Consider the following 57,671-nt stretch of genomic DNA (forward strand, 5'->3'; position numbering starts at 1 on the left):
GAAAACATCAAACAATACATTGATTATTACAACAACGAACGCATTAAGCTAAAACTAAAAGGCCTGAGTCCGACACAATATCGAAATCAGGCCTTGGTCGCCGCTTAGAAATGAGTCCAACTTAATGGGGTCACTTCATTCACTGAAATGGCTTTTTGTATTCTATTGACCCATCATTGTTCCGTCTTGCAACAAGTTGACGGGTTTTCGAACGTGATAGTAATCTATAGCTTCTCCTTAGAAGAAGCTAATTTTACCTTCAATACCAACAACACGCGGTTCGTTAACGATACCAGTAAGGTTGTTAAAGTCGATAGCGCCTTTCACGTTATCTTCGTCGGTCAAGTTTCTAACAAATAACGCAACTGTGTAATTATGAGCAAAGTTTTCATATCCTACACGCAAGCCTGCTTCAAAGTTGTTATCCGTTTGGAATTCGACTGACTCATAGAGGTACAAGTTTGTTTTACCTTGGAAAGCCCAATCAGTATAAGCAAACATTTCACCGTCATCACCAACTGGAAAACTATAACGAGCCGTAAGGTTCAATATGGTTTCAGGAGCTTGTGGGAAAGGGTTACCGTCAATTAGAGCACGGTTGTCGCTAGTCATTTGGTCGGTAACGGTACAGTTAGGACCGAAGTCGACGCTTGCACCACAAGGGAACAATGACAAACTATTATCTTCAATTTTAGTTTTATTGAAGCTATAGCCTGCGGTTAGCAACAAATTGTCATTCACAACATAAGTTGCGTCAACTTCAAAACCGTACGCTGTGCCTTGGTCTGCGTTGATTAACGCAATATTGTTAGCACCACCACCAATGGCTGAGAACTGCATGTCATCCACAGTGTAATAGAACAATGCTGCATTTAAACGTAAGCTGTTCTCAAGCAAATCAGATTTGAAACCAAACTCAACACTGTTGATAGTTTCTGCTTCGGCAACTGAAGGAGAGCCTTCAAATGCAACATCGCGGCCCTGAATACTTTGAGCTCTAAAACCGTTAGCATAACGAGCAAACAAAGAGGTATTTTCATCCAACTTATAGTTTGCACTTAGTTCGTAACCAACTTGACCATCATCAACGTTGATTGGATCATAATCTTGAACACTTGCGGCACCAATTACTAACGCAAAGCCATCAACGTTTTGGTCACCAACACGCAATGATTTTTCATCGTCTGTGTAACGTAAGCCACCAGTAATTGTCAATTTATCAGATACGTCATAAGTTCCTTGTCCGAATACAGCCCATGTTTGGTTGTCATGGAAAACTGTCGTCGCACCAAAGAAACCATCGATACTGGTTACATTGAATGAAGAGTCGTAATAAAACGCACCGACTTGCCAATTAAACGCATCTTTATAGTTACTGGCTAATCTAAATTCTTGAGTGAATTGTTCTAAATCATCCATATTATCTTGAGTAACTGCGGTAAATGGAATGAAGCCTGGATTACTTGTAGCGCCAGAGCCTGATCCACCGTCGATATCACCTAAGCTGTTACCTTCCGCTTCTTCATTTGCCGTGATTGAAGTGAATGTCAAATCACCAAAGTCATAATCAACTTTTACTGAATAACCAAAGTTTTCGTATGCTTGAGGGTTATTATCAAACCCGTTGCCTAATAGATTCGCATCATAATAGACAGTTTCGCGATCATAGTTTTCATTTAGCTTATTAGAACCTTTCGTAAATATGTTTGCGCGAAAGATTGACGCTGTGCCTTCTAAGTCGCGACCGTGAACGTTTAAAAGTACATCAAGGTCGTCAGTTGGAGTAAACAATAATTGTCCGCGCCAAGCAAGTTCGTCATATCCACCAATGGCATCGTCTTCACCAGAAAATGCGTTGTCGATATAATCATCACGTTGTTGTGACAGGAATGAGAAACGACCCGCTAGGTTGTCACTAAGACCACCACCCACAGCGCCTTCAATATTTACCGTACCGTAAGTAGCTAAGCTAACTTTACCGTAGGCATCAAAATCTTCAGTTGGCTTTACGCTATCAAATTTAATGATACCTGCAGTCGTGTTGCGACCAAACAATGTGCCTTGTGGACCACGAATCACTTCTACTTGTTGAACATCAAATAATGGGAAACTTTTAAGGATAACGTTTTCTTTTACGACATCATCCATAATGATAGAAACAGGTTGAGATGCTGCCAAATCGAAATCAGTATTACCTAGACCACGAATATAAAAACGAGGAGCAACACGACCATTTGAAGATTCAGCATATAAACCAGGAACTCTAACTGCCAATGCTAGAATGTCATCACCACCTGAAAAGATACTTTCAAACTTTTCTCCGCTTAAGGTTGCGATAGAGATTGGTACATCTTGTATTGATTGCACTCGTTTCTGTGCCGTCACTGTTATTTTCTCTAAACCGGCTTCCTTTTCTGCGGTTTCTTGCGCTATTGCTGTGTTAGCTTGCAATGCTGTTGCTACACATAACGCGATAGTAGCTAGTTTGTAACTTTTCATTCGATGTCACCTAAAATGAGTTTTTAAAAACTTAAGATTGTTAAAACGAAATAAGCTTATTGTTGCTATTGTCTCGAACTATCTTGAGTAAGTGCTGTTAAGTAATACATTTCTAGCCAGTATGGCTAAGAGATTGTTAAGTTTCGAACCCTAGCTTTAAATAGCTAACAGTAAAAAACGCGCGTGAGTTTAACAGAAACAGCGCCAGATCACACTATACTTATCAACATTGGTGACTAAGATCGCTTGCTATATTCAAGTCATTGTTAATCGAGTATTGATAAAATCAATTGGCAAGCTGATATCTATTCATGATGTTATGTAATTAATATAAACTTAAAAATTACGCTATTAATTGAGGCTTTAGATAATGACCGACAAATTGATCCCTGATTTGGAAATGAATTTTCAACTTTATGATGTCCTTCAGGCGGATAAACTGTGCGCTCACAGTAGGTTTGAAGAGCATAACAAGGACACTTTTTCGGCGACTCTCAGTACTGCAGAGAAAATTGCGACGAATTTGTTCTTACCTCACAATCACATCGCGGATAAAAACGAACCCACTTTTGACGGTCAAAAAGTGAGTATGATCCCAGAAGTTCAATTGGCTTATGATGCATTTTGCGAAGCAGGGTTTATCGCAGGACGCTTTAGCTTTGAAGATGGAGGCATGCAATTACCTGAAGTCATTATGACGGCGGCTTCAGCTTACTTTATGGCTGCGAACCCAAGTACAACAGCATATCCATTCCTAACGTCAGCAGCTGCTAATGTTATCTGTAATTTTGCCTCTGCAGAATTAAAAGAACTGTTCATGCCGAGAATGTTAACAGGTGAATTTACGGGAACGATGGCCTTAACTGAACCTCATGCTGGTTCTTCACTTGCTGATATTACAACATCCGCCGTTAAGCAAGGAGATGGAAGCTACAGAATTAAAGGTAGCAAAATATATATTTCTGGTGGAGAGCATGAATTATCTAGAAACATAGTTCACTTAGTATTGGCTAAAATTCCGGGTGGGCCTTCGGGAGTAAAGGGAATTTCACTTTTTGCTGTGCCTAAATTCCGTTTGGATGAAAAAGGTGAACTCGGTAATCGAAATGACGTTCAATTAGCTGGTTTGCTGCACAAGCTAGGCTATCGAGGAACTACGTCAACCGCGCTTACCTTCGGGGAAAATGGTGATTGCCATGGTTACTTGATAGGTGAGGAGCATCATGGCTTACGCTATATGTTTATGATGATGAATGAAGCGCGTATAGGTGTTGGTTTTGGAGCGGCAATGATTGGTTATCGCGGTTATCAATATTCTCTAGATTACGCCAAAGACCGAACCCAGGGACGCCATAGCGATCATTCTGAGCCTGATAAGCCCGCGCCCATCATTTTGCATGGTGATGTAAAACGAATGCTTTTGGCGCAAAAAGCCTATACCGAGGGTGGTATGGCCTTGTGCTTATATGGATCGCATTTAATCGACAGAATAAATACGTGTGGCGACGAAACAGAGAAGCAGGGAATGCAAGAATTACTCGACTTACTTACCCCCGTATTCAAAGCATGGCCCTCCGAATTTGGACCTAAAGCGAACGATCTAGGTATACAAGTTTTGGGCGGTTCTGGATATACACGAGAATACTATTCTGAGCAGTTTTGGCGTGATAACCGTTTGAATCCAATTCATGAAGGAACTAACGGTATTCAAGCTTTAGATCTCTCTTTTAGAAAGCTTTGGCAAAAAAATGGTCTTGGTTTGAAAACGCTTCAAAGTGAGATTCAACGTGACTTATCACAAATAGTCACAGCGAAAACAGGCCTCATGGCAAAAGAGTTAGGGCAATATCTTGAGGAATTACACAAAATTATATTGCATGTCTCAAGCGCATTAGAAAACGGCAAACATGATGCTTTATTAGCGAATGCTCAAGCACTGATGAACGTGTTTGCTCAAATCGTCGTTAGCTGGATTTGGATCCGCCAAGCTAGCGTCGCTGAACAAAAGTTGAACGACACAAATCTAAATGAACAAGAAGCCAATTTTTATAAAGGTAAGGTTCAAGCGGCTCAGTACTTTATTAGTTGGGAACTGCCTACGATAGAACGTGATTTAAAAATACTACAACAAGATAACAAGGTTTGTAGCGACATGAACCCAAATTGGTTCTAAGGATAATGAATATGAAGAATAAACAATGGTTACTAGCTAAACGCCCATTCGGTGAGCCAACAGCAGATACTTGGGAATTGGTCGAAAATACGGTTCCGGACATTAAAGAAGGTGAACTACTTGTTAAGGTCCTATACATTTCACTCGATCCAGCAATGCGTGGGTGGTTAAACGACGCTAAATCTTATATCGAACCCGTTCAAATAGGTGCAGTAATGCGCGCAGGTACTGTGGGTAAGGTCATTTCAAGTAAGAATGAGAGGTTTGCCGAAGGTGATTATGTATGCGGTTACGAGGGTGTTCAAGAGTACGGAGTCACCGATGGCAAAATGTTGCACACGGTAGACCCTAAGTTAGCGCCTCTATCTTACTACTTAGGTGTTCTGGGAATGCCCGGGATGACTGGCTACTTTGGATTGCTGAAAACAGGTGAACCAAAAGCAGGTGAAACTGTTGTTGTCAGTGGTGCTGCAGGCGCAGTGGGTGGCCTTGTAGGTCAAATAGCACGCATCAAAGGCTGTCGTGTTGTAGGGATCGCCGGCGGCGCTGAAAAGTGCAAATTCCTAGTTGATGAATTAGGCTTCGATGCCGCCATCGACTATAAATCACAGAACATAAAAAAAGCACTAAAAGAGGCATGCCCTAAAGGTGTTGATGTCTTCTTTGATAATGTGGGCGGCGAGATACTGGATGATGTTTTAACTCAAATAAACATGAAGGCTCGGATTGTTATTTGCGGTGCTATTAGTCAATACAACAATACGACACCAGTTAAAGGGCCATCTAATTACCTGTCACTACTAGTTAACCGCGCGAAAATGGAAGGAATCGTTGTATTTGATAATGTGGCTGAATACCCCACTGCAATGAAGGACATCGCGGGCTGGATTCAATCTGGCGAAATGAAAGTAAAAGACCACGTTGTTGAAGGCATCGAAACATTCCCAGACACATTAATGATGCTTTTCAAAGGTGAAAACTTCGGTAAGCTTGTACTCAAAGTAGGTGATGAATAATGAACCCAGCTGCAAATGTAGAAAACAAACGTATATTGGTTACCGGCGGCGCATCTGGCATAGGTGCTGAAGTGGCATTGCTTTTGGCAAGTAGGGGCGCGAACGTTCTAATCGCTGATTTATCAGAAGAGAATGGTGTAAAAATACAAGAAGAAGCTGCTAGTAAAGGTAGCGATATTCAATTTTCAAAAGTTGACGTTGCCGATGCTGACTCGGTTCGAGCTTTATTTGCGCATGCAATGCAAACCTTAGGTGGTTTGGATGTGGTGATTAATAATGCAGGCATCGATCATAAACCTGCGCCAATGCACGAACTAAGTGACGACGACTTCGATAGGAACATTGCGGTAAACTTAAAAGGTGTTTGGCACTGTATGCGAGCAGCAATCGCATGCTTAGCGCCAAACGGTGGCGGACATGTTATTAACGTTGCTTCAGTGGCAGGTTTACGTTCATCGCCCATGATATCTGCTTATTCGGCGTCTAAGCACGGCGTTATTGGTCTAACTAAATCGGCTGCGGTAGAATATGCCCGTGCAAATATTCGTTTTAACGCTGTTTGCCCGAGTTTTGTCGACACACCTATGGTTCAAAATACTTTAGCGAAGCTAGATGAACGTGGTCAAAAAGCCATAGTTAACGCCAACCCGATGAAGCGTCTAGGCAAGCCTGAGGAAATAGCGGGTGCAATGGCATGGTTATGCAGTGACGAAAGCAGCTTTATGACTGGGCAAACAATGGTACTAGATGGTGGGATGCTAGCGTAAGTCAGCCATTGAATAAAAAGACACATAGAAAAGGACATAAAATGAAAGATTTATTCGATTTAAGTGGAAAGGTCGCCGTGATCACTGGTGCAAGTCGAGGTATTGGTGAATCAATTGCGAGGCTTTTGGCAGCAAAAGGTGCCCACGTTATTGTCTCAAGCCGAAAGATTGATGGCTGTGAAGCGGTGGCGGCCAGTATTCGCGAGAGTGGCGGTAAAGCCTCTGCCTTTGCTTGTCATGTTGGTGAAATGGACCAAATCTCAAGTTTGTTTGCACATGTTAAGACAGAATTTGGCAAGATTGATATCTTGGTAAACAACGCTGCAGCAAACCCATATTTTGGACATATACTTGATACTGACTTAAGTGCTTACCAGAAAACGGTTGATGTGAACATTCGAGGTTATTTTTTCATGTCTATTGAAGCAGGCAAGATGATGCGTGAGCAGGGGGGCGGTGTCATTCTCAATACTGCTTCAGTCAATGGTGTGACGCCTGGCGACATGCAAGGAATATATTCAATTACTAAAGCGGCAGTTATCAGTATGACTAAATCCTTTGCTAAAGAGTGTGGCAAATTAAATATACGTGTGAATGCACTGCTACCGGGCTTAACAGATACAAAATTTGCTTCAGCACTAACAACAAACGATTCAATTTTAAAGCACGCGCTGAAAGTCATACCTTTAGGTCGTGTAGCCGATCCTGATGAAATGGCTGGCACAGTGTTGTATCTAGTATCAGATGCTTCAAGCTATACGACTGGCGCATGCATTAACGTGGATGGCGGGATGTTAGCCTAATGCAAATTTGGGTTGACGCCGATGCATGTCCACTTGTTATAAAGGAGGTCTTGATAAAGGCCTCTCAGCGAACTTTAGTGCCACTTACCTTTGTTGCTAATCAATATATTTCAGTACCTCCAAATGCGCATATTACTTCTTTACAGGTAAGTGCGGGCTTCGATGTTGCCGACGATGAAATTGTAAAACGTTGTCAGCCTAACGATTTAGTCATAACAGGCGACATTCCATTGGCCGCAGAGATAATTGCCAAGGATGGTTTAGCGGTAAATTTTAGAGGTGAGGCTTACGACAAAGCAACAATCAAAGCCACGCTGACTATGCGCGATTTTATGGATCAAATTCGCGCAAGTGGTGAGCGCACGGGTGGACCGAAAGCATTTTCGGCGAAAGATAAGATGAATTTCGCTAATCAAATTGATCGGATTCTTTCGGCAAGATGATAAATTTGAAAATTACTTAAATGCGTTCAATTAAGTTAATAAAAACAGTATTTTAGTTATGCGTAACTCTCGTGGCGCTCTACATATATAGATTTCTTTAGTTTTTACTTCGTGAAATATGTAAAAGCTTTTTTGTAGAGTCTTCCTATAAGGTTCTTCAACCAAAGACAAAAAAGTCGGCCAATGCATTGCAAGGACCGACTTTTGATATGATACAACACGAGCATTCTATAATGTTTTAAAGAATACTAGCCTCTTAAAGAACACCTGCTATCGCTGCTGCTAATACTTCAACGTTCTTCGTGTTAATGCCAGCAATATTGACTCGGCTTGAATCTACAAAGTAAACGCTGCTTTCATCGCGTAATTTCATGACCTGCTCAGGTGCGATACACAAATATGAGAACATACCTTTTTGTTGATTAATGAATCCAAAGTCTTTTGAAGCACCTTGTAATTTTAAATTGTCGACCAATAGTTTACGCAACTGGATCATGCGCTCACGCATCTCTGTTACTTCATTCTGCCACATCGTGTTTAAGTTCTCGTTCGCCAAGATGATATCCACCAAGGCACCACCATAAGAGGGAGGCATAGAGTAAATTCCACGTGCTACGTATTGAATTTGAGATTGTACAATATCTCTGTTAGCTGAATTCTGCGTAATCAAAGCGGCTAAACCAACGCGCTCACGGTACAAACCGAAGTTTTTGCTGCACGAGGCTGCGATGATCATTTCGGGTACTGATTCTGCCATTAAGCGAATACCATACGCATCTTCGTCTAAGCCATCGCCAAAACCTTGATAAGCAACATCGATGAAAGGCAAGAAGCCAACTTCATTGGCCAATTTAGCCACTGCTTGCCACTGTTCTTTCGTTAAATCCGCACCAGTAGGGTTGTGACAGCAGCCATGTAGTAAAACGACATCGCCTTTTTTGACTTGAGACAAGCAAGTCATCATTTCGTCGAATTTAATGCTCGCGGTTTCCTTATCGAAATAAGGGTAGGTTGCTAATTCCAAACCAGCGCTGCCGATTAGTGGAATATGGTTCGCCCACGTTGGGTCACTTACCCACACTTTGGTATCTGCGTTACATCGTTTTAGCAATTCGGCCAGAATTCTTAAAGCGCCGCAACCACCTGGAGCCTGAACCGCAGCAACGCGATTTGCTAACAATACCGGATTTGCTTTACCTAAAATAAGTTCAAGCATGCCATCTATATATCCTTGAACACCTTGCGGGGTTATATAAACCTTTGAGGTTTCCGTTTCCATTAAGTGTTTTTGTGCTTCAACGACAGCGTTTAAAATCGGTGTATTACCTTGCTCATCCTTATATACGCCAACACCTAAATCGATCTTTGCAGGATTGGTATCTTTTTTGAAGGCAGTGGATAAACCGAGAATTGGATCTGGGGCTAAAGCAGGCAAATGTTCAAACACGAGTTTTCCTTAAATGTGAAATAAATGACGTTATGATTTTAGGCCTTGTATTATGCCAGTTTTATCTTAATTTTCGAGCTAAATAAAATTCATAGTACATGATTTTTTATTTTGTCTTTTTTAATATCAAACTCAAAGTGTTGCACTGCGGTTTGTTCGCCGTCGGCATTGAATGCTCGCTCTTCCCAAATAACATGTTGGTGATGATCGACCAATAATACCGTTGAAGATCGAGTGCCATAATCAGGACTTTTAATGAATATAGATGATAATTGGCGTTCTATTTCAATTGGCACGCCCGTCTTGGGTAATGCATCGTCGGCTGCGGGCTTATTATTTTTCAGAAGTTCGAATAGATGTTCCGTGTCCAACACATCAGCATGTTGGCAGTATTTAGCTAGCGCGTCTCTGCCAGTTGATATTTTGGGCCAAGGACTATTGAGTGAAGCATTAGAAAGACCATAGACGCCATCTTCTAAGGGTATACAGGTATCTTCAAAATTATTGTACACGTACAATTGTTCAAGAGAACCAAACAACAAATTGTAACCGTTATAGAGTGCTTTTGAATCAGTCAATTTTTGTGGATATTTTTTCTTTTTCTTATTTGACGCTAGCAAATAATTAATGACCAGTTCTCCGCGCGTTACGGCATCCTCAACTTCTGTACCTGGCGCTCGAATATTGGTTATTGCTGCGACACTGCCATCTTTATGAATGCCCATCCATGTGCCGCCAGCTTGATTGTCCTTGCCTGCCAGTATTTCTTTGTGATGCTCCCAAAATGTTGCGTTTGTTGTCGGACGAACGTGAAATTCGTCGCGGTTAGCCGCAATTATGAGGGGAAACTTAGGATGCTGGTTAACAGCGATAAACAAAATACACATATGTTGAGTAGCAACCTTTACTTATCATGCGTCACCCGACGCTATTACGAATAGTGAACAAGGGAATAATTTAACCCATATTGTTCTAACTAGGTGGCGTAGAACAAGCAGATAACTATGGTATTATCTTGCTAACAAGTCAATACGAGAAATGTTTTCAGTGAAGAAATTAGCTTTTGATACCAAATTAGTCCACGCAGATAGGAAAATTAATAAGCCACAGTTTGGTGCTGTACATGAATCAAGCAATAATTCGGTGTTATTTGAATTCGAAGATGTACAAGATCTTGTAGATGTATTTCAAGGGAAAAAATTGGGGCACGTGTATTCTCGTTCTAGCAGCTCTTCAGCGGTATCTTTACAAAATATACTAAATGAATTGGAAGGTGGGGTTGGTGCAATTGTATTTGCGACAGGAATGGCAGCTATCAGTGCAACTTTCTTATCCTTACTGAAAGCTGGTGACCATATCATTGTGAGTCAATATCTTTTCGGAAATACACGCAGCTTTCTAGCCACAATTGAAGGTTTTGGAATTAGTGTTAGCTATGTCGATGTCACTGAACTAAGTCAAGTTCAACAAGCTCATAATGAAAATACGAAGATGGTGTTTTGTGAAACGATTGCTAATCCAGTTACCCAAGTAGCTGATTTGAAGGGCATTGGCGAGTGGTGTGAAGCTAACAATATCATTTTTGCTTTAGACAACACGATGACACCAAGCGTCCTTTTAGACTCAAAAGCAATCAAAGCATCTTTATTACTGACATCCTTAACTAAATACATTGGAGGTCATGGTAATGTCCTTGGCGGCGTATTAGTCGATACGGGTCTATTCGATTGGAGCAAGTACGATAATATTGACGAAATTTATCAGGTAGAAAATCAACAGCATTGGGGCCTTACTCAGATTAAAAAGCGTGGTTTGCGTGATATGGGAGCAACCTTAGCGCCTCAATCTGCACACTTAGTTTCCATGGGCTTAGAAACACTTACAATGCGTTTGCGAAAAACCTGCGCAAATGCTCAAGCATTAGCTAAATATCTAGTCACACATAGAGGGGTTAGGGCGGTTCATTATCCTGGATTAGATAAACACCCCCAGCACGAAAGAGCAAAGAGCCTGTTCAAACGTGGTTATGGCGGAATCTTATCTGTCGAGCTTAATGACAGCATCAATCCTCATGAGTTCTTAAATAGCTTATCGTTGGTCATTTCAGCTACGCATTTGGGAGATACACGCACTTTGGCTTTACCAATAGCTTCAACAGTGTTCTACGAAAATGGACCGGAAGAAAGACGTAAGATGGGTATTGCAGATTCTCTTATTAGAATCTCTGTCGGTATTGAAGATATAGAAGATATTTTAAGTGATTTTGACTCAGCTTTTGCTGCCTTGCTTTGAAGCAATAAATTACTTAATAAATTATACTAAAGTTTAATGAACTAATATCAAAATTGAGGGACTAAATTATACTGTTGATTAAAGAACCATCGTTTTTTAGTTGTCGGTTCTTTATTTAGTAGTGTGTTCCTAGTTGAGTGTGTTTAGCCCCTCCTGTCTAAGGCGGGGCTTTTTTTGTCTTATTTTTTAGATTATTTTTTATAGTTTATAAAGCTAAGGCGGCTTTTATATCTGCAACAAAATCTTCGTTGTCTGGTTTCGTGAATGCGCTATATGAATCAACGACGTCTCCATTCTTGTCCATCAGATATTTATAAAAATTCCATTTCGGTTCAGAGCCGGCTTTCTTTGCTAGCATTGCGTATAGTGGATCTGCATCATCACCGCGCACTGAAATAGATTCAAACATCGGGAACTTCACACCGTAAGTTAATTCACACAATTCAGCAGTTTTTTTCTCGTCTCCAAACTCTTGGTTAAAGTCATTTGACGGAAAACCAAGAATAACTAGGCCTTCCTCTTTATGCTTTTCATAAAGCGCTTCTAATCCTTCAAATTGAGGGGTGAAACCACACTTACTGGCCGTATTAACAAAAAGTACAGTTTTACCTTTATATGCTTCACACATATTTACTACTTCTTGAGAGTTAAGTTTTCTCTTTGCAAACTTCAGCAAATCAGGGCACTCACTAGCATTGGCGAACTGGCTGAGGGCCAATAATAACACTATGGATATCACTTTTTTCATAAACTGTCGTCCTCTTTTATCTATTAAGATTTTGTTATATTTATTTTATTATCAGGATATTTGTGTACTTGCTAAAAACGGGTTCAGTCGAAGAACTATTTACAGTAACATGTTAACCTGAAGGTTCCATAATCTGAGAATAGTCATTATTGCTATAATCAGATTAATATAACGTGCTAACCCCATTTTAAGAACACTAATAATGACAAAAATTAAAAATATAATTTATTCAAGTGTCGGTATTGCTTTACTAGGTGCTTGTTCTGCTACACAAACGACAAATTCTGCGGCCAATAATGAAAAGGCTGCTAATTTTCCGACACAAACAGTTTCACAAAAGCAAAACCAGATTTCGGAGGCTGCAAAAGTTGAACTTTCTTTAAAGAAAATTATGTCTGATCCCGACTGGTTAGGACGTGAGCCTGAAAACGCATTCTGGCATGCAGATGGCTCAACCATAGGTTATTACCGTAAGCAAACCGGCAGCCCAATACGCGACCTCTTTATCGCCCAGCCAAATACTTCAGGTAACGGTGAAAAGGTTGCTTTATCTGATATTCATCGCTACGAGTACGATGAAATCATCAGTGATAAAGACATGGATTTCGTTGCATGGCTATTTGAAGGCAACATTTTTGTTCAATTTTCCAATGATAAATCGGTACGTCAATTAACGAAAAGTATCGATGGGGCACGGAATCTGCAGTTCTACAATCAAGATGGCGTTTCCTTTCAACGCGGAAATAGTTTCTATACAGTCAACGTAAAAACGGGGATGCAGGAACAAAAGCTATCTTGGCATTTCGCTGATGAGTATAAACCGGTCGCTGAGCCCGAAGATTATATTGCAGAAGAACAAATAAAGCTTATCGATTACGTCAAATTACAGCGAAAGAACCGCCTGTTGCGTGATGAAAATGAAAAAAGTTTAAAGAAGCAAAACTCGAGCTTAATGAACGCAAGCTTCTATTTTTCAGAGGAGCATCGTACCGTTCTTGCTAGCTTATCGCCCAATGGCAAATGGGCTGTTGTAGCGACAACGGAAAATAAGCCTGGCAGTAATGATACCGACATCATGCCTGATTATATTGAAGAGAATGGCCGCATTAAAGCGCAGCGCGTAAGGCAGCGTGTTGCTGACGCTAAGCCTATTGAACATGACATTTGGCTTCTTAATCTTCAGTCTGGCGAAAAAACACTATTAGATTACAAAGTATTGCCAGGATACAACGAAGATGTTTTGGCCGATGTAAAACGAGAAAATGCAGAAGCAGAAGGCAAAACTTATCAAGAGAATCGTTTACCTCGTGAAATCGGATTACTATTTGATTGGTATGCTACAGAACCTCCAGTTAAATGGCATGATAACAGCGATAAAGTTGCCTTGATGCTTGAAGCTTGGGATAACAAAGATCGTTGGATCACGACTGTCGATGTAGATAATAAAGTTTTTGAAACCCAGCATAGAATGCATGATCCTGCTTGGGTCAATTATCGATTCAATGAATTTGGCTGGTTTGATGAAGCAGAAACACTCTATCTATTATCTGAAGAGTCTGGCTACTCACAACTTTATACGAAACCACTGAATGGAAAGCTAAAAGCAATTACACAGGGCAATTTTGTAGTAGATAATGTCGTTCTTTCAAAAGACGACAGCTACTTTTATTATAAAGCTAACAAGAAACACCCGGGCATCTATGAAATTTATCGGGTCGCTTCAGATGCAAGCCAATCAGAAGCGCTGACTGACTTAAACGGTATGACAGATTTTAAATTGTCACCGGATGAATCAAGCTTGTTGTTGACGCACTCGAAACTAGTGATGCCGCCTGAATTGTATACTCTAAGCTTGGACTCTGATGCAGCCGAACCGACCAAAATAACTAGTACGGTTAGCGAAGAGTTCTTGAGTATTAATTGGACTTCGCCTTCTATCGTTGCTGTGAAATCAAGCCATACGGATCAGCCCATTTACTCCAGAGTCTATGCCCCACAAGGTCCGGCAAGTGAAAAGCACAGAGCTGTTATTTTTAATCATGGTGCTGGTTATTTACAGAATTCACATTTAGGCTGGTCAGGCTACTTTAGAGAGTTCATGTTCCACAGTTTCCTTGTTTCCCAAGGTTACGTTGTGATGGATATGGATTATCGCGCATCCTCTGGTTACGGAAGAGATTGGAGAACAGCTATTTATCGCCAGATGGGTACGCCTGAAGTGCAGGACTTAAAAGATGGTGTAGAGTGGTTGGTAAACAACGCAAATGTAGATCGCGAGAGAATAGGGACCTATGGTGGTTCATATGGCGGCTTTATGACCTTTATGGCATTGTTTACTGAGCCAGACTTATTCCAAGCGGGCGCTGCATTACGTCCTGTATCAGATTGGGCGCATTACAACGATCCTTACACCTCAAACATACTCAATCGCCCAGATGTTGACCCAATAGCGTATGAACGCAGTTCACCCATTTACTTCGCAGATGGATTAACGAAACCACTACTAATAAACGCACCTATGGTTGATGACAACGTATTCTTCGTTGATGTTGTGAGATTAGTACAAATCCTAATCGAAAAAGAGAAAGAGAATTTTGAGACTGCTATTTATCCTATTGAACCTCATGGCTTTGTACAACCAAGTTCATGGTTAGATGAATATCGTCGAATTTATAAGTTGTTTGAAGAGAACCTTTAGTTAGCTATTTAGTCTTCGCGTTCTCGTGCTAGCTTTGATAAGCGTTATCAAAGCTACGAGCTGATTGAAGGAAACTGAGAACGAAATTGTATCAATGTGCCCAAGTCATATTAATACAATTAAGATAAACAAATAAAAAGGCATTAGCTTGTTAAGTTGATGCCTTTTTTTTCATAAGTCGTCTTTGAATCAAGCTGAGTAAGCCGATTGCTAAGCCGAGGATGGCGCCGTACAAATGACTATCTACAGCCACATTGGCATCTATGAGATCGGGCATTAAACTACCAGCGCCATTAATTTGTTCATTACCCACCTTCAAGACAAGGCCAATTAAGAGTAACCATCCACTAAGTAATTTATTCTCTAAATCGCTGATACACCCCCAAGCAAAAACGCCATGTATGGCGCCTGAGAGTCCTACGTACCATGTAATATCAGGAGCGAAAAAGTTAATGCATAAGGACAACAAAATGCACAAGATAAAAAACTTACTTAAATAGGACCGAACTTCATAGTCGTCACCATGCAAGGCCCATAAAAGAAGCAAGCCCATAAGGTTAAATAAAATATGCACAAAGTTTGTATGTAGAAAATGACCAGTGAGTAGTTGGTAGTAGTTTCCTTGTTCCCACCACGTATGCTCAAGCGCAAAATACTGAGAGCTTAAAGGTTCAAATACAAACGCAATAATACTAATGAGAGCAACAATGAGAGGCCCTAAGTATTGATTTGGACGAGTGGGGAACTTCATCATATGAAAGGAGCTTTTTTATAATAGATTATTTTGATGGTATCTTATCATTAGAAAACAACAATGCACTTACATAATCTGGTAAATTAAGTTCTTATATCAATTCAATAAGAGGTAATTAAGTCGCATGTTAAACGTGAGTCGTGAAAACGCAATACTCAGTATAGAAATTTGTCGTCCAGATAAAAAGAATGCTTTGGTTCCTCAAATGTACCATGACATGGCACTAGCGCTGGAGTCAGCTGATTCTGCTGATATAAAAGCGGTGCTTATTAAAGGAAGTCATGGATGCTTCACGGCAGGTAATGATATCGCTGACTTTATGTCAAAGAATGAGGACAAAGACATTAAAGATACCTATCGTTTCATGATGTCTTTAGTCAATTGCCCAGTGCCAGTAGTCGCTCAAGTTGAAGGATTAGCCATTGGAATTGGTACGACATTGCTGTTGCACTGTGACTTTGTGTATTGTGATGAAAATGCGAAGTTCGCTATGCCTTTTATTAATCTAGGGTTGGTTCCTGAATATGCCTCAAGCTACATATTGCCTCGTATTTCTGGCAACTTAAAAGCTGCAGAATTGCTTTTGTTAGGGGAAACCTTTGATGCTGAAAAAGCATATGAGTGTGGTATAGTTTCGAAAGTTGTTAGTTCAGAAGAGTTGCCCAATTTGATTTCGCAAACCTTAACTAAATTAGTAGATAAACCAAAAATGGCCTTGGTGCAATCAAAAGCCTTATTGCGAAATCAAAAGGACGATATTGAAAAACATATTTTGCTTGAATTAGAGGTGTTTGCCAAAGCAATGGTAAGCGAACCGGCGAAGGAAGCTTTTTCAGCCTTTCTAGAAAAAAGACCAGTAAACAAGCACTTATTCAAATAACTATTTTTTCTAATAGTAGTTTTAGAATTTGTCTTCGTTTCAAAGGTGTTATCGCTTGCCTCATAAACAGCTAAAGAAAATAAAAGAAATTATTGTAAACAAACAGGTATTCAATGAAAAAATTAGTTCTCGCTACACTGTGCCTTGCTACATTAAGCGCAATGACTTTTACAACATTTGCTCAAACAGCCAATCCGGTGAGAGAGGATCGTGAGCCAGAAGCAGATACGGGTAGAATAACGAAGCAAGCATTTGAGGCTTCACAATATATGGTTGTCGCAGCCAACCCGTACGCCTCTTGGGCTGGAAAGAATATTTTAGAGAAGGGCGGCTCAGCAATCGACGCTGCAGTTGCCATTCAAGCAATGTTAACCCTTGTAGAGCCTCAATCTTCTGGCATAGGAGGCGGCGCATTCATCCTTTATTGGGATAACAAAAACAAGAAATTACATACATTTGATGGCCGTGAAACTGCGCCGCAAAAAGCGAGTTCATTTATTTTTATGGAAGACGGCGAGCCAATGCGCTGGATAGATGCTGTTGTTGGTGGCAAATCTGTTGGAGTACCTGGCGTTCTGAAAGCGCTTGATATGGCACACAAAGAGTTTGGTAAATTAAAGTGGAATGAATTATTTGTCGATGCAATCACTACGTCAAAGCAAGGATTTACAGTTTCCCCTCGCTTAGAAAGACTGTTGTCACTAAACGTGCATCCTGGTTTGAACAATTTTGTTAAAACACAAAACTACTTCAAACCCAATGGTAATCACCTCAAGCAAGGCTTAACCAAGAAAAATGAGCAGTTAGCGAGCGTCCTTCTCAATATTGCTAATGAAGGGACTGATTACTTTTATAAAGGTGAGTTGGCTGAAAAAATAGCGGTGGCAGCGCGAACGGCTATCATTAATCCTGGTGTGTTAACAGCTGAAGATCTTGCAAACTATGAGGCAAAGAAACGAGCGCCAGTGTGCGGTAATTACAGAACCAAGAAGATTTGTGGAATGGCACCACCAAGCTCAGGTGGCATCACTGTCTATCAAATATTGAAAATGTTAGAGCAGTACGACCTGGAAAAATATGGTGCAAACAGTAAAGAATTTATTCATCTATTCGCACAATCTAGTTCTTTAGCATATGCCGATAGAAGTGAGTATATAGCGGATACGGACTTTACAAACTTACCAGCGGTATCTCTGATCAATTCTGCTTATCTATCCCAACGTTCTCAATTTGTTGGTTTGGATAAACCCTTCGTGAAAGCCGAAGCCGGCAAACCTTATATCAATGCTATGGTTGGTGAAGATCATACGCCTGAATTACCTAGTACAAGCCATTTCTCAATTGTTGATAAAGAGGGCAATGCGGTTTCCATGACGACTAGCGTTGAATTTATGTTTGGTTCTGGAGTGATGGTTGAAGGATTTCTTTTAAATAATCAACTGACAGATTTTTCTTTGTCGCCGTCTAAGAATGGCTTTAAAGCACTAAATAGTGTCGAGCCCAATAAACGCCCTCGTAGTTCAATGAGCCCAACGATGGTATTCGATGAAGAAGGGAACTTGGAGTTGATCATTGGTTCGCCCGGCGGCAGTAGAATTATTGATTATGTTGCCCAAACAATTATAAACGTCGTTGATTTTGACATGGATATTCAACAGGCTATCAATGCACCCAGAGTAACTAATCGAAATGACTACACAGCATTGGAAAAAGGCTCGTCGCTTGTGGACTTGAAAGAAGAACTAGAAAAGATAGGCCATAATGTCCGAATACTTGATTTAAATAGTGGTTTGCACGGTATTCAGTATAAGGATGGCAAATTGGTTGGTGGTGCAGATCCTAGAAGAGAAGGTATTGCAGTTGGCCTTTAGTCAAAAAATATAATGCTTTTAATAACATACAGCCCTTTATCTAAGGGCTGTATTTGATACACCAACTATCTTCCAGTCACCAGACTCTCTGATCATCGAAATTGTTTTTAGTTGAATAATTTTTTTATGGTTGTAAGTACCGATAATTTTAACGTCTACCGTCGCTTCTTTTTTAAATTCAGTCATGCCTTGAAAACCGCCAGAGACTGGCTCTACTGTCATTTCAGTTAAACGTAAATTCAAAATGTGACGCTGTACACCACTATTGGTATGGTATGACTTCAACAAGCGCGCGAATTTGTCGGAAGACATCTCAATTGCCGAATCTAATGTTTTATCTTCGTAAACAGCCATAATGAAGGCAAGCGCTGCATATTGAGGAGTATCGTCACTCATCATGCCATAACGACCTGCTTTGATCTCTCTCTCTGGCTTACTACAAGCTGTCACTGTTAAGGCAATAAGACATAACAGGATAACTTTACAAACTTTATTCATTTTTTGCCGCTACCATAATAATTCATAGAATTACAAATAATGCTGTTTTCACTATCAATTTAGACAGTAAATCAGGCTTAATTGAAATATTTTCACATAGTGTGTTTCTTTATCGGCAAAAAGTAAAGGGACTGTAAAGTCCCTTTGTTTAGTAGTGTAGAAATTTGTAACGAATCCTGAATCAAGCCCAAGCTTTATTTTGGGCTTAGCATTCTAGTTCTTCAATTATTGAACTTCTTCCAGCTCAGAAAACTCACCAGCAAAAAGTGGACTACTTAAGTAACGCTCAGTACCACTAGCAAGCAAGACAACTACAATTTTGTCTTTGTTTTCTGGTCTTTCTGCATAGCGCTTCGCAGCTACGACGGCCGCACCTGAGGAAATACCGGCTAAGATGCCTTCTTCTTTCATTAAGCGATTTGCCATATCCATCGTTTCTTCATTAGTCACTTGTTCAACTTCATCAATTAACGATAAATCCAAGTTGCCTGGAATAAAGCCAGCACCAATGCCTTGGATCTTATGAGGACCAGGAGTAAGCTCTTGACCAGCTTTAGCTTGGCTTATCACTGGACTATCTGTAGGCTCTACAGCGACAGTCGTGATAGCTTTACCTTTTGTATTCTTAATATATCTGCTTACGCCGGTAATAGTGCCGCCTGTACCAACACCCGCAATGAAAGCATCTACTTTACCATCTGTATCTTCCCAAATCTCTGGGCCAGTCGTTTTCTCATGAATTTCTGGGTTGGCAGGGTTTTCGAACTGGTTAAGAGGCACATATTTACCAGGTGATGCATCCATCAATTCCTGAACTTTCGCTACAGCACCCTTCATACCCTTTGGAGCTTCAGTTAAAACCAAGTTAGCGCCCAATGCTTTTAATAACTTTCTGCGCTCTAAACTCATGCTGCTAGGCATTGTCAAAGTCAACTTATAACCGCGAGAAGCTGCGACAAAGGCTAATGCTATGCCAGTGTTACCGCTGGTTGCTTCAATAAGTTCTTTGCCTTCAGTCAATAAACCTTTCTTTTCGGCATCCCAAATCATATTGGCGCCAATGCGGCATTTAATACTAAAGCTAGGGTTGCGAGATTCAATTTTTGCGTATACGTTACCGCCCGTTACTCGATTGAGTCTTACTAATGGAGTACGGCCGATGGCAAGTGAGTGGTCGTCAAACGTTTTCATGCTAGTTCCTTAATTAGACAATCATGGCGAATTCACTTCTCATTATTGTTTATTTTTAAAAACAACTATCACCGAGAGTTACGCATCGCTATTATTAATCTTTAGTGTTCTGTTAGTTATAAAACTTTTACAGTAGTAGAGTATGCGCAAATATAAAAAAACAAAGTGCTTTTTTGCTATATGTTATTTTATATTTCACTTAAAAACCAAAAACACAGCCTGAGGGATAATATGGGGTTTACTGGAACCAAGAATTATATTGCAAGCAAAGAGCTGCAGCTAGCGGTTAAAGCGGCAATGACATTAGAAAAGCCACTACTTATTAAAGGTGAGCCAGGCACTGGCAAAACCATGTTGGCTGAAGAGCTTTCAAGTGCATTGGGTACAGATTTATTGCAATGGCATATCAAATCAACAACTAAAGCTCAGCAAGGACTGTATGAATATGATGCAGTTTCGCGCCTCAGAGATTCTCAATTAGGAGATGATAGGGTTCATGACATCAGTAATTACATTGTCAAAGGGAAGTTGTGGCAGGCATTTACAGCTGAAAAACGACCTGTTTTGCTGATTGATGAAATTGACAAGGCAGATATTGAGTTCCCAAACGACTTGTTGCTCGAACTCGATAAGATGGAGTTTTTTGTATACGAAACGCAGGAACGTATTGTTGCGAAGCAAAGACCTATCGTGATTATTACTTCCAATAATGAAAAAGAACTGCCTGATGCGTTTTTACGCCGCTGTTTTTTCCATTACATCCAATTCCCTGAACGAGAAGAAATGACGCAGATTGTTGATGTGCATTTTCCTAATATTAAGAAAGACTTGTTAGACAAAGCGCTAACTTCATTCTTTCAAATAAGAGAGGTGAGTGGCATCAAGAAGAAGCCATCAACATCTGAGCTTATTGATTGGATCAAATTATTGGTCGCTGATGATATTCCCGCATCTGTATTACAAGACAATGATGCAAAGAATGCATTACCACCTTTATATGGTGCGTTGCTTAAGAATGAACAAGACATTCACCTGTTTGAAAAACTGATGTTCATGGCTCGTCGTTAATGTTAATTGATTTCTTCTTTAAATTACGCGAATACCGTTTAAAGACGAGTATCACAGAGTTACTTGATTTGGTAAATGCACTCGAACACGATGTTGTGTTTGCCGATATCGAAGGCTTTTATTTTTTGGCGCGCACCGTTCTGGTTAAAGATGAGAACCAATACGACAAGTTTGATAGAGCATTTGCAGACTATTTTAAAGGCGTGCAATCAATTGATCTTTTTGACAAGGAAATTCCAGAAGAGTGGCTACGCTCAGAAATGGAAAAGTACTTAAGTGAAGAGGAGAAACAGAAACTTGAAGCGCTAGGTGGACTTGATAAGTTAATGGAAACGCTTCAAGAGCGTTTAAAAGAGCAAGAAAAACGTCATGAAGGCGGTAATAAATGGATTGGAACTGGCGGTACTTCTCCCTTCGGTGCGAATGGGCATAATCCAGAAGGCGTGCGAATTGGTCAGAACAAGAACCGTAATTTCTCGGCGGTAAAGGTATGGGATAAACGTCAGTTCAAAAACCTTTCAAGTGATGTCGAGATTGGCACCCGCAACATTAAAGTCGCCTTACGTAGATTACGCAAGTTTGCACGAACAGGTGCGAGCGAAGAGTTGGATGTTAATGACACCATAAGTTCGACTGCTAAGAACGCCGGATACTTGGACCTTAAAATGACACCAGAAAGGCACAATGCGATTAAGCTCTTGTTGTTTTTCGATGTAGGTGGCTCAATGGATGCGCACATTAAACGCTGTGAAGAATTGTTTTCTGCGGTGCATACTGAATTCAAGCATATTGAATTTTTCTATTTCCATAACTGTATTTATGAAGGTGTTTGGAAAGACAATCAACGCCGTGGTCAACAAACTATCGATATTTACCAGATAATTCATAAGTATGGCGCTGATTACAAACTGATTTTCGTAGGTGATGCGACGATGGGGCCCTATGAAATCACCTACCCAGGCGGTAGTGTCGAACATTGGAATGAAGAGCCCGGCTCAGTCTGGATGCAACGACTTCTTAATCACTTTGAGCATGCGGTGTGGTTGAATCCACAACCAAAACAATATTGGCATTACCATGCCTCTTTGCAAATAATGCAAGACTTGATGAATAATCGAATGTTTCCCTTAACAGTCGATGGCCTAACAGAATCTATAAAGACATTATTGAAAAAAGCCTAAGCATGACAATTAATCAGCGTAAAGAGTCGCCTTCTCGTTGCATGTTGGCAAAGGAAGGAAGTATCATTGGCTGCCTTAAAAATTGGGAAATAAAATGTTAAAAAGACTCAATAAATATATCAGCGATTCTGGCTTTTGTTCACGCCGCGAAGCCGATGCCTTAATTGAAAAGGGTAGTGTACAAGTAAATGGTAAAATACCTGAATTGGGCACAAAAATAGGGGCAGATGACAAAGTCACCGTAAATGGCAAACTCATAAAAGCGGTTGCACAGGATAAAGCTGATCGAGTCTATCTTGCTTACAACAAACCTGTTGGAATTACCTGTACGACGGAAAGAAAAGTTCAAGGTAACATTATCGACGCAATCGGTTTTCCGACTAGAATATTCCCTATTGGACGCTTAGATAAACCCTCGGAAGGATTGATTTTATTGACCAGCGACGGTGATATTGTAAATAAGATCCTTAGAGCTGAGAATGCTCACGAAAAGCTTTACAGAGTTGTAGTTAACAGAGTCGTCACTGACGATTTTATTAGCAAAATGTCATCAGGTGTGCCCATACTCGATACAGTTACAAAGCCATGTACAGTTAGAAGAGCAGGGAAGTTTGGATTTGATATCATTCTTACACAAGGCTTGAATCGTCAGATACGCAGGATGTGTGAATACTTAGGCTACGAAGTCACCCGATTAACTCGCAAACGAATTATGCATATCGATTTAAGCGGCATAAAACCGGGGCAATATCGGCATTTGACCGATGCTGAAATGATAGAGATGAATAAAGCACTCGAAGGTTCGACAAAAACCTATCAAGGAAACCACTAATAATCTTCCGCTTAGCTTTATTTAACTTTTCTGAAGCAGGTACTAACGATCTAAGTAATGGTTGAGCTTAACCAAACGTTGGGGCAAGAACTCAAACGCTGTGTCATAACCCATCTTATATAGAGACTGCTTTTGTTGAACGCTTAAATTAAAATCAACTGCAGAGAAGTTTTCTGTATTCACCACTATGGTATTTTGCCAAAATTGTTCGTGCACATACTCTCTTGAAAGTGCCGTCATAAATGTTCTAATCAGCATATTAAGGTATTGAGCGATAGGTACCCAACTTTTCTTGAATTCCTGGATTTCTAGCTGCTCACTTTTCAGTCTAAAGCAGATTACATCTGTACCATCTTTAGCCCAATCTTGATGTAGCGCATCTTCAGATAAAATCGCGCCATCAACTAGTATGTGATGACGATAGGATTTGAAACTAAAGAGTAAAGGTATAGACATCGAATATCTGACGGCCAATGAGATTTTCATGTCAGGACAATTTTCTTTATTGAATATTACTGGACCGCCACCATTCACGTCAGTCGCCAATATGCTTAAGTTCTTGTCTATCTGAGCGAATGTTTTCCCGTTTAAATGATGGTCCATCCATGCCTCGAATGTATTACCTGAACTCAAACCACCTTGAGTAAATAAGCGTAATAATGAGAAACCTTTGAATTTCCTAAAATCGGTCTCTTCAGCTAAATTACTTATGTCTTTTATGCTCATACCGGCACAATAGAGCGAGCAAACAATTGAGCCACCAGAAACACCCACTATATGGTCAAAGTCAATGTTAAGGTCTTTTATGGCGTTTAAGATGCCAATATGCGCGGAGAGTCGAGTACCACCACCTGAAAATATCGGAACTATTTTGTTCATAATAAATTTATCAAATGCCCAAGTTAACACTATTAAATTTGTATCTGCCAATTGCTTTAATATTAAACAATTAACAAACTCTAATGATAGTAGACTTAATTATTGATAGGTACAATGTTAAAAATAAGAGAGACTTAGATCGTGAATATCGGAAAAGTGATATTTTTGAATTCAAACGAATAAATCCGAAACTGCAGTGTTTGTTGCTAAATATACCGCTTAACATCGAGCGCAACTCGCTTCTGAATTACACTAACTCGCCAAAACATTAATACAGCCGCACAACTCAAGCCAGAAATGAAGCCTATCCAGAAGCCTTTTGCTTCCATTACAGGGAAGAACCAGTCTGTTAGACCCAGAATAATGCCGACGGGAAGCCCCACAAGCCAGTAAGAAATAAAGCTGAGTAACAACATTGCTCTGGTGTCTTTGTATCCGCGTAAAGCATTGGCCGATACAACTTGAATACCATCACTGAATTGGAACAATGCTGCAAAAAACAGTAGGCCAGATGCCATTGAAATAACTTCACGATTTTCAGTATATAAAGCTGAAATTTCAGTGCTTAAAATGACGGTGAGCGTTGCGGTAAGAACTGAAATCAGTATTGAAATGAACAAAGCACAATAAACAGATATTTTGGCACTCATAGCATCTTCTTTGCCAACGGAGTAACCAATACGGATAGCGACGGCCATGCCGATACTCATGGGTAACATGAACATTAATGAGGAAAAGTTCAGTGCAATTTGATGTGATGCCACCACTTCAGCACCAAAACGTGCAAGTAGCAATGCAACGACACCAAACAAGGTCACTTCAAAAACAATAGTAAAGGCGATAGGTAAGCCTATTTTTAGTTGGCTTAACTGTAGGTCTAATCTTGGCCAATGAAAACGAGCAAATAATTCGTATTTCTTCAGCTTCTTAGCCAGCATCATATAGATGAGGGTAACGAATGCCATGACATAGATTACAAGCAGAGTTGCAAGACCGCATCCGGCACCACCTAATTCTGGTAGCCCAAACAAGCCATTGATAAAGATATAATTCGCTGGAATATTAACTAGCAAGCCCGCAAACATAATGATCATGGTAGGGCGAGTGCTCGACAAGCCTTCGCAGCAATTTCTTAAGCTCTGATACAAGGCAAATCCAGGCGCTGCAAATAGAATATAAACAATGTAGTCCACAGTAATTGTGCGAACATCAACTTCCATCTCAACATTGGCTAACAGCGGGGCAACAACGAAAACAAATAGAAGGGCAATTACGCTTAAAATTAATGAGAGCCATATGCATTGATGAAGTGCATTGGCGACTTTACTGTCTTGATTGCTACCTTGCAAACGACTAATAATCGGAGATAAGCCTAAGGTTACACCTTGAATGAACATGAGAACAGGCATAGTGATGCTAAAACCAACAGCAACCGCAGCCATATCTGTATAACTGTAGCGCCCAGCCATAATAGTATCTGAAACGCCCATTAATGTTTGTGTCACTTGGGCGATCAGAAGTGGCCAAGCTAATGTCAGCAGCGATTTCATTTCCTTTACAAAGGCTTGTTTCGTGATTGTCTGGCTCAAGGTCATGATTCAATGAAAAAATTTCGCAGATCCTATCACACTCTGCGTTTAAACAAGAGCCAGTATTTGTACATTTTAGCTACATAGCTGCATTAATCACTTAAGCTTGTAAAAGTTGTTTTGTTAACGTTGTTTGTATTTGCCTCGAACGCGCCTAAGCGCGATGAGGAACAGGCCTGATATCAGTGACCAACTTAACGAGCCACCACCCGAATCGCCGCCTCCAGAACTACCGCCACCAGTACTCGGCGCTGCTGTTACTTGAATACTGACGTTTTGCACTATTTCATTAATGCCATCCGTTGCGCGCACTTGAATATTTATTGTGGTCGGGCTTGATGGAGCTGTACGAGTGAGCGATGAACCTGACTGTCCGTCGATGGTAACGGTTACAGTATCGCCCTCAGGATCGCTTGTGGTCACACTTATTGTATAGCTTTGACCTGCCGTTACGGAAGTTGGAGCAGATACCGTCATTGTAGGTGCGTCATTGTTATTAATTAGCAAACTAACGCTCGCAGAATCACTATTTCCCTGAGGATCACTTACGGTAACTTCAAGTACGACAGTTTCTTGAACGTCGACATTAGGAGCTGTAAAACTAAGTGCAGATGAACCTGCATTCGCTAGATTTCCAGTAGGCCCACTAACTTGTATCCATTCATAAGTAAGCGTTTCATTATTTGGATCGCTTGCAACAGCAATTATCTCGATGCTTTGGGTTTCTGTGAGTTCCAGCGCACTAGGTTCAATGGTCACAGTTGGAGGAGAATCAAGTTGAATAGGTGTCGACAAAACAGAAGATTCAACCTGTGCTGCTTGGATATTAGTAAGGTCAGACGTAATAGCAAAGGAAAGATCATCCTCTGAAATATTTGAGCTTGGTATTAAATCAAAGGTAATAATCTGATCTTCAGATTCGCTTGTTTGTTTTGTTATATTCCAATTCACTTCATTAGCAGAGATAGCGCCTCCTTGACTTACAGAGTTTGCGTCTAAGCTGAAGCCATTTGGGATGGGCAGGGTGATGTCATAATTACGATTTTCTGGTGATGAGCTACCTTTCACTAATATTTGAAATTGAGTGTTTTCGCCAGTATTAATAAAGCTTGAGGTAGAACGTAGTTCAACATCTTGTTCTCCTTTTACAAGGTTAACTCGCGTTGTTCCAGATGCGTCATTATCTGCATTACTACCAAAGGCAACTAGACCATAATAGCGTTCATCCTCCAGGGTCGTCTCTAGATCCCAATTGGCTCTCATTTCAAAAGGTGTTCCATTTGAAACGCTAGAGGGAACACTGAAAGAAAGCGAAGAATTGTTTTCACTCGGTGCAACGGCTGCATAGAACAGGGTAAATGAGTCTGCTTGTCCACTCCCAGAACTCTCATAATTTTGTACCAACACCCAATATTTGCCTTCTGAAAACTGCGTAACATCAATGTATTCCACAGCGCCGGAAGTCGTGCTACTCGCAAGCACTTCACTTTCTTGAGGTATGTTGTCTTGGTTTGCATCAAACACTAAATATAAGTCGATGTCAGAGGCTGAACTCTCAGTTGTTTGTGCCACAATTCGTTGATGGTTATTGTTAATATCAAATTCAAACAGCAATACTCCTTCGTCAATGTTGTCAAAGGCTGCATCAGGTGTCGGATCTTGGTTAATGTTCTGATTTATTTGTATCGCTTTAGTAAACCCAAGAGTCGTCGCTCTAAACGAAGATTGTGTTTGGCTCTCTATATTTTTAACTAGATATGAATCAGCAAGGCGGTTTGCTTCAATAGTTAGTAGCTCGGGAATATTTCCTGCAGTTGGAAACGCGGATACGGGTAAATGCAATTCAGGTTGGCCATTGGATGTCATCGTGACAGCGCCAAACTGCCATTCTGCGTTACTTGCATTGCTTACATCAATGCTTACACTGATCGTTTGGTTCTCTCCTGCATTCAAACTAAAGGAGCTAGGGGAGACTGAAATTTGAATACCGTCAGATATATTTTGAGTGTTTATATTCCACGTTGCTGTTTTCGTAGCAGTAAATGTTCTACTCCATGAGCATGTATTCGCACATTGATTGTCTGTGATACTGGGCAAATTTAGCGCACGAGGCTCTCCACCTTGTGTAGGATTCGCGCTTGCATAATTAGAATCGGTTTCATTCATGATCAAACCCACGGCAATCGCTTTATCGACTTGCACTCTTCCTGAGCCTGAGTCAAACCAATCGGCATTTGTCGTCCCATCTTCTTTTTTGACTGTTCTAGAAGCTGTCATAGCAAGGGCAGAACGAATGTTATCAGGCGACCATGTTGGTTGTGCTGCTTTTAAAAGCGCTGCAGCACCTGCAACGTGTGGACTCGACATGGAAGTACCTGACAAATAGTTGTAATCACCGGCAGCGGGTTCATGGCCATCGTGACCGAACTGCTGATCTGCGTAGGCAGCGTAAATTTGTACGCCAGGCGCACCGATCATGGGTGTCAATGTGCTAATGCTTGAATTCGGACCTTTTGAAGAGAAGCTGGCTAATACGTCTTCGCGGGACGGATCAATAACAAGTTCTCCGGATGAAGCAGTAATAGTTGCAACGTGATCACTGCCTTGTGCTAACCAATTGCGAAGTAAATTTGCTTGTGCAGCTTGGATATGAATACCAGGGACTACATATTGATCAGCGGCTAAATTGTTTGCGCCACCTTGAATATTAGCAAGAACATAGCCAGATGCGCCGCCATCTCTTACGTTAACTGCTTTTTGTATTCGAGCAATCTCACCGCGGTCACACACAACTATTTGACCACTGAACGTTCCTGCAGGGAAGGGCTCTAAACATTGAGCAGGATCGTTATTCGGGTCGTTTGGATTAGCAAAATCACCCGCGTAAACAATCGGAGCGGTGATCCCGCCAGAATTACTGGTGCCTGCTAACGTGCCTAAGTTTGAGTTTCCACCAGAGAAATTAGTTAAGAACTTTGTGTAACTGACCGAGCGGCCATGCTCTGATGCAGCGACAGCTGTGTACCAAGGGGCATGCTTACTTGTACTGCCTGCATCAGGGCCACTGTTGCCTGCAGAAGTCGCTACGAATATACCCGCATTTCGTGCTGCTAAAAACGCGAGTTCAGTTGAGCTTTCCCAAGGTTGATTGCCACCACTGATTGAATAGTTGATAACATCAACTTGGTCTTGAATCGCATCTTCAATTGCTGCATTAATGGCTGCACCGGAACAATCTCCATAGGTGTCACCCGCATCTGAGCGGCCGCCCCAACATACTTGATAACTAATGATGTTTGAACGAGGCGCAACCCCAGAAATTCTAGGGAAAGTGAAACCAGAAGCTACTCCGTCGCTTTCTGTCGCTCCAAATTCCGGTAAGCTCTCTGCAACATTCAGTAATATATTTCCAGCGACCGTTCCTGCCACGTGTGAACCATGTCCACCATAATCTTCGCCATTTCGGGGTAAGTCTACTGGGAATACATCTGTGTCTTGATATTCATCGGTGATCACCGGATAGCTATAAACACCAATTAATTTGCTATTGCATAAACTGGCAAAACCGTTGGCGCAATCGCCTAAATAGACGTTTGCTCCTAATGGATTTGTGTGCACATAACCGTCACCTGAAACTGCTGCGAACGAAGGGTGGTCGGTGTTTATACCTGAATCAATAATGCCAACAACGACGCCTTCACCGAAGGTCCCGACACCACTGTCTTGGGCAGTGCCGTCCCAGACTTCAGGAGCACCAATTAAGCTAGGGCCAGTGTCGGTGTCTAGCTTGTATAGCTGATCTTTTTCAACTTTAAGGACGCCGGGTATCTTTGAAATCTCAAGCGCTTGTTGCTGAGTGACTTTTATAGCCATGCCATTAAACGCTAATTTATATGAAAAAATAGGCTTAATTGATGTTACTTCTTTCGCAACCGTTGATAAGAACGATTCGTGCTTGTTACTCAAGTATTGTAAGTATGCTTGCACTTTTGATGACTCAAGCTTAAGTTTTGGCTGGACAGTCCCTGGATCCGCTTTATCACTTTTCAAACCGCCATGTAATGCAAGTGGCGCGTCAGCTAACTGAACAATATATATATGTTCTCCTGCCGCATCTTCATTACGAAACTTGAATTCGGTGCTTGATACAAATCGATTTATTCTGTTTTTTATCTCGAGTTCTTGACTAAGATAACTTTTTTGTTCAGAGGTGGCTTTTAAAGCTTTTGATACAAGCGCATTAGCCATGAACGTACTTGTTGTTAGCGCCGTTAATACAGCAAACTTGATTTTGTTATTCAACTGAACCTCCGAAGGAAAATGAGTCAACTCGATTGACAAACTTACCATTGATAAAATTACCACTGATAAATACTTTGATACGTAAATTCTCAAATAAGTTTCAAAACTATCTAATTTATAAGTTTTTATCTTAACTTTTATCCTAACTTTTTATCCTGCCAAAGGAGTTTGTTACACAAGTTCATCGGCATACAGTAGACTAACTTGAAAAGTCCTTATCAATTAGGGTTTGGCATGAAAGTCCGTGTATTTTAAGCACTGTAAAACCTTCCTTTACAGCCTGTTTTTATTTTACGCTAAATTAGCAAATATTTAACAAATAGGATGATTCATTCAATATTTGCTGAGAAAGAGGCTGGAATTAATTTGTCATTTGCAAAATAGGAATAAATTAGCAAAACAGAACAGACAAACCTTCACTATTATATACTCAGTAAATTAACACTAATGGAATGTTGAAAATGCAAGACAGAAATCACCTTTCTAATGTACAAGCAACAAATAACGTTTCCTTAATCGAAAACGGTCTCATCGATATACCGATGTTGCAACTACTTGATGAAAACGGACAAGAAACTAATAAAAAAGAAAGTCCTGACATTGATGAAGTAACAGCTAAAAAAATAGCATCCACAATGCAATACATCCGTTTGCTTGATGAACGTATGGTTGGTGCTCAACGACAAGGCAGAATCAGCTTTTACCTTGCGTGCACCGGAGAAGAAGCGGCTACTGTTGGTAGTGCTGCCGCTTTGTCACCGAACGACATGATCATGTCTCAATATAGAGAACAAGGTGCACTCGCTTATCGTGGTTACACGACTGAACAATTCATGAACCAGATGTTTAGTAACGAGCTCGACCCGAACAAAGGCCGACAAATGCCAGTTCATTACGGTGATAAAAAACTCAACTTTATGACTGTTTCTTCGCCGCTAGGTACTCAGATCCCACAAGCTGCTGGTTATGCCTATGGGCAGAAAATGGCAGGGAACGACGCTGTTACCATTTGTTATTTTGGTGAAGGCGCTGCGTCTGAAGGTGATTTTCATGCAGGTGTAAATATGGCTGCGGTTCTGAACTGCCCGACAATATTCTTCTGTAGAAATAATGGTTACGCTATTTCAACGCCAGCCTCAGAGCAATTTAAAGGTGATGGTATCGCCTCTCGAGGAATTGGTTACGGAGTTAAAACAATTCGCGTCGATGGTAATGATGTACTTGCTGTATTCGCTGCGACAAAACTCGCTCGCGAAATCGCATTAGCCGAAAATTGCCCTGTTTTGATTGAGGCAATGACTTATCGTTTAGCAGCACATTCTACTTCAGATGACCCAAGTGGTTACCGTTCTAAAAATGAAGAAGAGAAATGGCGCGCAAAAGATCCAATTGAGCGTTATACCAAGTGGTTAGATGGTAAAGGTTGGTTCGATAAGAAAGCGACTGATGAATTCTTAGATAAGTCACGCGCTGAAATATTAGCGGCAGTGAAGAAAGCTGAAAAAGTATCTGTTGCTCCAATTGAAGATATTATTGAAGACGTATATGACACACCACCGTGGCATCTAAAACAACAACTTACTGATTTGAAGGCTCATATTTCAAAGTATCCTGAGCACTATCCTAAAACATCTGGGAGAGTAAAATAATGGCGCAAATGAATTTATTGCAAGCGATTAACAGCGCACTTATTACCGCAATGACCGATGACGAAAAAGTCATGGTATTTGGTGAAGACGTTGGTCATTTCGGTGGTGTATTTAGAGCAACTAGTAACTTACAAGAGAAATTTGGTAAAGGTCGCTGCTTTAATACTCCCCTAACTGAGCAGGGTATTATCGGTTTCGCCAACGGTTTGGCTTCACAGGGCTCTGTGCCAGTCGCAGAAATTCAATTCGGTGATTATATTTTTCCGGCCTTTGACCAAATAGTGAATGAAACAGCTAAGTGGCGCTATCGTTCAGGTGGCCAATTTACTTGCGGTACTTTAACAATTAGAACGCCTTATGGCGGCGGCATTGCGGGCGGACTGTATCACTCACAGTCACCTGAAGCATTCTTTGCCCATATTCCAGGCATGAAAATAGTTATTCCTCGCAACCCTAAGCAAGCGAAAGGTTTGTTATTGTCCTCTATTAGAGACGACAACCCCGTGTTGTTTATGGAGCCTAAAAAGCTTTACAGAGCTTCAGTTGGCGATGTTCCTGAAGAAGATTATGAACTTCCATTAGGCAAAGCTGATCTAGTTAAAGAAGGTAAGGATATTACTTTGCTAGCTTGGGGCGCCCAAGTAGAAATTATCGAGAAAGCAGCAGCAATGGCTGAAGAGATAGGTGTTTCATGTGAAGTCATCGATTTACAAAGCATTTTGCCTTGGGATGTAGAAGCCGTATGTGAATCAGTTTGCAAGACAGGTCGTCTGCTTATTAACCATGAAGCGCCATTAACGGGTGGCTTTGCCAGTGAAATAGCAGCAACAGTGCAAGAAAGATGCTTCTTGTATTTGGAATCACCAATCGCTCGTGTTTGCGGCCTTGATACACCGTATCCTTTGGCGCATGAGAAAGAATATATGCCTGATCACTTAAAAACGTTTGAAGCTATCAAACGCACTATGGATTACTAGGAGGCAATAATGAATGAATTTATATTGCCTGATATAGGCGAAGGTATTGTCGAGTGTGAATTGTTGGAGTGGTTGGTTAAAGAAGGCGATGTTATCGTTGAGGACCAACCTGTTGCTGAGGTAATGACCGATAAAGCGACCGTTCAAATTCCAGCAATGCATAATGGTGTAGTTCGAAAACTACATTACAAAGAAGGTGACATTGCGAAAGTTCATGCTCCCTTGTTTGCGATGGACATAGAAGGTGAAGCGAATACTGAGTCAAGGTCTGAAGTATCAGTACCTGAAGAGTCGGTATCTGAGGTTGTTGTGACTAACACTCAAACAAATACCTCGACCGCAGAAACAATTGAGGCATTCATCTTACCTGATATAGGCGAAGGTATTGTTGAATGTGAAATAGTGAAATGGTGTATTCAAGAAGGTGACACTGTTGAAGAAGACCAAGTTGTCGTTGAAGTAATGACCGACAAAGCGGTGGTAGAAATACCTGCGAAATATCAAGGTAAAGTAGTTAAGCTGCATTATCAACAAGGTGATATTGCGCAAGTTCACACTCCGTTGTTTGATCAACTCATTGTTTCCGATGCTGCTGTAACTAACAATGGCGCAACTGTGTCCAATAATGTAACGAAAGTAACAGTAGAGACTAATCAGACAGTTGAACAAGTAAGTGAAGAGGATACTCCAGCTGCTAACCGTGCCAAAGCACTGGCTAGCCCAGCGGTTCGCAGAATAGCACGTGAATATAAAATCAATATTGCAAACGTAACTGGCTCTGGTAAAAAAGGCCGCGTTTTAAAGCAAGATATCGAAGCTTATGTGCAAGGTAAAAATACGGATCCTCAATCTTCTGCCCAAAACTCGGCTAAAGCATCTTCAATGCCTAGCACTAATGCATCGAAGGCATCGAGTTCGAGTGCAACTGAAGGCGAAGTGAGTCAAGTCATTCCTATGCGTGGCATTAAAGCTGCAATGGCGAAGCAAATGATGGCAAGTGTTAGCACCATTCCGCACTTCAGTGTGTCGGATGAACTAATAATGGATAATCTTATTTCATTAAGAAGCCAGCTTAAACCTGAATTTGAAAAGCAAGGTGTGAAGTTAAGCTTTATGCCGTTCTTCATTAAATCACTATCGTTAGCACTGAAGTCATTCCCTGAGATCAACTCTCGTCTAACGAAGGATGAGTCAGAACTTCATTACTTAACATCGCATAATATTGGTATGGCGGTCGATTCGAAAATTGGTTTACTTGTACCAAACATCAAAAATGTACAAAATTTATCTCTATTTGAAGTGGCACAAGAATGCGATCGTATTGTTAGCGCAGCACGCGAAGGTAAGCTTTCTAATGCGGACTTGAGCAACGGTACAATTAGTATTTCGAATATTGGTGTACTTGGTGGTATGTCTGCGACGCCTGTGATTAACAAGCCAGAAGTCGCGATTGTTGCATTGGGTAAAACTCAAAAGTTACCTAGATTTAATGATGAGGGTGAAGTTGTAGCTCAAAACATCATGATGCTTAGTTGGTCGGGCGATCACCGTGTTATTGACGGTGCTACGATGGTTCGATTCAATAATTTATGGATGAGTTATTTGCAGTCGCCTGAAAAAATGTTGGTACATTTGAAGTAAGACTATTTAACTTCGGGTCTAACATTGTAATATAGACCCAACATCGTGTTTTATAAGCCCGCTTTGTGCGGGCTTTTTATTTTAAAAGTGAGATATTTAGTGCTCAGTTATCAACATTCGTTTCACGCCGGAAATCATGCCGATGTGCTCAAGCATCTTACTTTGGTCGCGGTACTTGAACGTTTAAATATAAAAACGAAACCTTATTTTTATCTCGATACTCATGCAGGCGAAGGCATTTATAGCTTAGAGTCATCGCAAGCGCTAATGAATGCAGAGGCAGATTCTGGCGTAGTACAATTGAGTCAAACACTTCAAGATTCAATGAACGAAGCAAGCAAAAGTTCAGATTTAATCCGCTGCTACTTGAGCATTGTCGATAAGTATTCAGAAAAGACGCAATATCCAGGTTCACCAATGGTAGCTGCCTCGTTAATAAGACAAGGCGATAAAGCCTTTGCTGCCGAGTTGCACCCACAAGCATTTGAAGCATTGAAGCAAAATTGCCGTCGAAGTGGCGTAAAAGCACAACATCGTGATGGCTTCGATATGTTAAACGCAATGCTACCACCAACACCAAATCGAGGGGCTGTATTAATTGATCCGCCTTACGAATCTAAAACTGAATATCAAGATGTGATAGATGAGCTTTCAAAAGCAGTTAAACGCTGGCCAATTGGCATCTATATGGTTTGGTATCCTTTGTTATCAGCAACAAGAATAGATCGAAAGTCTGATGAAATTGTTGATAATCCTAAAGCTACGTTGAGTGAAAAGATGCTGTCCCACTTGGCTTCATTAAACGTCAAGTCGGTGCTAAATGTGCAGTTTTGCAACGAAAAGCCTTCAGAGAATGTAGGCATGTACGGTTCAGGTATGTGTATTCTGAACCCTCCATGGCAACTAGAGCAGGATTTAAACGCTATAATAGAGACTTTGCAGCAAAGTTTAGTTAAGGATGGCAATCAACTTTCAAAGGTTCAGTGGTTAAAAACAGAATAATGCAACAGCCCCAACTTAAACATTTCTACATACCAGATGACCAGTCAGTTTATTTGCTGTCCCATAAAGACGCAAAAAAACTTAAGAATTGGTTTGGTCTGTGTATTTCTCAACTTAAAAAGTTAGGCTATACCGATATAGAAATGATAGGTAAGGGGGCATTTGGTTTTGCGTTTGCTGGCACAGATAAACAAGGTGAGGAACTTGTTTTTAAATTTTCACGCGTCACTTTGCCTCAGCATATTCAAGATCGACTAGAAGAAGAAGCGTTTATGCAGGGCTTAGTCGACCACCCGAATGTGCCCAAGTTAATTGAGTTTCAACGGATCAAGAGGCAATCTATCTTAGTGATGGGAAGAGCGCCAGGCGAGGACTTAGAAAAATATTCTTTGCGTGTTGGCCCATTGCCTCCTCGAATTATTGTCAAAATAACCATCCAGATATGTGAAATTCTTAATTTCCTCAGAGAATTTCAACAGAACGGTGTATTCAAACCGATAGTGCATGGCGATATTAAACCTTCAAATCTTGTTTGGGATGAGATTAACGAACAAGTTTCTCTTATCGATTGGGGTTCATGCGTATTTGCACAAATAGATCCCTCAGGTCAAACCATCACAACAAATGTGATGGATCTGATGTCTTCGGATCTGCAACAAACGAATGCGCGATTGGGTGACGTTTACTTTATTGGTGATGATCAACTTAACGGGAAGCTATCGAGCCCTAGGTTTGATGAACAAGGATTGGCAAGCACTGTGTATGCACTCGCGTCTGGACAGGGCTCAAGATATGGCCGAAAAGCAATTCCCCCTGATTCACTCGGTTTACCTATTGAGTTTGCGAAGGTACTAACAGCTTTGATGAGTGAAGATCCAAGTGAACGTAATTTGGGTGGTGATTACTTATTAAATAACTACCCACGATTTAAACACTTAGTGTTCAGTGAAGACCAAAAACCGGAGTATGCGTGTTTAGTGCCTACGTGGGTTCATCAAGAAATAAAAGACATTGAAACAGTCGTTTACAGCTCAAGAAAATCCTATTTAAGGCAGCAAAAGGGTTTAAATTTATCTGATTTGCACTATATCGATGATGCACAATTTGAACGTTACTATAAGAATTACCTGCAAGGGATGGGCGAAACTGAGAAAGGCTTTATTGCTGCGGTAAGTCGACTTGGCAAATATCCCGTCGTTGGTGGACTAGCGATCCGTTGGGAAGAAGAAGGTATTTTTGTTGACTCTAGCTTGAATTTATATGATCCGAGCTTGCAATTATCATTTGATCGCAGTGTCGATAACGTGATTAACTTAGCTCGTTCAATTAAGCGTAAAGGTGTATTCAAAAGCTGTATGTTTAACGCGAAAAACACATTGCACGTGGAACGCGTAACCGACAAAAAGCCTTTTATACCGCACCCTAAGATGCAAATACCGTATGAGCTTAGTAAAACATCCTTGGCTGAAAATGAAAGTAGAATGCATTCGTATTTTGAAGATGGTGAAGACCCAGATGAGTTGCTTAAGCTACCCGACTCATTGATGTCAAAAATAAAAAGCTTAAACGCAATACATCACACGGGCTGCATCATTTTCGAAGCCTTACCAAAGCATTTGAAGGTACATAATTATTACACATTGCTGGATCATGCAATGGAACTAGAGTTTAAAAGTTTACTTAAAGAAATAATCGACTTGATACCAAAAATTGATGGGATTGGCATTTCAGGATTTATGAAACTTCCATATAAAGACACGCGTTTTTTTAAACATCAAGAGAAAATGGTACAGAAGTTTTATCCAAGAAATCCCAAACATATCGAACATCATTAGTTAAATGCAGTTTGCAGAAGTGAGGTTACATTGTCAGACATAAGATTAGAATCGTTATTCGAAATGGAAAAAATTGAGCAAGGCTTATACCGCGGGCAAACCTGGGACTTAGGTTTTGGCGCAGTATTTGGTGGCCAAGTTCTAGGGCAAGCCATCGCGTCCGCTTACAATACGGTTGACGAAGAGCGAATGATACACTCATTACATTCTTATTTTCTTTTGCCTGGTGACGCGAAAAAGCCAGTTATTTATGATATCGAGAACATGCGTGACGGTCGCAGTTTCTCAACGAGGCGAGTGAAGGCAATACAGAATGGTCGGACGATATTTGAAATGACGGCTTCATTTCAAAAACCCGAATCAGGTTTAAGCCACCAATTTGCAGATATGTCTCAAGTGCCACCACCTGAAGAACTACCACAGGACATACGATTCTTTGAGGATAACTACGATAAGTTGTCTGAAAAAATGAAGGAATCCTTGAGTTATCATCGCCCAGTAGACATCCGAACAGTCGGGCCTGCAAACGCTTACAAGGCCGAAAAGCATGAGCCTAAGCGAGCAATGTGGATGAAGTCCAGAGATAAACTTCCGGGATCGCAACAATTGCATCAAGCATCGTTAGCGTATGCATCGGACTATAATTTTTTAAGTACTTCGCTTCAGCCTCATGGGATAGTTGCCCACGATAAGTCCTTAAAAATAGCAACCATTGACCACGCGATGTGGTTTCACAAGCCATTTAAATTTGATGATTGGTTGCTATACGAAATGGAAAGTCCTTTTAGCGGTGCTAGCCGAGGCTTGGTGCAAGGGAAGATTTTTGACCAGCACGGTGTTCTAGTTGCGACCACAGTGCAAGAAGGCTTAATGCGTCAGGTTGTGAAAGACTAACCATAAAATATTGCTGTATTTACTAGCTGGGATGCGGGTAATTTGTAGTATGAAGGTGTCTATGCTGAGCCTGAAGCATTAAATGTGAGAAGAAGTCGGCTATATTTGAACATAAGGAGTAGAACATGATTTATCAGTTAGGTAGTGACAAAGTAACATTAGGTGAAAATGCTTATGTTGCCCCTGGCGCTCATGTTATTGGGAAAGTCGCTTTACAGAAAAATTCAAGTGTATGGTTCAATGCCGTTCTTCGTGGAGACTGTGAGCTTATTGATGTGGGTGAGGGCAGTAACGTGCAAGATGGTTCAATCTTACATACGGATTATGGTTTTCCTATGAGTATCGGTAAGGGTGTCACGATCGGTCATAAGGTTATGTTGCATGGCTGTACGGTAGGTGACTTTTCTCTTATTGGTATTAACGCAGTCGTCTTAAATGGTGCAAAGATTGGCCATCACTGTGTTATTGGGGCTAACGCGCTTGTTACTGAGGGGATGGAAATTCCTGATTACAGCGTTGTCATGGGTTCACCAGCTAAAATTGTAAAAACTATTAAACCAGAACAGGCTGATATGTTAGAGAAGTCTGCTGCTCACTATCAAGAAAATGCTAAGCGTTTTCAGCTAGACTTAAAAGAGCAAGAAGCTTAAAAGTATTTTGCTCCCGTCAATTAATCAGAGCTACTAGTCATTTACTCAGCGCTACTAAGTTAAGTTTTGAATTTTTGCACCCTTTAGAAATAAAAAGGCCCGGAACAATCGTTCCAGGCTTAGGGGAATGGCTCATTTCTGAGCCGTGCGCTAACTTTTACCGCAGACATTGTGTTTAGGTCTAAACACGTAAAACATATCTTTAGTACAACATCCATATTTTGGGAGAAGCGTTTTACAAATTACAACGGACCAATATAATAGACTGAAATTGATTGAAAAATAAACACATTTTTCAATTTATTTAAAATATTTCAAGAATTTAAACATATCATAGATTATTTTTAATTCCTAAAAGTTTTTAAACTCAATTACTTATGTGAATTTTTTGCACAACTTACTCTCAGCTAACAAACAGCTTATCCACAGTTTTAATCACATGTTGGTTCTATACTAGAATCTAATGTTTTCAAAACATTTATCGAGAAAATTAAAAATCGCTGAGTTTGTCGATTTATTATGGTAATTTTAGACACATTAAATTTGCTCATGCAGCAGTAAGTTTTTCTTAATATGCTGCTTTGTTTAAAGCCTGAAAAACCTAATAAATAACTCCGTGTGAGTTAACTAATAAAATCATAGGGTAATGATGCTCCATAGAATTTGGTTGTTTTTTATTGTTAGCGCGTTTGTTGCGACTTGTTGGAATGTAGTCGTAACGGGTGATTTAGGTGGTTTTGAAGACGTCATGAACGCCGTTACGTCAATGGCGAAGACTAGTGTCGATATCGCTATAGGCTTGATAGGACTCTTAGCATTTTGGTTAGGAATATTCAAAGTTGCAGAGCATTCAGGACTGATCGCTACCTTTTCTAAAGTTCTGGCTCCTTTACTTTGTCGCATTATGCCTGATATTCCCCGCGGCCATCCGGCATTGGGCAGTATCACAATGAATATGTCGGCCAATGTTTTAGGTTTAGACAACGCTGCAACACCATTCGGCATTAAGGCAATGCAAGACATGCAAAGCTTATCGCCTGTGAAAGACACACTCAGTAACTCTCAGATTCTATTTTTAGTTTTAAATACATCTTCCGTAACGCTATTCCCAATTGCAGTATTCCTTTATCGTGCAGAACAGGGGGCAGCTCAGCCAACTGATGTATTCATTCCAATACTACTGGCTACAAGTGCCTCTACGCTTTTTGGTCTTTTCGTCACTTGTGCCGTACAGAAAGTTAATCTATTTAATAGAGTTGTTCTAACTTATCTGGTAGGCGTATTTAGCTTACTAGCTGCGGTCATATTATATTTTTCGAAATTGGCAGCTGATCAACTCGCGGCGCAGTCTTCACTGATTGCTAATTTCTTACTGTTGCTATTTGTTGTTGTAGTTTTAGTGCAAGGCTGGCGAAAAAAACAAAATACTTATGAACAATTTGTCGATGGTGCGAAACAAGGTTTTGAAGTTGCCATCACAATTATTCCTTTTTTATTAGCAATGCTGTTTGCGATAGGCATGCTAAGAGCGAGTGGTTTGCTTGATATGGTCATGAATGGAGTATCTTATTTGGTAAGTAGTGTCGGTATGGATACTCGCTTTGTAGATGCGATACCGAATGCATTGATGAAGCCACTAAGTGGTAGTGGAGCGAGAGCGCTCATGATAGAGACCATGCAACACCATGGCGCAGACTCTTTTGCGGGCAGATTAGCGTCAGTCATGCAAGGTTCTACCGAGACGACCTTTTACGTACTAGCCGTTTATTTAGGTGCCGTAGCAATTAAACATAGCCGATACGCAGTAGCTTGTTGTTTGGCTGCCGATTTCGCTGGTATTTTTGCCGCTATTTGTGTGAGTTATTGGTTTTTTGGTTGAGCGTTGCTTGGCTGAACGTAGCTTGAATGAGCTAAACGCGATTGAAAGAAGCACGGTTGCAAGTTACTCGTTTTATCAAAGCTTGGTGAATGCTTGTCGTTTTAAATTACGGCAATTTTCATCAGGCTGGCGAGTTTTAATCGGATTTTTGAATCGTTTTTGACATTCTTGCTTACAAATAAGGCATCATTTCGTCATAAATATCACTTCTTTGAGTAAATAGAGTGAAAGCGCTTCTATTGGGCTTTCACTGAGTGTTATTATGCGAACTTATAATTTAACTATATTACCGAGCGATAATTCTAGCGAATGAGCCATAAAATTAAACAATATGAATTAATCAATGCCCAAGTACAGGCGTTAATAACTGGTGAATCTGACATGATTGCCAACATGGCGAATATCGCCGCCGTGCTTTTCAACAACTTGGAACAAGTTAACTGGGCTGGATTTTACTTTTACAAAGAAGAACAGCTAGTTTTAGGGCCGTTTCAAGGGCAACCTGCTTGTATACGTATTCCTATGGGGAAAGGTGTTTGTGGCACCTCTGCAGCAACTCAAAAAACAATTGTTGTTGCAGATGTACATGACTTCAAAGGTCATATTACGTGCGATACAGCATCAAATTCTGAAATTGTCCTACCAATTATGTTCAATGATCGTTTGATCGGCGTACTTGATTTGGATAGCCCAGTAATAAATAGGTTTGATAACGAAGACAAGAATGGGCTTGAAACCCTCGTCAACATCTTTGTGCAAGCAATGAATATAGCGGAAGCTGCATAGTGAAGAGTTTAGTCGACATTCACGTAATGCTGAGTACGCCAGACGATATGGAGGATGTGCATGATGATCCTTACGAAGCGTCAGAAAAACTAAATACTATCTTACATATGGTTTTTGACCATATTGATGAAGACGAAGAAGTAGAAAAAATTCACAGAATCATAGAGAAAACGTGGGAACATTGGCACCTCGAGAGCTATTTATTAGATATTGAGGTTGACGACTTGGTTGATTGGGTGGATCATCTACTCTCAACTTGGGATGATTCCGAAGAATCGTAAACAACACAAACTACGAAGTAATTTAATGGACGAACAACAAAAATTAGCAAACAGTAAAGAAGTCTTAGCCTTCCTTGCTTCCGAATTTCCTAAGTGCTTTTCGCTTCAAGCTGAAGCTAAACCGCTTAAAATTGGCATTTTTCACGATTTGTCTGAACGCCTTAAAGATGATACTGGATTAAGTAAACGTCTGTTGAGAATGTCTTTGAGGCATTACACCAGTAGTTGGAAATACCTAGCCTCAGTGAAAGAGGGCGCTCATCGCGTCGACCTTGATGGTGTTGATGGTGAGTTAGTAGAGAAAGAGCATGCTGACCATGCTGCGACTCAATTGAAAGAGAGTAAAGCTAAAGCTGCGGAGAAACGTCAAGAGCAGAAGAAGCAACTTCAAGAAAAGAAAGGTTTAAAAAATCGAGCGAAGATACCTGGCAAAGGTGCTGCGTCCGATAAGAAACCTACTGAACGTAAGTCAAAGCCTGCACCAACTAAAGTTAAAGTTCGTGAATTGGTTGACGATGACCTAAAGGTAGGGTTACAAGTGTCAGTTAAAGTTGGCAGTACGCCAATGCCGGCCACCATCACTGAAGTTGCAAAAGATGGCATACAAGTGCAACTAAATTCAGGCATGTCGGTCAAAGTACAACGCGCACAGTTGCGTCTAGTCGTATAACGTCATGCAAAACACAGTAAGGTAGGTAATATGCAGTTAAATTTGGGTACAACTTTTAAAAAGCAATTGATATGGATTTCAGTAGCAAGTGCTTTGGTCGTCGGTGCAAGCTTTGCGGGCCCTACAACTGAAACAGTAGAAACCATTCCTGAGCTTTCGCAAGAGTCCCAACACAGTAAATCTGCGAAACGTATTACCGATCACTTTACGCGTTCACATTATAAAAAAATCAAGATAGATAACGAATTATCTCAGAAAGTGTTTGAGCGTTATTTACGTTCACTTGATGTTAATAGAAACTTCTTTTTGGCCTCTGACATTGCTGAATTTGAAAAATCTAAAGATGCTTTTGACGATGCAATTCGTCAAGGTCAACTAGACATTGCTTATGATATGTATATTGTGAATTTAAAGCGTCGTGCTGAACGTTTTAAATTTGCTCTTACACAGCTAGATAAGCCGTTCAATTATGAAGTTGAAGGCGATAAGTATTTTTATGACAGAGAAGAGGCTGCTTGGGCAAAAACGACTGCAGAACTAGATGAAGTTTGGCGTCAACGTGTTAAGTACGATGCCTTAAACCTCAAGATGGCGGATAAAACATGGGAAGAAACGCAAGACATTCTGACCAAACGTTATCAGCGTGCAATAAAACGCCTTTCTCAGACTAATAGCGAAGATGTTTTTCAAACAGTCATGAATTCATTTGCGCGAAGTATTGAAGCGCATACAAGTTACTTGTCACCGCGCAACACTGAACGTTTCCAAATGGAAATGAACCTGTCATTAGAAGGTATTGGTGCTGTTTTACGAAGCGAAGATGACCATACTGTTATTGTTAGCTTAGTGGCAGGCGGACCAGCGGATAAATCAGCAAAAATAAAGCCTGAAGATAAAATTATTGCTGTTGCTCAAGAGGGCGAAGAGTTCGTTGATGTAGTAGGCTGGCGTTTAGATGAAGTTGTTGAACTTATCAAAGGGCCTAAAGGAAGTGTTGTAAAACTACAAGTACTGAAAGGCACCAGTGAAAGTAAAAAAATCGCTGAAATACAAATTACGCGAGACAAAGTAAAACTCGAAGATAGAGCAGCAAAATCAGAGGTTTACATACCAGATGCAGGACCACATAAAGGTCAAAAACTAGGTGTAATCACAATCCCTAGTTTCTACCACAATTTACATGTCGACGTAAAAAAAGAACTTGATAAGTTGAAGGAAGAAGACGTTCAAGGAGTCATTGTAGACTTACGAGGTAATGGCGGTGGCTCATTACCAGAATCCGTGCTTCTTAGCGGTTTGTTTATTGACAAAGGCCCTGTTGTACAAGTTCGATATGAAAATGGACGTATTAGCGTAGACCGAGACACTGACGGTGTTGTCCATTATGCGGGTCCTTTAACAGTGATGGTTGATCGTTACAGCGCATCAGCAAGTGAAATCTTTGCTGCAGCGATGCAAGATTATAAGCGCGCTATCATTATCGGCGAACAAACCTTTGGTAAAGGCACTGTCCAGCAGCATAGAGGTTTAAGCCGTATTTATGACTTAGACAAAAAACTAGGCGCCGTACAATTCACAATCGCAAAGTTTTACAGAATTAGTGGCGGCAGCACTCAACATAAAGGCGTTTTACCGGATATCTTATATCCTTCACCGATTGATCCTGCGGAATGGGGCGAAAGTAAAGAAGAAAACGCACTTCCTTACGATAGTATTCAAAAAGCAAACTACTCGCAGTTAGGCAATTATGACGGTCTAATTGATGGATTAGCGGCTAAACATACCGCGCGTGTAATGAAGGATCCAGAGTTTGCTTACATCTTCAATGACATTGAAGAATACAACAAGAATAAAGATAAAAACTATATTAGTTTAGTTGAATCAGAACGCTTAAAAACCAAGAAAGAAAACGAAGAAAAACAACTTGTCAGAATTAATGAAAGACTAGAAAGAATGGGCTTGGAGAAAGTTACCTCTTTGGAAGATGACTTGCCTGAAGAGTTGGATAAAATAGATCCATTCTTATTCGAAGCAGCCAATATCACCTTTGATATGGTGAATTCAGGAAGCTATGCATTAAATCTGGAAAAATAAAGATATATAGAACGATAGAGTAAAAGGCAGCAGCAAAGCTGCCTTTATTCGCTTAAAAAGTACCACTAATAAAAATAAATATAATGGGGTAATTATGAGTGCACGCGGTGAGTTTTCCTCACGACTAGGTTTCGTGTTGGCTGCTGCAGGATCTGCGGTCGGATTAGGTAACATATGGGGCTTCCCAACTAAAGTTGCTGAAAACGGCGGTGCTGCTTTTGTTTTAATGTATTTGGTTATGGCTTTTCTATTAGCCTACCCAGTGCTAATGGCGGAGTTAATCATTGGTCGTGCAAAGCGCGCGAACATGATTGACGCACTGGGATCTATTTCTAGCAACGCAAATACTCGTATAGCCGGCATTTTTACTGGCTCAGTTGGTCTCTTAACCGTTGTATTTATTCTAGCCTTTTACAGCATTGTCGCCGGTTGGATGATCGCATTCTTTGTCGATGCGGCAAGCAACATGATTGGGTTCAGCCTTCCGTGGTTAACTGAGTTTTCCGTATCTAGAAATGCGACGTTCATGGCTTTGTTTCTATTTCTAACAGGTTTCGTTGTTAGTGGTGGAGTGAGTAACGGTATCGAACGTTGGTCAGTTCGATTAATGCCTACACTGTTCGCCATCATTATTATCTTAATCATTTATGTCAGCTTCCAAGACGGAGCTGTTGATGGTTGGAAAGCCTATCTCGTTCCTGATTTCACGCGCTTACTTGATGCAGGTTTGCTGATTGACGCAATGGGTCAAGCCTTCTTCTCTATGTCCCTTGGTGTAGGTACGATGCTGGTTTATGGCTCGTATATCAACAAAGATGAAAACTTACCTAAGCTTGGTGCGTCGGTTGCATTAGTAGACATTGGTGTTGCAGTATTTGCTGGGATGTTAATTATACCCGCGATGTATGTGGCGGCTCACAATGGCGTTCAGATATTTACCGATTCTGGTGCGCTCATTCAAGGTGATAGCTTAATCTTCAATGTGTTACCTGCTTTATTCGCTACAATCGATGTAGTAGGTTGGGCGGTTGCTACAGGCTTTTTCGCATTGATGGTAATTGCCGCTTTAACTTCTTCTATTTCAATGCTTGAAGTGCCCGTCGCTTATATGGTCGACCATAAAGGTGTGAAAAGAAAGAAAGCTTCTGCAATTTTGAGCGTTGCGGTATTAATCATATCAAGTGTCATAATCCTTAATTTTAACGCTTTATTTGGCTTAGTAATCACTATGACAACGGAGTACAGTCAACCGTTGTTAGGTTTCGTATTGTGTATCTTCGCCGGTTGGGTTTGGAACAGAAATGAGATACTGAGCGAATTAAAGCACGGGCAAGAAGACGCTGAACAAAGTTTATTTTGGAAGATTTGGCCTTGGTATATTAAATTCGTATGCCCTGTAGTTATTGCATTTATGTTCTACCGTTCGCTGACAGCATAAGGAAATCACATGTCCACCCAAAAACAATTAAAAGAGCCGACAATTCTCGATGCTTTAATACCAATTATTGCACTCGTATTCCTTATGGGCTCAGCTGTTTATTTATATGGCGGGGATTCCTCTTATGGTCCAAATCAAATTGCGTTGCTTCTTGCGATGGGGATTGCGGCAATTATCGGTCTTAAAAACGGCCATACCTGGGATTCAATAGAGGCAGGGCTTGTTAAAGGTATTTCCATGTCTTTAGGGGCATGTTTAATCTTGTTTGCAGTAGGTTCATTAATCGGTACTTGGATGCTTGCGGGTACGGTACCGACATTAATTTATTACGGATTAAGTTTGTTAAACCCTACATTTTTTTACGCCGCAGCATGTCTTGTATGCGCAGTAGTCGCGATGAGTATAGGCAGTTCTTGGACAACCGCTGCAACCGTGGGTGTTGCACTAATTGGCGTGGCAACAGGAATGGAGATGTCACTTGCTATCACAGCGGGTGCGGTTATTTCGGGTGCTTATTTCGGAGATAAACTTTCTCCTCTATCTGAAACAACGAACTTAGCACCGGCAATTGCGGGCACTAACTTGTTTGAGCATATTAAGTACATGCTTTGGACGACAGTTCCAAGTTTCGGTATTGCTATGATTCTATTTGTTGTTTTGGGTTTTCAGGAAGATACTACTCAAGTGTCAGACAGCATCGCAATTATGCAGGAAACGTTGAAGTCCTATTTTAACCTTGAATGGCACATGCTGATCCCTTTATTGGTTTTGTTGACATTAGCAATAAAAAAGATGCCTGCATTTCCAGCCATAGCTATTGGCGCCTTGCTTGGTGGTGTTTGGGCATTGATCTTTCAGCCGGAATTAGTCGATTCAATGCTAGATAATGAACGTTCAGCGTTCGTTCAGAACCTAATGGTAGTATGGACTGCATTGTTTGATGGTGTCACGATCACGACACCTGACGAAAAGCTGAATGATTTGTTAAGCCGCGGTGGTATGGCTGGTATGTTGAATACCGTTTGGTTGATTATTTGTGCAATGAGTTTTGGCGCAGTCTTAGAAAACGTAGGTTTGTTGAAACGCATCGTTTCAGCATGTCTGCTCGGCGCGACGACTGCAGGTGACATGATAACTAGGACCATACTTACTTGTATTGGAACAAACTTAATAACGGCCGATCAATATATCAGCATTGTTATGCCTGGCCGAATGTATAAAGAAGAGTTTGAGAAGCGTGGGCTTCATCAGTTGAACTTATCACGAAGCCTTGAGGACGGTGGCACGATCACATCTCCATTAATCCCGTGGAACACGTGTGGTGCTTATATGCAAGGCGTACTTGGTGTACTCGTTGTTGATTATATATTTTATGCATTTTTCAACCTAATTAACCCTATACTAGCCGTGATTTATGCTTTTATGGGTATTAAAATTCTTCGATTAACACCGCCTAAAGTTAAGGTGGTAGAGCAAGGAATCTAAATTTGTCTCATGCTATTGTGAAAAAGCGCTTGGATTACCAAGCGCCTCAGTATCTTATCAACACAGTTGATTTAGTGATTGAACTCGATGCAAACAAAACTATTGTTACGTCAACACTTAATTTCGAAAAATCCCCATCTACAAATAATTGTGAGGTGCTTGATTTAGCATTAGACGGAGAAAATCTGTCTCTTATTTCTATCCAACTTGACGGTAAAGACTTAAGCGCATATAAAGTTGATGACGGTAAGTTAATTATTGATAGTCGAGCAATTTCGAATTTAACAAACTTCACATTGCTTATTAAAAATAGCATTGATCCGAGCAATAACGCGACCTTAGAAGGATTGTATCTTTCAAATGGTGCTTATTGTACTCAGTGCGAAGCTGAAGGGTTTCGCAAGATCACTTATTTCTTAGATCGCCCTGATATATTGTCTGTTTATACGGTCACCATCGTTGCGGACGCATCAACATTCCCACATGTGCTTTCCAACGGAAACTTAATTGAAGAAAAAGATTTAGGGCAGGGAAAGAAGCTAGTCAAATGGCATGATCCATTCAAGAAACCATGTTATTTGTTTGCTTTAGTCGCTGGAGACTTCGACAAACTCAGTGATACATTTACCACTATGAGCGGCCGCGAGATTCAACTTGAGTTGTTTGTTGACAAAGGTAAATTATCACAAGGCGGGCACGCTTTAGCTTCGCTTAAAAAAGCCATGAAGTGGGACGAAGAGGTGTATGGCCTAGAATATGACCTTGATATTTATATGGTAGTAGCTGTCGACTTCTTCAATATGGGAGCGATGGAAAATAAAGGTCTTAACGTTTTTAATAGTAAATATGTTTTAGCTGATTCAAACACAGCAACGGACGACGACTTTTTTAATATTGAATCGATTATTGGTCATGAATACTTTCACAACTGGACTGGCAATAGAGTTACTTGTCGAGATTGGTTCCAACTAAGTTTGAAAGAAGGCTTAACAGTATTTAGAGATCAACAATTCTCTGCAGATATGTTTAGCTATTTGGCAACGCGTATTAACCAAGTAAAAGTCATGCGTGAACATCAGTTTGCGGAAGATGCCGGCCCAATGAGTCACCCAATTCGACCTGACGAAGTTATCGAAATGAACAACTTCTACACAGTGACTGTGTACGACAAGGGTGCAGAAGTTATCAGAATGATGCACACGCTGTTAACCGCGGATGGTTTTAGGCGAGGCATGGATTTGTATTTTGAACGTCATGATGGCCAAGCGGTAACCTGTGATGATTTTGTTAACGCAATGCAGGATGCTAATGATGTTGACTTAACTCACTTCAAATTATGGTATTCGCAATCTGGAACGCCCCAGGTTAACGTCGAAAAAACTAGCTCTAAAGATCAGAACAAATTAGTGTTCAAACAGGTAACTGAACCTACAAGTGGTCAATCAGAAAAGCATGCCCTTTACATTCCTATCAAGATGGAGTGTATTGATGACAGTGACGGAAGCAAGATAGATATTGGTTTGAACAACGATACTTTTGTCCTTGATGCTGATTGTGCTGAGTTAAGTGTACCAACAAATGATTGTGTACCAGTATTGCTCAGTGATTTTTCTTCCCCAGTTAATCTCACTTACCCTTACGAGCTTGAAGACTTAGTGCTGATAATGACGCATTCTTCAAGTGATTACGCTAAGTGGGACGCGAGCCAAGCATTCTATACTGCACTGATTCTGCAAGTATACAAAGATGAGCAAGCTGATATTTCCACTTTAGTTTGGAATAAGCTAGAAGCTGCATTGACACAGGCAAATGATAACTTTGAGTTATTGAACGAAATGCTCTCCGTACCTAGTATCGAAACGTTAACACAAAGTTTAAAGCTTTCAGAGCCATTAAAGTTATCCAGGGCGCGTTCAAGTTTCCTTGCAGACATGCAAAATAAGCTTGCCGACTTTCTGCTTAATACTTTGAATGAAATACCAGTACGTCAGTATGATTATACAAAAACGCAAGTAAATGAAAGGCGATTAAGTAGCGCCATTCTCCAATTATTAAGTTATTCGAAATCCGAACTTGTTAGCAAAGACTTAGAAGCCCGCTTTTACAAAGCTGATAATATGACGGATAAATTGAATACTTTAAAAGCCGCGCAGATTTGTTCAGTCGATTTATTCGAAAAATTGATGCTTTCTTTTGAAGAGGAGTATTCTGAAAACGCTGTCGTCATGGATAAATGGTTCGCACTGCACGCAAGCACCTCTTGCCATGATATTCTGGCTAAATTGACATTATTGGCTAGTCATAAACAGTTTAATATCAAAAACCCGAATAAAGTACGCTCTTTAGTGGGAAGCTTTTCATTTTATAATACTGACGGCTTTCACGCATTGGACGGCAGTGGTTATCAATTTTTAGCAGATTACCTAATAGAATTGGATAAGATAAACCCGCAAATCGCGTCTAGGTTAGTAACACCACTTATCCAATTCAAGAAGTACTCAACAGTTCACCAGGACTTGATGAAAATGCAACTTAATAGGTTACTTGCTAGGAATGAGCTTAGCAAAGATGTATATGAAAAAGTCAGCAAAAGTTTGGCTTAATGAAGCATTGCCGTCTACTTAGATATGAGTGACACAAGATAATGAAACGATACTTATTCAACATAAATCTTTCCTATTTGGAATGTGAGAATTTGTATCTTTCGAGTATTAAAACAGTTGTTGTGATGGCGACAACGGGTGAACGAGTTCAAATACCATCAATTAGGTTAAGACCCTTTGTTGAACCAACGGGAATTAAGGGCTATTTTTGTCTTACCGTAAATAGCGAGAATAAAATTCAATCATTTGAGAGGGTAGATGGTTGAAAATAGAGCAAAGTCGTCGTATTTATGCCGTTTTATTGCATAAATCATTAACTGGTACGATTTGTTCTTGCGATTGATGTAAAATGATGTAATCATTTTGTTAATAGTTTACGTATTACTAGAAAAATATCGTGGAAAACGATAGTTCGGGAGAATGTAGGAACATGACATATAAGCCTCGCGCATTTAAAAAATCATCAATAGCAGTGGGTGTTGCTGCACTTTTAGCAGCAACGTCTCAAAGCGCAAATGCTGCTGATTGGAACTTTGGTGATTTATCAATAACGTTCGATTCAAATTTTACACTTGCTACCAGCATAAGAACTGAGGAACGAGACTTTAATCTTATCGGCCACAGTAACCAACCGGGTCTTGATTGGACAGGATATAACGCTGCAACAAACGTTATTTATCCTTCTGCTGACGTTTGGGCCTTAACTGATGGTGCTTATTCTACCAATGGTGACCTTGGTAACTTATCATACGATGAAGGCGATGCTTTCTCGACTCAGTTTGTAGGTCTGCATGAACTAGAACTCGCTTATGGTGATTTTGGCTTCTTCGCACGTGGATACTACTTTTACGATTTCGAAAACTCCGACAATGATCGTGCATATACAAACCCAATTACGGGCAATGTAGCTGATCCTTGTCGTGATTCTACAGCTTCTGACGAGCTCTGCTCAGACTTCAGACTGTTAGATGCATTCGTTTACGCGGACTTCTATGTCGGTGATATGCCTGTATCTTTGCGTCTTGGTGACCAAGTTGTGAGCTGGGGGGAAAGTACTTTCATCCAGCACGGTATTAATACTACAAACCCAGTGGATGTTACGCGAGCTCGTGCTCCAGGTGCAGAACTTAAAGAAGTATTCATTCCTGTCGGTATGTTATTTGCCTCAGTTGGTGTCAGTGACACTGTGAGTTTATCAGCTTATTACCAATACGAATGGGAACGTTCATTATTACCAGTTTCTGGTAGTTACTTCGCTGGCAATGACTTTGCGGGTGAGGGCGGTTCTTTCAACAATATCCAACTTGGATTTACAGGTAATCCGGATATCGATGCTGATACGCTTCTTACTCAATTGAATCAATTAGGTGCTGCTTTACAAGGCGGTGCTGATCCTGCACTAATCGGAGCTGCTTACTTAGCATATCCAACGAAAGTTGCGGTGAGAGAACAAAGTGACGCTGCGCACAATGATGCAGATGATCAAGGTCAATATGGTATCAAATTATCGTGGTTTGCTTCAGAGTTAAACGAAACTGAATTTAGTTTCTACCACATAAATTATCATAGCCAACGTCCTTTAGTGGCTGGTGTAACGTCTGATTTTCGACCTGAAGCTATTGCTGCTGACTTAGCGTTATTAGCATCTCCAGGCGGAATTACCAGAGATAATGTGACAGATTTACGTGCATTCACTAAGTCTCGTTTCGACTACCCAGAAGATATCAAATTATATGGTGTTAGTTTCAACACTAACTTGGGTGAAACGGCATTAGCAGGTGAATTTGCTTATCGTGTTGATGAACCTTTACAAATTGACGATGTCGAATTGCTTTATACAGGTATGCCTGAGCAATTAGCAAATGCGGGTTTAAGACCTGACCTTGCTGGCATTTCACAGTTGAATAACATCGGCAGAAATGTTGGACCTGGTGAAACGGCACAAGGATATTTATTATCGGATACGTGGCAAGCTCAAATGACAGCTTCTCACATTTTCGGTCCAAAATTTGGAACTGATAACTTAGTTCTATTAGGTGAGGCTGGTTATGTCCGCGTAGTAGACTTCCCAGATCCGAGTGTTATTCGCTTGAATGCGCCAGGAACATCAAGAACACCATCATTGGAGCCTGTTGTTGATAGTGCTGGTAATATAATTAGCGACAGAACCGGTTTACATACTGGTTTATCTGACGGTCCAGAAACAAATCCATTCGCTACAGATAGCGCTTGGGGCTATCGTTTATTAGCGGTTGCTGATTTTAACAATATATTTGCAGGTATTAATTTACGAACAAGAGCAACTTTTGCTCATGACGTAAATGGTACAACTCCGGACCCATTATTCTTATTCTTGGAAGATAGAAAATCAGCAAACTTATCGTTTACGTTTGATTATCTAAGCAAATGGTCTGCAACGGCGTCATACAGCTCTTTCTGGGGTGGTATAGGCACAACCAATGCACTTTCAGACCGTGACTTCGTATCTTTCAATATCAAATACGCAATTTAAGGACGTAGTAATGATTAAAAAACTAGGTTTAATCACGGCAGGGCTAGCATTAGCTTTGTCTAGTCAAATCGTATTAGCGAAGGTTTCTCAAGCAGAAGCTGACAAGCTAGGTAAAGAATTAACGCCACTCGGTGCTGAAAAGGCTGGTAATGCAGACGGTTCAATTCCTGCGTGGACTGGCGGTATCACTGAACTTCCAGCTGGTTACACACCCGGTGGTTTTCACGTTGATCCGTTCGCAGATGACAAAGTGTTATTTACAATTACTGCAGCAAACTACAAAGAATACGCTGAGTTTTTAAGTGACGGTCAGAAAAAGTTATTTGAAACTTACCCTGACACTTATAAAATGCCGGTTTATCAAACACGTCGTTCAGCAAGTAATCCACAGAAAGTGTATGACGCAACTAAAGCAAATGCTTTAAGCGCTGAGTTGCTTGATGAAGGTAACGGTTTGAAAGGTGCTTCAATGGGCGTACCTTTCCCAATTCCTAAGAATGGTTTAGAAGCTATTTGGAATCACACTCTTCGTTATCGTGGTGCTGCTGTTCAACGAAATGGCGGACAAGCTGCTGTAACGGCAAGTGGTGACTTCAACGTCATCGGCTTTGATGAACAGCTTATGATTAAATACTCTGAAGATGGTGTAACACCAGAGACTTTAGCTGAAGAAAATATTTTGTTTAAGTTTAAACAAAGTGTAACAAGCCCAGCAAGATTGGCGGGTACGGCTTTACTCGTTCATGAAACTGTTGACCAGGTAAAAGAGCCGCGTCAAGCATGGACTTATAACACAGGGCAACGTCGTGTACGTCGAGCTCCTAACGTTGCATATGATGCACCAGGAACTGCAGCTGACGGCTTGAGAACAACTGATGATTTCGATATGTATAATGGTTCACCAAACCGTTACAACTGGGAATTAAAGGGTAAAAAAGAGCTATATGTTGCTTACAATAACTATGCACTACATAGCGATGCTGCTAAATATGATGATATTCTAAAGCCAAATCATGTTAACCCTGATTTAACGCGTTTTGAAAAACATCGTGTTTGGGTTGTTGAAGCAACACTTAAGCCTGAATTTCGTCACGTTTACCAAAAGCGTACTTTCTATATTGATGAGGATAGCTGGCAGATCCAGGTCGCTGATATGTATGATAACCGCGGTGAATTATATCGTGTAGGTATCGCTCATGGTGTAAACTACTATGAAGTACCAACTCAATGGTCTACATTAGATGTATACCACGATTTGAACTCTCGTCGATATCTGGCGATTGGTTTAGATAATGAAGAGCAAATGTACGACTTCAGTATCGAACCAAACGACAGAGAATTCACGCCACAAGCTCTAAGGCGAGAAGGCAAGAGATAAACAAATCAGACGGTTGGCTTAGCCAGCCGTTTTTTTTACTAACGGTGAATAAATGAAATTGAATTTTAAACAACTCTCTCTAGCAAGCTTCTTCGCACTCAGCGCAGCAGCCACTGCAGACTCTTCTTATCTGGCTCCATTAGTCAAAGAGTCACGCTTGCTTGACATAGCGGCTGCCGAAAACATCTATATTGTCGGTGAAAGAGGGCATATTTTAACTGGAACGAATCAAGATAACTTAACTCAGGTTTCAGTCCCAACCAAAACAACACTCACTGGCATCGCTTTAACTGGTTCAAAAGCATGGGTTGTGGGTCATGATGCATCTATATTGCATTCAACAGATGGTGGCAGTTCTTGGAAAGTTCAACTTACTATGCCTGAGCTAGATCGTCCTTTCCTCGATATATTGTTTATGGATGAAAATAATGGCGTCGCTGTAGGTGCATACGGTTTGTTTTATCGCACAATTGATGGTGGTCAAACATGGCAGAAAGAACTACATGCATCCGTGCTTCCTCAAGACGACATTGATTACCTAGATAGCATAAAAGACGATTCTGTTTTTTATGAGGAAGAATTAACGTTCATTTTGCCACATTTTAACAGGCTTAGTTATTCAAATGGAAAACTATACATGGCCGGAGAGGCGGGTATGTTAGCTGTAAGTGATGATTTCGGTAAAAACTGGAAACGTTACGATATTGCATATAGAGGTTCCTTCTTCGACTTTCAAGAAAGCAAAAATGGTCAACTTATCGCGGTTGGCTTACGCGGAAATATTTTCGTTTCTCCAAGTGATGATATTAGCTGGAAAAAGCTACAAACATGTGTCACGACGTCTCTAAATTCAATTGTTAAAAGCGATAAAGACAAGCTCTACATTACTGGTAACAACGGGGTTTTATTGTCATTAGACGAAACTAAAACCTTAACAAACGAGTTCTTCCCGCAAGATAACGAAGGCTGTGCTGTGCACATTTCCTTAAAAAAATTAGGAAATGATCTGAGTGATTCCATTTTGAATGGTTTAGTAATTAATGACAAAATGCTTGCTGTGACCGCATCTGGCATTAAGACAGTTGAGTTAAAATAATCATATGACATATTTAATTAACGCAATAGAAAAAGCAGTTTTTCGTCATAGACTCGCAGTAATTGCTTTTTTCTCGATAGTAACTTTGTTTCTGCTGTACAACGCGTCTCAACTTAAGCTGGACGCGGGTTTTGAGAAAAACATTCCGCTAAATCATGAATACATGCAAACCTACATGAAGCATCGCCAAGATTTTGGTGGTGCAAATAACGTCCTGGTTTCTGTTTGTGATAAGAACGGTAATATCTTTAACCAAAACTTCTTCGATACATTTAAGAACGTTCATGACCAAGTCTTTTTCATTAATGGTGTGAATCGTTCATTAGTAACTTCTTTATTTTCTCCTGCAACGCGTTTTACAGAAATTGTAGAGGGTGGTTTTTCTGGAGGCCCTGTCATTCCAGCCGATTTTGATTCGTCTAATCCAGCGGCCTTAGAGCTAGTCAGAAAAAACATTGATAAAGCAGGTATCCTTGGCAGACAAGTATCTAGTGATTTTCAATGTGCGATGGTTACAGCTCAGCTGCTTGATATTGATCCTGAAACGGGTTTGCCATTAGATACCTTAGCTATTGCCAAACAATTAGAAACAGAACTTCGCGGTTTGTACGAAAACGATGATACTTCTGTGCACATCATTGGCTTTGCGAAGATGATTGGCGATGTGGCTGAAGGTGCGAAAGACGTACTAGTATTTTTTGCAATCGCAATTGCGATTACAGCAATAATGGTGTTCTTCTTCTCAAAATCTTTAATGCTCACTTTCCTACCACTATTCTGCTCAATTGTGGCTGTAGTTTGGCAACTTGGTTTATTAACATTATTTGGCTTTGGTTTAGATCCAATGTCCATACTCGTTCCATTCTTAGTCTTCGCTATTGGTGTGAGCCACGGCGTACAGATGATAAACGCAGTAGGTAAAAAAGCATCAATGGGCATAGATGTGAAAGTTGCTTCTCAGCATGCTTTTAGAACACTACTAATACCTGGCGGTATTGCATTGCTTTCGGATACTGTTGGCTTCATGACCTTACTTGTCATTGATATTGGTATTATTCGAGAATTGGCGATTACTGCCAGTATGGGTGTAGCGGTTATCATTCTCACGAACTTGCTATTATTGCCTGTGCTCATGTCATACGTAAAAGTATCAGATAAATACAAAGCCAAATTTGCTGAAGCAAGTAAGAAGAATTCGAACAGTTGGGATACTGTCGCTAAATGTGCCAGTCCTAAAGTCGCTATTGTTATAGTTGCTATTACTACCGTGCTATTCATTTTTGGTTTCATGCAGGCTAAACAAATGAAGATAGGGGATTTACATGCTGGTGCTCCTGCATTGCATGAAGAATCGCGCTATAACCAAGACACATTCTTAATTACGGATAAATACGAAATCACTGTCGATTACATTTCGGTTATTGTTGAAACAAAAATTGATGCATGTACTGAATTTGACTACATGACTGCAATGGATGAATTCCAATGGAAGATGGAAAATATTCCAGGTGTTCAGTCTGCGATCTCTTTACCTACTGTCGCGAAGCGAGTAAATGCCGGTTATAACGAAGGTAATGCTAAGTGGGAAGTGTTACCAAGAAATCAATCGACTATGGTACAGGCCATTTCGCGCGTGCCAACTTCAACTGGCTTATTGAATCGAAACTGTTCTGTAATGCCAATTATTTTGTTTATGGAAGACCATAAAGCAGAAACGATTGAAACAATTGTTGCAGCGGTAAAAGAAATCAGACAAGAATATGAGAAGGATGACCTTAAATTCAAGTTAGCATCTGGCCCGGTTGGAGTAATGGCAGCAACCAATGAAGCGGTTAAAGCATCACAAGACCCGATGCTATATTACGTGTTTGGTGCGGTTATTATTTTATGCCTCATTAGCTTCCGTTCATTACGCGCGACACTCGCTGTGGTTATTCCACTGTATGTTGTATCTGTGCTTGCCCAAGCATTAATGACATATCTAGAAATTGGGTTAACAGTTTCGACCCTACCCGTTATCGCTCTAGGCGTTGGTATTGGAGTTGATTACGGAATTTATATACTGTCTACCATGACTCTAAAACTTCGCGAAGGTTTATCAGTTCAAGCTGCTTACCTCGAAGCCCTAAAAGAACGTGGCAGTGCTGTATTGTTTACCGGTATTACATTAGCCATTGGCGTCAGTACTTGGGTATTCTCAACATTGAAGTTCCAAATGGACATGGGGATATTGCTAACATTTATGTTTGTTGTGAACATGTTAGGGGCAATTATTGTACTTCCGGCCATTGCTAGACTATTGTGGTATAAGTCGGTCGAAAAATAATTTTGAGTTATTATTTGAAAAAAGGCCGTGAGGCCTTTTTTTATGCATAAAATTTACATGCTTATGCAATTTGTAAATTAAAGGTTAAATAGTGCTTTCAAATCATCATCATTTTAGAGAAAATGCCGATAATGAAAGAGATAGAGAAAGCTTCATGACTGATATTGTTAAATATTTGTTCATCCGTGAATGGTTTTTAACCCCAGTCACTCAGCTTTAGTTCCCATATTCAACATACAACCTAACGAGAACGTAAATGTCTGTAACGAACGATCAGCATTCAGTTTTACTAGAACGTGTATTTTCCCTCATTAATGAAAAAGTGGATAACGGTGACGCTGCGTTAATTCAACAATTTGGACGACTGTTATATAAAAACATGTCTTTCGAAGATATTAATGGTAGAAGCGACAGTGATCTTTATGGTGCCACTCTGAGCTTGTGGCAGCTTACACAAACGTTTAAAGAAAGCAGTCCTTGTATTAAAGTTTTCAATCCTGATATAGCGAAACATGGTTGGCAATCATCACACACGATTATCGAA

44 protein-coding genes (1 of these 44 running past the window's edge) are annotated in these 57,671 nt (G+C 40.5%); 34 read left to right on the forward strand and 10 right to left on the reverse strand.

Going from position 1 to position 57,671, the window contains the following annotated elements:
• Nucleotides 1–108, forward strand: a 108-nt coding sequence (locus tag ACKLNX_RS02405) for an IS3 family transposase (protein WP_412970873.1), incomplete at its 5' end; no start/stop codon positions are given.
• Nucleotides 109–237: 129 nt separating this feature from the next.
• On the opposite strand, the gene ACKLNX_RS02410 is transcribed toward ACKLNX_RS02405, so the two are convergent.
• Nucleotides 238–2,499 carry a TonB-dependent receptor gene (locus ACKLNX_RS02410; RefSeq protein WP_412971096.1) on the reverse strand — a complete coding sequence of 754 codons (2,262 nt, stop codon included), beginning with the start codon at nucleotides 2,497–2,499 and terminating at the stop codon, nucleotides 238–240.
• Nucleotides 2,500–2,869: 370 nt separating this feature from the next.
• Between ACKLNX_RS02410 and ACKLNX_RS02415 the strand changes: the two genes are divergently transcribed.
• From ACKLNX_RS02415 to ACKLNX_RS02435, 5 genes are read left to right on the forward strand one after another with little or no spacing between them, the layout of a single operon-like run.
• Entirely contained in the window at nucleotides 2,870–4,672 is a 1,803-nt protein-coding gene (locus ACKLNX_RS02415; RefSeq protein WP_412971097.1) for an acyl-CoA dehydrogenase, read from the forward strand.
• An 11-nt stretch (nucleotides 4,673–4,683) separates the two neighbouring features.
• Nucleotides 4,684–5,688 (forward strand): NADP-dependent oxidoreductase, encoded by a 1,005-nt coding sequence (locus ACKLNX_RS02420; RefSeq protein ID WP_412971098.1) that lies wholly within the window; start codon nucleotides 4,684–4,686, stop codon nucleotides 5,686–5,688.
• The gene (locus ACKLNX_RS02425) at nucleotides 5,688–6,455 is read left to right on the forward strand and encodes an SDR family NAD(P)-dependent oxidoreductase (RefSeq protein ID WP_412971099.1); all 768 of its coding nucleotides are present in this window, start codon (nucleotides 5,688–5,690) and stop codon (nucleotides 6,453–6,455) included. Before ACKLNX_RS02420 ends, ACKLNX_RS02425 begins: the two co-directional genes overlap by 1 nt.
• 41 nt (nucleotides 6,456–6,496) lie before the next feature.
• On the forward strand, nucleotides 6,497–7,258 hold the full coding sequence (locus ACKLNX_RS02430; RefSeq protein WP_411694713.1) for an SDR family oxidoreductase: 762 nt from the start codon (nucleotides 6,497–6,499) through the stop codon (nucleotides 7,256–7,258).
• Nucleotides 7,258–7,701, forward strand: a complete 444-nt coding sequence (locus ACKLNX_RS02435; RefSeq protein ID WP_411694712.1) for a YaiI/YqxD family protein — start codon at nucleotides 7,258–7,260, stop codon at nucleotides 7,699–7,701. Before ACKLNX_RS02430 ends, ACKLNX_RS02435 begins: the two co-directional genes overlap by 1 nt.
• Nucleotides 7,702–7,957: 256 nt before the next feature.
• Here ACKLNX_RS02435 and ACKLNX_RS02440 read toward each other — a convergent pair whose 3' ends face one another.
• Nucleotides 7,958–9,148 (reverse strand): aromatic amino acid transaminase, encoded by a 1,191-nt coding sequence (locus ACKLNX_RS02440; RefSeq protein ID WP_412971100.1) that lies wholly within the window; start codon nucleotides 9,146–9,148, stop codon nucleotides 7,958–7,960.
• Between the two features lie 89 nt (nucleotides 9,149–9,237).
• Nucleotides 9,238–10,035 carry an NRDE family protein gene (locus tag ACKLNX_RS02445; protein WP_412971101.1) on the reverse strand — a complete coding sequence of 266 codons (798 nt, stop codon included), beginning with the start codon at nucleotides 10,033–10,035 and terminating at the stop codon, nucleotides 9,238–9,240.
• A gap of 160 nt (nucleotides 10,036–10,195) precedes the next feature.
• Between ACKLNX_RS02445 and ACKLNX_RS02450 the strand changes: the two genes are divergently transcribed.
• A complete protein-coding gene (locus ACKLNX_RS02450) occupies nucleotides 10,196–11,440 on the forward strand; it encodes a cystathionine gamma-synthase family protein (protein WP_411694709.1) in 1,245 nt (414 codons plus the stop codon).
• 205 nt (nucleotides 11,441–11,645) lie between these two features.
• Here the strand turns inward: ACKLNX_RS02450 and ACKLNX_RS02455 are convergent, their stop codons facing one another.
• Nucleotides 11,646–12,188: a glutathione peroxidase gene (locus ACKLNX_RS02455; RefSeq protein ID WP_411694708.1), complete on the reverse strand. Its 543-nt coding sequence runs from the start codon at nucleotides 12,186–12,188 to the stop codon at nucleotides 11,646–11,648.
• 202 nt (nucleotides 12,189–12,390) lie between these two features.
• Between ACKLNX_RS02455 and ACKLNX_RS02460 the strand changes: the two genes are divergently transcribed.
• A complete protein-coding gene (locus ACKLNX_RS02460; RefSeq protein WP_412971102.1) occupies nucleotides 12,391–14,886 on the forward strand; it encodes a prolyl oligopeptidase family serine peptidase in 2,496 nt (831 codons plus the stop codon).
• A gap of 151 nt (nucleotides 14,887–15,037) precedes the next feature.
• Here the strand turns inward: ACKLNX_RS02460 and rrtA are convergent, their stop codons facing one another.
• A complete protein-coding gene (gene rrtA, locus ACKLNX_RS02465) occupies nucleotides 15,038–15,640 on the reverse strand; it encodes a rhombosortase (protein WP_412971103.1) in 603 nt (200 codons plus the stop codon).
• Nucleotides 15,641–15,764: 124 nt separating this feature from the next.
• Here rrtA and ACKLNX_RS02470 point away from each other — a divergent pair, with 124 nt between their 5' ends.
• Together ACKLNX_RS02470 and ggt are read left to right on the forward strand one after the other, a co-directional pair.
• On the forward strand, nucleotides 15,765–16,520 hold the full coding sequence (locus ACKLNX_RS02470; RefSeq protein WP_411694705.1) for an enoyl-CoA hydratase-related protein: 756 nt from the start codon (nucleotides 15,765–15,767) through the stop codon (nucleotides 16,518–16,520).
• A gap of 113 nt (nucleotides 16,521–16,633) precedes the next feature.
• The gene (gene ggt / locus ACKLNX_RS02475; RefSeq protein WP_411694704.1) at nucleotides 16,634–18,391 is read left to right on the forward strand and encodes a gamma-glutamyltransferase; all 1,758 of its coding nucleotides are present in this window, start codon (nucleotides 16,634–16,636) and stop codon (nucleotides 18,389–18,391) included.
• A gap of 36 nt (nucleotides 18,392–18,427) precedes the next feature.
• On the opposite strand, the gene ACKLNX_RS02480 is transcribed toward ggt, so the two are convergent.
• Entirely contained in the window at nucleotides 18,428–18,889 is a 462-nt protein-coding gene (locus tag ACKLNX_RS02480; RefSeq protein WP_411694703.1) for a hypothetical protein, read from the reverse strand.
• A gap of 225 nt (nucleotides 18,890–19,114) precedes the next feature.
• Complete coding sequence (gene cysK, locus ACKLNX_RS02485) at nucleotides 19,115–20,080, reverse strand: cysteine synthase A (RefSeq protein WP_411694702.1); 966 nt, start codon at nucleotides 20,078–20,080, stop codon at nucleotides 19,115–19,117.
• 231 nt (nucleotides 20,081–20,311) lie between these two features.
• On the opposite strand from cysK, the gene ACKLNX_RS02490 reads away from it, so the two are divergent.
• From ACKLNX_RS02490 to ACKLNX_RS02500, 3 genes are all read left to right on the forward strand, one after another.
• On the forward strand, nucleotides 20,312–21,148 hold the full coding sequence (locus tag ACKLNX_RS02490; protein ID WP_411694823.1) for an AAA family ATPase: 837 nt from the start codon (nucleotides 20,312–20,314) through the stop codon (nucleotides 21,146–21,148).
• A complete protein-coding gene (locus ACKLNX_RS02495) occupies nucleotides 21,148–22,329 on the forward strand; it encodes a vWA domain-containing protein (RefSeq protein WP_412971104.1) in 1,182 nt (393 codons plus the stop codon). The genes ACKLNX_RS02490 and ACKLNX_RS02495 overlap by 1 nt, the downstream gene beginning before the upstream one ends.
• Before the next feature lie 94 nt (nucleotides 22,330–22,423).
• Nucleotides 22,424–23,161 carry a pseudouridine synthase gene (locus ACKLNX_RS02500; RefSeq protein WP_412971105.1) on the forward strand — a complete coding sequence of 246 codons (738 nt, stop codon included), beginning with the start codon at nucleotides 22,424–22,426 and terminating at the stop codon, nucleotides 23,159–23,161.
• Between the two features lie 42 nt (nucleotides 23,162–23,203).
• Here ACKLNX_RS02500 and ACKLNX_RS02505 read toward each other — a convergent pair whose 3' ends face one another.
• From ACKLNX_RS02505 to ACKLNX_RS02515, 3 genes are all read right to left on the reverse strand, one after another.
• The gene (locus tag ACKLNX_RS02505) at nucleotides 23,204–24,040 is read right to left on the reverse strand and encodes a patatin-like phospholipase family protein (protein WP_412971106.1); all 837 of its coding nucleotides are present in this window, start codon (nucleotides 24,038–24,040) and stop codon (nucleotides 23,204–23,206) included.
• A 206-nt stretch (nucleotides 24,041–24,246) separates the two neighbouring features.
• Nucleotides 24,247–25,590, reverse strand: a complete 1,344-nt coding sequence (locus tag ACKLNX_RS02510) for an MATE family efflux transporter (protein ID WP_411694698.1) — start codon at nucleotides 25,588–25,590, stop codon at nucleotides 24,247–24,249.
• A 162-nt stretch (nucleotides 25,591–25,752) separates the two neighbouring features.
• Nucleotides 25,753–29,931 (reverse strand): S8 family serine peptidase, encoded by a 4,179-nt coding sequence (locus ACKLNX_RS02515; protein ID WP_412971107.1) that lies wholly within the window; start codon nucleotides 29,929–29,931, stop codon nucleotides 25,753–25,755.
• A 461-nt stretch (nucleotides 29,932–30,392) separates the two neighbouring features.
• On the opposite strand from ACKLNX_RS02515, the gene ACKLNX_RS02520 reads away from it, so the two are divergent.
• The 21 genes from ACKLNX_RS02520 to ACKLNX_RS02620 all read left to right on the forward strand — a co-directional run.
• The gene (locus tag ACKLNX_RS02520) at nucleotides 30,393–31,580 is read left to right on the forward strand and encodes a thiamine pyrophosphate-dependent dehydrogenase E1 component subunit alpha (protein ID WP_411694696.1); all 1,188 of its coding nucleotides are present in this window, start codon (nucleotides 30,393–30,395) and stop codon (nucleotides 31,578–31,580) included.
• A complete protein-coding gene (locus ACKLNX_RS02525) occupies nucleotides 31,580–32,557 on the forward strand; it encodes an alpha-ketoacid dehydrogenase subunit beta (RefSeq protein WP_412971108.1) in 978 nt (325 codons plus the stop codon). Before ACKLNX_RS02520 ends, ACKLNX_RS02525 begins: the two co-directional genes overlap by 1 nt.
• A 6-nt stretch (nucleotides 32,558–32,563) precedes the next feature.
• Nucleotides 32,564–34,198, forward strand: coding sequence for a dihydrolipoyllysine-residue acetyltransferase (locus tag ACKLNX_RS02530; protein ID WP_412971118.1), 1,635 nt, complete (start codon nucleotides 32,564–32,566; stop codon nucleotides 34,196–34,198).
• Between the two features lie 99 nt (nucleotides 34,199–34,297).
• Nucleotides 34,298–35,200, forward strand: coding sequence for a 23S rRNA (adenine(2030)-N(6))-methyltransferase RlmJ (locus ACKLNX_RS02535; RefSeq protein ID WP_412971109.1), 903 nt, complete (start codon nucleotides 34,298–34,300; stop codon nucleotides 35,198–35,200).
• On the forward strand, nucleotides 35,200–37,035 hold the full coding sequence (locus ACKLNX_RS02540) for a protein kinase domain-containing protein (protein WP_411694693.1): 1,836 nt from the start codon (nucleotides 35,200–35,202) through the stop codon (nucleotides 37,033–37,035). The genes ACKLNX_RS02535 and ACKLNX_RS02540 overlap by 1 nt, the downstream gene beginning before the upstream one ends.
• A gap of 30 nt (nucleotides 37,036–37,065) precedes the next feature.
• Complete coding sequence (tesB, locus tag ACKLNX_RS02545; protein ID WP_411694692.1) at nucleotides 37,066–37,929, forward strand: acyl-CoA thioesterase II; 864 nt, start codon at nucleotides 37,066–37,068, stop codon at nucleotides 37,927–37,929.
• 125 nt (nucleotides 37,930–38,054) lie between these two features.
• Nucleotides 38,055–38,579, forward strand: coding sequence for a gamma carbonic anhydrase family protein (locus tag ACKLNX_RS02550; RefSeq protein ID WP_411694691.1), 525 nt, complete (start codon nucleotides 38,055–38,057; stop codon nucleotides 38,577–38,579).
• Between the two features lie 649 nt (nucleotides 38,580–39,228).
• Nucleotides 39,229–40,458 (forward strand): nucleoside recognition domain-containing protein, encoded by a 1,230-nt coding sequence (locus tag ACKLNX_RS02555; protein WP_411694821.1) that lies wholly within the window; start codon nucleotides 39,229–39,231, stop codon nucleotides 40,456–40,458.
• 309 nt (nucleotides 40,459–40,767) lie between these two features.
• Nucleotides 40,768–41,244: a GAF domain-containing protein gene (locus tag ACKLNX_RS02560; RefSeq protein ID WP_411694690.1), complete on the forward strand. Its 477-nt coding sequence runs from the start codon at nucleotides 40,768–40,770 to the stop codon at nucleotides 41,242–41,244.
• Complete coding sequence (locus ACKLNX_RS02565) at nucleotides 41,244–41,525, forward strand: hypothetical protein (protein ID WP_411694689.1); 282 nt, start codon at nucleotides 41,244–41,246, stop codon at nucleotides 41,523–41,525. Before ACKLNX_RS02560 ends, ACKLNX_RS02565 begins: the two co-directional genes overlap by 1 nt.
• Before the next feature lie 25 nt (nucleotides 41,526–41,550).
• On the forward strand, nucleotides 41,551–42,195 hold the full coding sequence (gene proQ, locus ACKLNX_RS02570; RefSeq protein ID WP_412971110.1) for an RNA chaperone ProQ: 645 nt from the start codon (nucleotides 41,551–41,553) through the stop codon (nucleotides 42,193–42,195).
• A gap of 30 nt (nucleotides 42,196–42,225) precedes the next feature.
• Nucleotides 42,226–44,289 carry a carboxy terminal-processing peptidase gene (gene prc, locus ACKLNX_RS02575; protein ID WP_412971111.1) on the forward strand — a complete coding sequence of 688 codons (2,064 nt, stop codon included), beginning with the start codon at nucleotides 42,226–42,228 and terminating at the stop codon, nucleotides 44,287–44,289.
• 94 nt (nucleotides 44,290–44,383) lie between these two features.
• Nucleotides 44,384–45,727: a sodium-dependent transporter gene (locus ACKLNX_RS02580; RefSeq protein WP_412971112.1), complete on the forward strand. Its 1,344-nt coding sequence runs from the start codon at nucleotides 44,384–44,386 to the stop codon at nucleotides 45,725–45,727.
• A 9-nt stretch (nucleotides 45,728–45,736) separates the two neighbouring features.
• On the forward strand, nucleotides 45,737–47,212 hold the full coding sequence (gene nhaC / locus ACKLNX_RS02585; RefSeq protein ID WP_412971113.1) for a Na+/H+ antiporter NhaC: 1,476 nt from the start codon (nucleotides 45,737–45,739) through the stop codon (nucleotides 47,210–47,212).
• Nucleotides 47,213–47,214: 2 nt separating this feature from the next.
• Nucleotides 47,215–49,815: an aminopeptidase N gene (gene pepN, locus ACKLNX_RS02590; protein ID WP_412971114.1), complete on the forward strand. Its 2,601-nt coding sequence runs from the start codon at nucleotides 47,215–47,217 to the stop codon at nucleotides 49,813–49,815.
• A gap of 41 nt (nucleotides 49,816–49,856) precedes the next feature.
• Nucleotides 49,857–50,081, forward strand: a complete 225-nt coding sequence (locus tag ACKLNX_RS02595) for a DUF2835 family protein (protein WP_412971115.1) — start codon at nucleotides 49,857–49,859, stop codon at nucleotides 50,079–50,081.
• A 164-nt stretch (nucleotides 50,082–50,245) separates the two neighbouring features.
• A complete protein-coding gene (locus ACKLNX_RS02600; RefSeq protein ID WP_411694682.1) occupies nucleotides 50,246–52,327 on the forward strand; it encodes a DUF1302 domain-containing protein in 2,082 nt (693 codons plus the stop codon).
• Nucleotides 52,328–52,337: 10 nt separating this feature from the next.
• Entirely contained in the window at nucleotides 52,338–53,705 is a 1,368-nt protein-coding gene (locus ACKLNX_RS02605; RefSeq protein ID WP_412971116.1) for a DUF1329 domain-containing protein, read from the forward strand.
• 52 nt (nucleotides 53,706–53,757) lie between these two features.
• Nucleotides 53,758–54,801 carry a YCF48-related protein gene (locus ACKLNX_RS02610; protein ID WP_411694680.1) on the forward strand — a complete coding sequence of 348 codons (1,044 nt, stop codon included), beginning with the start codon at nucleotides 53,758–53,760 and terminating at the stop codon, nucleotides 54,799–54,801.
• Nucleotides 54,802–54,805: 4 nt separating this feature from the next.
• A complete protein-coding gene (locus tag ACKLNX_RS02615; protein WP_412971117.1) occupies nucleotides 54,806–57,127 on the forward strand; it encodes an efflux RND transporter permease subunit in 2,322 nt (773 codons plus the stop codon).
• Nucleotides 57,128–57,383: 256 nt separating this feature from the next.
• Nucleotides 57,384–57,671: the 5' portion of an NAD-glutamate dehydrogenase gene (locus ACKLNX_RS02620; protein ID WP_411694678.1), read on the forward strand. Its footprint extends 4,551 nt past the window's final position; only the first 288 of its 4,839 coding nucleotides appear in the window; it begins with the start codon at nucleotides 57,384–57,386; its stop codon lies beyond the right edge, outside the window.

It is taken from the genome of Glaciecola sp. MF2-115 (assembly GCF_047250385.1).
Taxonomy (GTDB): Bacteria; Pseudomonadota; Gammaproteobacteria; order Enterobacterales; family Alteromonadaceae; genus Glaciecola.

Excerpts from the sequence above, each read along its gene's own strand:
- ACKLNX_RS02455 (WP_411694708.1), bottom strand. The coding sequence starts at position 12,188 with ATGAAAAAAGTGATATCCATAGTGTTATTATTGGCCCTCAGCCAGTTC.
- ACKLNX_RS02610 (WP_411694680.1), top strand. The coding sequence starts at position 53,758 with ATGAAATTGAATTTTAAACAACTCTCTCTAGCAAGCTTCTTCGCACTC.
- ACKLNX_RS02480 (WP_411694703.1), bottom strand. The coding sequence starts at position 18,889 with ATGAATAAAGTTTGTAAAGTTATCCTGTTATGTCTTATTGCCTTAACA.
- rrtA (WP_412971103.1), bottom strand. The coding sequence starts at position 15,640 with ATGATGAAGTTCCCCACTCGTCCAAATCAATACTTAGGGCCTCTCATT.
- cysK (WP_411694702.1), bottom strand. The coding sequence starts at position 20,080 with ATGAAAACGTTTGACGACCACTCACTTGCCATCGGCCGTACTCCATTA.
- ACKLNX_RS02435 (WP_411694712.1), top strand. The coding sequence starts at position 7,258 with ATGCAAATTTGGGTTGACGCCGATGCATGTCCACTTGTTATAAAGGAG.
- ACKLNX_RS02415 (WP_412971097.1), top strand. The coding sequence starts at position 2,870 with ATGACCGACAAATTGATCCCTGATTTGGAAATGAATTTTCAACTTTAT.
- ACKLNX_RS02495 (WP_412971104.1), top strand. The coding sequence starts at position 21,148 with ATGTTAATTGATTTCTTCTTTAAATTACGCGAATACCGTTTAAAGACG.
- ACKLNX_RS02425 (WP_412971099.1), top strand. The coding sequence starts at position 5,688 with ATGAACCCAGCTGCAAATGTAGAAAACAAACGTATATTGGTTACCGGC.
- ACKLNX_RS02595 (WP_412971115.1), top strand. The coding sequence starts at position 49,857 with ATGAAACGATACTTATTCAACATAAATCTTTCCTATTTGGAATGTGAG.
- ACKLNX_RS02555 (WP_411694821.1), top strand. The coding sequence starts at position 39,229 with ATGCTCCATAGAATTTGGTTGTTTTTTATTGTTAGCGCGTTTGTTGCG.
- ACKLNX_RS02445 (WP_412971101.1), bottom strand. The coding sequence starts at position 10,035 with ATGTGTATTTTGTTTATCGCTGTTAACCAGCATCCTAAGTTTCCCCTC.
- ACKLNX_RS02615 (WP_412971117.1), top strand. The coding sequence starts at position 54,806 with ATGACATATTTAATTAACGCAATAGAAAAAGCAGTTTTTCGTCATAGA.
- ACKLNX_RS02430 (WP_411694713.1), top strand. The coding sequence starts at position 6,497 with ATGAAAGATTTATTCGATTTAAGTGGAAAGGTCGCCGTGATCACTGGT.
- proQ (WP_412971110.1), top strand. The coding sequence starts at position 41,551 with ATGGACGAACAACAAAAATTAGCAAACAGTAAAGAAGTCTTAGCCTTC.
- ACKLNX_RS02560 (WP_411694690.1), top strand. The coding sequence starts at position 40,768 with ATGAGCCATAAAATTAAACAATATGAATTAATCAATGCCCAAGTACAG.
- ACKLNX_RS02540 (WP_411694693.1), top strand. The coding sequence starts at position 35,200 with ATGCAACAGCCCCAACTTAAACATTTCTACATACCAGATGACCAGTCA.
- nhaC (WP_412971113.1), top strand. The coding sequence starts at position 45,737 with ATGTCCACCCAAAAACAATTAAAAGAGCCGACAATTCTCGATGCTTTA.
- ggt (WP_411694704.1), top strand. The coding sequence starts at position 16,634 with ATGAAAAAATTAGTTCTCGCTACACTGTGCCTTGCTACATTAAGCGCA.
- ACKLNX_RS02505 (WP_412971106.1), bottom strand. The coding sequence starts at position 24,040 with ATGAACAAAATAGTTCCGATATTTTCAGGTGGTGGTACTCGACTCTCC.
- ACKLNX_RS02550 (WP_411694691.1), top strand. The coding sequence starts at position 38,055 with ATGATTTATCAGTTAGGTAGTGACAAAGTAACATTAGGTGAAAATGCT.
- ACKLNX_RS02525 (WP_412971108.1), top strand. The coding sequence starts at position 31,580 with ATGGCGCAAATGAATTTATTGCAAGCGATTAACAGCGCACTTATTACC.
- ACKLNX_RS02420 (WP_412971098.1), top strand. The coding sequence starts at position 4,684 with ATGAAGAATAAACAATGGTTACTAGCTAAACGCCCATTCGGTGAGCCA.
- ACKLNX_RS02410 (WP_412971096.1), bottom strand. The coding sequence starts at position 2,499 with ATGAAAAGTTACAAACTAGCTACTATCGCGTTATGTGTAGCAACAGCA.
- ACKLNX_RS02490 (WP_411694823.1), top strand. The coding sequence starts at position 20,312 with ATGGGGTTTACTGGAACCAAGAATTATATTGCAAGCAAAGAGCTGCAG.
- ACKLNX_RS02470 (WP_411694705.1), top strand. The coding sequence starts at position 15,765 with ATGTTAAACGTGAGTCGTGAAAACGCAATACTCAGTATAGAAATTTGT.
- ACKLNX_RS02460 (WP_412971102.1), top strand. The coding sequence starts at position 12,391 with ATGACAAAAATTAAAAATATAATTTATTCAAGTGTCGGTATTGCTTTA.
- ACKLNX_RS02580 (WP_412971112.1), top strand. The coding sequence starts at position 44,384 with ATGAGTGCACGCGGTGAGTTTTCCTCACGACTAGGTTTCGTGTTGGCT.
- ACKLNX_RS02605 (WP_412971116.1), top strand. The coding sequence starts at position 52,338 with ATGATTAAAAAACTAGGTTTAATCACGGCAGGGCTAGCATTAGCTTTG.
- ACKLNX_RS02510 (WP_411694698.1), bottom strand. The coding sequence starts at position 25,590 with ATGAAATCGCTGCTGACATTAGCTTGGCCACTTCTGATCGCCCAAGTG.
- ACKLNX_RS02520 (WP_411694696.1), top strand. The coding sequence starts at position 30,393 with ATGCAAGACAGAAATCACCTTTCTAATGTACAAGCAACAAATAACGTT.
- ACKLNX_RS02600 (WP_411694682.1), top strand. The coding sequence starts at position 50,246 with ATGACATATAAGCCTCGCGCATTTAAAAAATCATCAATAGCAGTGGGT.
- prc (WP_412971111.1), top strand. The coding sequence starts at position 42,226 with ATGCAGTTAAATTTGGGTACAACTTTTAAAAAGCAATTGATATGGATT.
- ACKLNX_RS02500 (WP_412971105.1), top strand. The coding sequence starts at position 22,424 with ATGTTAAAAAGACTCAATAAATATATCAGCGATTCTGGCTTTTGTTCA.